Origin of the sequence: Paraburkholderia agricolaris (assembly GCF_009455635.1) — a bacterium.
GTDB lineage: Bacteria > Pseudomonadota > Gammaproteobacteria > Burkholderiales > Burkholderiaceae > Paraburkholderia > Paraburkholderia agricolaris.
Window position 1 is genome coordinate 3216065 of sequence record NZ_QPER01000001.1, and the last position, 57671, is coordinate 3273735.

The following is a 57671-nucleotide window of genomic DNA, read 5'->3' on the forward strand; positions in this document are numbered from 1 at the left end:
GGCGTGCCGGCGAATCCGGAGTCGGCAGAATCCACGGCGAACCGACCAGATCGGATAAATGCGTCACACCAGCCGGCTCAGGCCCATACCCCTTGCCCACCACCACGCACAACGACTCGTCGAACAACGCCTCGTGCGTCAACGGAAAAGCACTCGCAATCGGCAACTCACGCTCAGGCAAACGCCCAACCACAATGTCGAGGTCCCCCGTCGCCAGCGCCGGAAACAGATGGGCCGTCGTGCCCTCGCGCACCGTCACCAGAACATTCGGCGTGCGCGCCTTCAACATGCCAATCGCCGCAGGCAACAGCCGCGCCGATGCCGAGATCAGCGTACCGACGATCACGTGCCCACTCGTACCTAGCCGGAAATCGTTGAGCTCGTCGGTCATATAGCGCAACTCCGCCATCAGCGACTTGACCCGCCGGCCAAGCAGCAAACCCAGCTCAGTCGGCACGACGCCACGATTCGAGCGCGCGAACAGCGCGCCGTCGAAACAGGATTCGAGTTCGTGGATCACCTTGGTGACAGCCGGTTGCGTCAAGCGCATCTCGTTGGCCGCGCGCACGACGGAACGCGTCTCCAGCACGCGTTCGAAGATCATCAGCTGATTGAGCTTCAGCTTGCGGATCAGGGAGATCTCGCTGAGCGGATTGTGTTGCATGGCAAGGGTGGCCGGGAATCGATGATCCGCGATGGTAACAGCACGGAATCGACTGGCCGATTAGGGGCACCCCCTGCTCTCCTCTCCCTGGGCACGCCTATTGCTGTATATCGCTCGCCGGCGAAAACCCGTCAAAGCACGCTGTGCCCACAACGAGCGGCCGTTTTTAACTTCAATCCAGCAATCCATCGGTGGGAGGCCCCATGCTTCGATACGCTGTAATCTTCTTCATCATCGCGATCATCGCCGCGGTATTCGGCTTCGGCGGCATCGCCGCAGGCGCGACGGAAATCGCCAAGATCCTGTTCTTCATCTTCGTGGTGATCTTCCTCGTCACCCTGCTGATGGGCGTGATGCGACGCTGACCATCAGGTCAGCCAGGCAAGCGAAGAAACACCCGCCCCGGCGCGTGGATTCGCAGCGTGTTGCAATACTTGCCTCACGGCATTGCAATAGTTGCTGCCCGCTCCGGGGGTTTTTACCGCGACACCATCCCCTCACGCCGCGCGCGCAATCCGCGCCGGCACAGTCAACCGATGCGACCAGTTCGCAAGCGTGCGCGTCGCCACCGGCGGCTTGCTCAAAATCGCGCTGTCGTACTGCTTGCCGTCGAAGTGCACGAAATCGACGATGCGAAACCCCTGCCCCCGGTAAAACGCAATCAGATGCGCGGCCGGTTGCGGCGTATCGAGCGCGAGTTCCGCATAGCCACGCGTCGCGGCCCAGTGATCGGCGAATGCGATCAACAGGGTGCCGATGCCCCGCGCCTGCCACACAGGCTCCACGCCGAACTGGCGCAAGCTGGCAATATCATCGCGGCGGTATAGATCGCACGGCGACTCATGATCCGGCGCATACAGCGTCATCGTGCCGACCATGCGCCCCTCGCAAACCGCCACGTAACAATCGCCGCGCGTCGCGCGTGAACGTGTCGTCTCCACCGTTTGATCCACACATGTGCAATTCAAACCCATCGCGCCGAGCCGGGTGAAAGCCCGATGCAACAGCGCGGTCAACGCGACGTATGAATCGCGCGACGGATCGAAGCGGCGCAGTTCGACACGGCCCACGCCGTGATACACGTAGTCGATGCGGACAGATTGCTGCGTCGTTGCACGTTGCTTCACGTTGAACACCTCACGCTATCAAGATGCACGAAGTGTAGGTTTGGCGTGTAGGCGTCTCAAGACAAAATGTCGTAAAAACTCACATGGGACGCGCGGCGCGCATGCCTGCAAGCCGGCATCTCGTCCCAGGCACTACGCCGCCGATACCACGCACGGCTCGTTTTCCCGCAAGCCAAGATGCAATTCTTCGCAAAGGAAGGTCTGCAATGTCTGCACGGCGGCCGCCTGGGCGCCGGAGACGGGGCGCATGAAAAGCCCGAAATCGGCGGTGGGCGCATCGGGTAATCCGTCTGCCTGGCCGAGCACACGCATCGACTCCGAGCGGATATTGCCCTCGAGCAGCACCGACACACCGAGCCCTGCCTCTACTGCCGACTGCACCGCCGGCAAGCTGGTGCTGGTGCACACAATGCGCCACGCAATGCCCGCGCGCCGCAACGCCGCCAACACCAGTTGCTGCCAAAGACATGTGCCGCCGAACGCAACCACGGGCAATGGCGCGTCGCTGTCACGGCTAAAGCCGCGTGCGCCAACCCAGAAGAGCGGCTGTGTCCACGTCAATAGCGGCGGCACCGATTCGACCAGCGCAGGATCCCCAACAACCACGTCGAGGCCACCGTCAGCCAGCCGGTTCGACAACGCCGAACTGGTATCGACCACGATCTCCAGCGCCACCTGCGGATAGGCGATCGAGAAGCGCCGCAGGGCACGCGGCAGCCGGCCGACCGCGATGTCTTCCAGCATACCCAGCCGCACCGTCCCGGACACCTGCCCCGCGCTCAAAGCCCGCCGTGCATCGGCGCCCGCGCCAAGAATCGTATGCGCGAACGGCAGCAGCAGGTGCCCCGCTTCGGTGAGTTGCACGCCACGCGGCGAGCGGTCGAGCAGACGCTGCCCCAGTTCTTCTTCGAGCCGGCGCAATTGCATGCTCACCGCCGCCTGGGTACGCGCAAGGCGCGCCGCCGCCACGCCCACGGCGCCGGTCTCCGCCACGGTAACGAACGCCCGCAGGAGACTGCTGTCGAGATCTCGGGTCATCATTTTTTTTGAAGTGGTCATAAGAAATATCAACTTATCTTAATACCGCTTGGACCGATAAGATAGCGTCCAATAAATCCGCAGAGCGTCAACGAGGCCACGATGCAGGACACCACCATCAAACCGGCGCTGAATTCCACATCCATGCCGGCGAAGCCTGCCGGCGCCGCGGCGGGCGCCGCGCTCCTGTGCGTGTTGTCGATGTCGAGCGTACAGTTCGGTGCCGCGCTCTCCGCGCCGACAATGGCAACCTACGGCTCGCTCAGCACCACCTGGTTGCGTCTGTGCTGGGCCGCGGTCGTGCTTGCGTTGCTGGTTCGCCCGCGGCTCTTCACCTACTCGCGCGCGCACTGGTTCGCGGCGGGTGCGCTGGGGGCGGCGATGGCCGGCATGACGCTATGTTTTTTTGCGGCGCTTCAGCGGATTCCGCTGGGCCTCGCCGTCGCGATCGATTTTCTCGGACCCCTCACCGTCGCCACGCTCGCGGTGCGTCGCGTGCGCGCATTACTGTGGCCCATATTGGCGATTGCCGGCGTGCTGCTGCTCTCGCGCGATCGAGCCGGTTGGATCGGCGAACCGCTCGGCGTGCTGCTCGCGTTCGGCGCCGCAATCGGCTGGGGCAGCTATATCGTGCTGATGAAAAAGACCGGTGCCCTGTTCGCCGGCCTCGAAGGCTTGTCGGTTTCGCTGCTCGCAGCAGCGCTGGTCGCCACGCCATTCGGCTTCGCGCAAAGCGGCATACACATCGCCGCAGGGCAAATCGCCGCCACCGCGGGCCTCGCGTTGCTGGTTCCCCTATTACCCTACGCGCTGGAAATGGTGGCATTGCGGCATATGCCGGCCTCATCGTTTGGAATCCTGATGAGTGTCGAACCCGCAATCGGCGCACTGGCCGGATTCGTGGTGCTCCATCAACCAATGGAAAGTGTGCAGATAGCCGGTACGCTGCTGGTGGTCGCCGCGAGTGTGGGCGCCGTGGTGGCAACACGCTAACGGTGCTGGACCGCGGTTTGCGCAGCGCTCAGGCGAAATTTTCCGCTTCGTAGAGACGTCGGCCCGCTGCGTCCTTGGCGCCGAGGATCGGCTCGACTTCAATGGGCCACTCGATGCCGATATCAGGATCGTTCCACAAGATGCAGCGCTCGAGTTCGGGGAACCAGTATTCCGTAGTTTTCCACAGGCATTCGGCTACCTCGGACAGCACGACGAATCCGTGCGCAAAACCTGGCGGCACCCACACCTGCCGATAGTTCTCCGCGCTCAGGCGAGCACCGCTCCACTTGCCGAAATTCGGCGAATTGAGCCGCAAGTCCACAGCGACGTCGAACACCTCACCCACCACCACCCGCACAAGGCGGCCCTGCGGACGCTGCACCTGGTAGTGCAGGCCACGCAGCACACCACGCACCGCGCGCAAATGCCGGTCTTGCACGAAGTTGAAGCCTTGCGCGACGTCGTCGATAAACTCGTCCGCGCTGAAGCTCTCAAAGCAGAAGCCGAATTCGTCGCAGAATACCTCGGGCTCGATGAGTTTAACCTCCGGCAGCGCCGTCGCCATTACCTTGTTGCCCATCATGGCCACTGTGCTCGTTAGAAGCCTGCCCCGAGAAAACGCGGCCACCGATGCACACGCGGCTGCGCAGGTTGCTACACACACCGCGCGCTGCATGCACCCACCGGCCATGCGGCGCGCTGCTTACAAGGCGCCTGCCGAAACTCAAACCTCGCTCGCCACCCGGCTGCGCGCGCGATATTCGGTCGGCGACAGTGCCATGCGCTTGCGGAATATCTTTGCGAGGCGATCACCGTTGCCGGTGCCGCTGCGGCGCGCGATCTTGTCGACCGGCAGTTCGGTTTCGGTCAGGAAGTTGCAGGCAATCCGCAGGCGTACCTGCAGCAGATAGTCAGAAGGCGTGACCTGCATTTCATGCTTGAAACGCCGCAGGAAATTGCGCTCGCTCATCGCCGCCACTTGCGCGGCGTCCGCAACCGACACGGGACGATCGCAATTCGCCTCCATCCAGCGCGCGGCGGCACGGATTTTCTCGGCGACGCTGAGCGTGCCGCCTTCAGCCGGCAGCGGCATCCAACTGGCGCCCATGCCCGGCATGACCCGATCGGCAACGCTGCGCGCGAGTTCCGCGCCGAGGTCGCGCTTGATGAACATCAGCGCGCTGCGCGCGCAATCATTGCGATCGTTGGCGGCACTGCGCGCGGCGTCGACGGTGGCGCTGCCCAGATAGCGGTTCACCTGCAAGCCGTCGTGCTCCGCCGGACCCGCGGCTTCCAGCACGAGACGGCCCTCGCCGATCGTCTCGATCGCACGCGTACGCGTTTGCACCGACCGCAGCCAGCCCAGCAGCCGCTCGTCCAGTGCGGCCTCGTGTGCACCGTAGCCGCCTGCGATGAACAGCACGTCAAAACCGCTGCCGTAACGGGTGTCGATGCGGTCAGTCCAGATTCGCGCCGACGAGGAGCTCGCAACGCTGCCACCGTCCATCGACAGAAACTGCACTTCATAGGGCGGATCTTCGCCGGCCCGCGAGCCCGAAAGTTCGTTGGCGGTCTGAAACATCTCGACCACCGTGCCGGGTCCGAGCAGCCAGAAGCCGTCGAACAGCAACACGCCGATTCGCCGCGCTGCGCTACGTACGTTCAGCGTAGGCGTATGTAACCAGGTAATCCTCGCAGTATCCAGATGCATGTGCGGCATGATCTTTCCTCAAACTGTCGTACGTTGTGGACCCCGCTGCCCGTTGGCCGGCCGGTACAGACGAATTTAAATAACGGCGGGTGAAAACCGCCGGCAACGCCGCTTAACGGATTATGCGTGATGTTAGCGGAATGCCCTGACTTAGTAAATTTGAAAAACAAATCTACACCGAGAAAGACAACGTATGACGAAAACCATTATTTCGCGTTTCATATGAGTGCCGGCATACGATCCGCCATAGCAATGGATCATACCGGATCTGCACCAGCCATGATGCCGCAAAAGCTTACACAGACTTGCTCTGAAGCTTTCCAACCGGGTTGGAACATTTATTTCGGATGGTGGGATTTGCAATGACTATTCACCGTGATCGCGTCAAGAAATGTTTCAAACATGAACTCAACGCATCGCAAATAATGAACATTCAATCCGGCTTTTATTCGCAAATCCGGAATTTATCGGCGATAGCAATGTGACGAACCGCACATTTAATGAAACAATCCGGATTAAGCATTTCGAAACCTGGATTTCAGGCGTCTAAAAATGTTTCGATAATGAAACATCGGCTTCGTTTTCGTCTGATAAATACCCGCTTCCTTTGCTTGTTAACCGGCAAAAACATCAGATGATTAAGCATCGCGGCGGAAATCGTGCCAGCCGCCTCCTTAAACAAAGTTTCATGCCTGGATCGTGCTCTTTAAGAATTCCCCCTGCGGGGCGGCATCATAATTTACCTACCGTGAGAGCAGGAAGGAGTAGAGACATGTCGCGCCCCATGAGCATCGAGAGAGTCAACGAATATGGACAGAACGCGGTTCGCATTGCCATCGACGACCGTGCGGTACTGCTCGAAGTGGCCGATCTGGACGCCGTGATCGAGCACCTCAGCGCGCTGCGCGCCACGATGCGTCCGGAAGTGCCGAAAGAGCCGCTGCGCACTCATCAGTATGTGATCGAGATCGATCCGTGCTGGCACACTGAAAAACATCCGCTGCATGACGGCGCCGTGCTGTTCCTGCGGCATTCCGGCCTCGGCTGGGCCGGCTTCGCGCTTCCCACTGAAAGCCTCGCGAGGCTCCATCACGCCTTGACCCAGCAATTGGAAGCATCGCTCGAAGTACACGGCATGCTCAATTAAAAAACCCGGCCGGGTCAGTTGAATCAGCTGAGGCAGTTGACTCAGCCGACTCGGCCGGATCGCGATCGCGCGCGGCTTGTTGCGTTTCGCGCAGCACTGCATTTCAGATTGCGCGCCCAACACGCCGCGCCCCGCCCCTATACTTCCTCCGCCGCGTCATAGCGGTTACTGTCATTCAGGTCTCTTTCCGAAGCACGGCTCTCGCCGTGCTCTTTTTTTGTCCATTATTTAGGATTGCTGGTTGATAGAAAAATGGGTCGATGCAAAGGACATTCCTTGCAGTTCATGAACATTGCACAAAATTAAAAAAGACTTAATCCACCTAGCAGTTCCGTTTTACCTGCGATCGCCGATGATGCGCTCATCGTCCTTCTCTACTGTTCCAACATGAACCAGCTACAAGCGATGCGTGTCTTCACACGGGTGGTCGATCTCGCCAGCTTCAATCTTGCGGCGAGACAGCTAGGGATGTCCGCAGCAGCGGTCACGCGCAGCGTCGGCACATTGGAAGCGCATCTGAACATGCGCCTGCTGAACCGCACCACGCGCAGTCTTTCGCTGACCGATGTGGGTCGTGAATATCTCGACGGTTGCCGCACCATCATCGAGAAGCTCGACGAGATGGAATCGAATCTGCTGGAGACAACGCGCGATCCGCAGGGCACGTTGCGAATCGCCACGCCGATGACATTTGCGACCGCGGGGTTGGGCACGTTGCTGGCCGCGTATCGCACCCTGCATCCGCGCGTGGACTTCGACGTGACGACGTTCGACACGCATATCGATCTGGTGGAAGGTGGTTTCGATGTATGTTTCTCCGACGACCGGCGGCTCGCCAACTCCTCGCTGGTGAGCCGTATGCTGACCAGCATCGATGAAATGACGGTCGCCTCCCCGGCCTATCTGGCACGTCACGGCACGCCTCGCGATCCCGCCGCGTTGAACCGCCACGGCCTGCTGACCGTCTCCGACGGTTCGTCGCGCGCGTGGGAGTTCTCAGACGCCGACGGCATCTACCGCGTCAATACCGGTAGCGCGCTCACCGCCACGAGCAGTGCAATGGTACGGGTGGCCGCGCTCAGCCACATGGGTATCGCGTTGCTGCCACAGCCGATCATTGCCGACGATCTCGCGCAAGGGGCACTCGTCCCCGTACTCGAGCAGTTCGAAATCAACGGCGGGCCACGTCAGGTGTCGATTCTCTATTCCGGCCGCAATTACCTGTCGATGCGCGTGCGCAGTTTCATCGACTTCGCGGTCAGCCAGTATCGCGCGCCGGACCGTCCGGTTGCACTGCGGGCAGTAGCCTGAACCAGGCTCGCACATCATGCCCAAAATACTGACGATCGAAGACGACGAGCTGATCGCCCACGACATCGTGCGCACGCTCAGCGCGAGTGGTTTCGCGGTCGACGTGGCACGCACCGGCCGCGAAGGCATGGCAAAGGTCATGGCGGGCGACTACGACGTCGTCACACTCGACCGCATGCTGCCCGACCTCGACGGCCTGACCATCGTGGCGACAATGCGGGGCGTCGGCATGGAAACGCCGGTGCTCGTGATGAGCGCGATGTCCGATGTCGATCAGCGCATTCAAGGTCTGCGCGCCGGCGGCGACGACTATCTGACCAAGCCGTTCTCGCCCGAGGAAATGTTCGCGCGCGTCGAGGTGCTGTTACGTCGCCGGCCACGTCACGCCAAAGCTGAAACGCTGCTGCGCAGCGGCTCGCTCGAACTCGATCTGGTACGCCGCAAGGTCATGTACCGGCAACGCGAACTCGACCTGCAGCCCACCGAATTCCGCGTACTCGAGTTCATGATGCGTCACGCCGGCCAGGTGCTCACGCGCACGATGATTTTCGAAGCCGTATGGGGTTGCCGCTTCGATCCCGGCACCAATCTGATCGACGTACATGTAGGCCGTTTGCGCAAAAAGGTCGAGACGCCCGGCGAGCGTCCGTTGATTCGCACCATTCGCGGTTCGGGCTATCTGTTCGGCTGACGCCGCTCTACTCGCAGGTTTTCTGACCAGGCTTTAGCGCTGCATGCAGCGCTAAAGCCGTTGCAACGCGAGTATCGGCGCAATCACGCACATCGTCCCGGCTTCCTAAAACTAGTTTCATTTGTTTAGTCCACGACTGTTAGGACTCGCTCTCCAGAATGCCGTTACCGGGCCCGCGCAATTGGTGCGTGCCCTAACCGCCACACGCCCGCGCAGATTCAATCGCGCCTCTGAACGGAGCAGCCTTCGATGTTAAAAATAGTCCGGTTGGCTTTGACCCGGCCCTACACGTTCATCGTGCTTGCGATGCTGATCCTGTTGGTCGGCCCGCTTGCCGCATTGCGAACGCCGACGGATATCTTTCCCGACATCCGCATTCCCGTGATCAGCGTGGTCTGGAACTATGCCGGCCTGCAACCGGACGATATGTCCGGACGCATCGTCACCTACTACGAACGCACGCTCGGCACGACGGTGAACGACGTCGCGCATATCGAGTCGCAATCGTTTCGCGGCTACGGCATCGTCAAGATATTCTTCCAGCCGACCGTGGATATCCGCACCGCCACCGCACAGGTGACCTCGGTTTCGCAAACCGTGCTCAAGCAGATGCCGCCGGGCACCACGCCGCCGCAGATTCTGAACTACAACGCGTCGACCGTGCCGGTGCTGCAACTGGCGTTGACCAGCAACACGCTCGACGAACAGAAGCTCGCCGACTACGCGACCAACTTCATTCGTCCGCAATTGCTGAGCGTGCCCGGCGTAGCGATTCCGACACCGTACGGCGGCAAGACCCGTGAAGTACAGATCGATCTCGATCCACAGGCACTGCAGGCGAAAAAGCTCTCCGCCAACGACGTCGCGACCGCCCTCGCACAGCAGAACCAGATCATTCCGGCCGGTACCGAGAAGATTGGCCGCTTCGAATACAACATCAAGCTGAACAACAGCCCGCTCGCGCTCGACGAACTGAATGCGCTGCCGATCAAGACGGTGGACGGCGCAACAATCTATATCCGCGACGTGGCTCACGTGCGCGACGGCTATCCGCCACAAGGCAACGTAGTGCGGGTGGACGGTCATCGCGCGGTGCTGATGAGCATTCTGAAGAATGGCTCCGCGTCGACGCTCGACATCATCTCCGGGGTCAAGGCGCAGTTGCCGCGTATTGAAGCGACGCTGCCGCCCGGCCTGAAGCTCGTGACGATGGGCGATCAATCGACCTTTGTGAAAGGCGCCGTCAGCGGCGTGGCGCGTGAAGGCGTGATCGCCGCCGCGCTCACTTCGCTGATGATTCTGCTGTTCCTCGGCAGCTGGCGCTCGACGCTGATCATTGCGGCGTCGATTCCGCTCGCCGTGCTGGCCGCCATTGCCGGTCTCGCCGCCATGGGCGAAACGCTCAACGTGATGACGCTCGGCGGCCTTGCGCTCGCGGTCGGGATTCTGGTCGACGACGCCACCGTCACAATCGAAAACATCAACTGGCATCTCGAGCAAGGCAAGGACGTGCGCAGCGCGATTATGGACGGCGCCGCGCAGATCGTCGCCCCCGCGTTCGTGTCGCTGCTGTGCATCTGCATCGTGTTCGTGCCGATGCTGCTGCTTAACGGCATCGCCCGCTTCCTGTTCGTACCGATGGCCGAAGCAGTGATCTTCGCGATGATCGCGTCGTTCATTCTCTCGCGTACGTTCGTGCCGATGATGGCGCAGTACCTGTTGCGCCCCCATGCGTCGGGCGGCCACGCCTCCGGCGAACTGGCCGCGGTGATGGACCCGCACGGCGGCCACGCGCATGCGGCGCCCTCGCGCAATCCGCTGGTGCGCTTTCAACGTGGCTTCGAGCGGCGTTTCGAGCGCGTGCGCAGCGTGTACCGGATCGTGCTCGGTCTTGCGCTCACGCATCGCAAACGCTTCGTGGCGGGCTTCCTGGTCGTGGTCGGCGCGTCCTTCCTGCTCGCGCCGTGGCTCGGCCGCAATTTCTTCCCCGATATCGACTCCGGCGCAATCTCGATCCACGTGCGCGCCCCGATCGGCACACGGGTCGAAGATACCGCCGCGGAATTCGACCGGATCGAGAACGCTGTGCGCCGCGCGATTCCGCCCGACCAGTTGCGCAGTATCGTCGACAACATCGGCCTGCCCAATAGCGGTATCAACCTGACCTATAACAACAGCGGCACCACCGGACCGCAGGACGGCGACATTCTCATCTCGCTGGACGAGAACCACCAGCCGACCGCCCACTTTGTGCGCGAGCTCCGCGAAACACTGCCGCGCCAGTTTCCGGGGACAACTTTCGCGTTCCTGCCGGCCGATATCGTCAGCCAGATCCTGAATTTCGGCGCACCCGCGCCGATCGACCTGCAGGTGGCAGGACCGAATCAGGCAGCCAATCATCGCTACGCCAACGAGGTGATGCGGCGTATGCGTCTGATTCCCGGCATTGCCGATACGCGCATCCAGCAGGCCGCGACGTATCCGCAATTCACCGTGTCGGTGGACCGTTCGCGTGCCGATCAGCTCGGCATCACCGAACAGGACGTGACCAATTCCGTGGTGGCGAGCCTCTCGGGTACGAGCCAGGTGTCGCCGACGTACTGGTTGAATCCGAAGAACGGCGTGTCGTATCCGATCGTCGCGCAGACGCCGCAATACGACATGACTTCCCTGTCGAATCTGAGCAACCTGCCGGTGACGAGCAAGAGCGGCCAGGCGCAGATTCTCGGCGGCATCGCGACCATTACACGCGGCGTCGGCAATGCGGTGGTGTCGCACTACAACATCGAACCGCTCTACGACGTGTTCGCGACCACCCAGGGTCAGGATTTGGGCGCCGTCGCAGCGAGGATTCAGAACATCGTCCATGCGACCGCGAAAGACGTGCCGAACGGCTCGATTGTCACGCTGCGCGGCCAGGTGCAAACGATGAATAGCGCGTTCCTCGGCTTGTCGCTGGGTCTGGTCGGCGCGATTCTGCTGATCTATCTGCTGATCGTCGTGAACTTCCACTCGTGGAGCGACGCGTTCGTGATCGTCACCGCGTTGCCCGCGGCGCTGGCCGGCATCGTGTGGATGCTGTTCACCACGCATACGCCGCTCTCGGTGCCCGCACTGACCGGCGCAATTCTCTGCATGGGCGTCGCGACCGCCAACAGCATTCTGGTGGTGAGCTTTGCCCGCGAACGGCTGGCGGTGACCGGTAACGCGCTGGTCGCGGCAATGGAAGCCGGTTTCACCCGCTTTCGCCCGGTGCTGATGACGGCGCTCGCGATGATCATCGGCATGGCGCCGATGGCGCTCGGTCTCGGCGACGGCGGCGAGCAGAACGCGCCGCTCGGCCGCGCCGTAATCGGCGGCCTGATCTGCGCGACCTTCGCCACGCTGCTCTTCGTACCGGTTGTGTTCAGCCTCGTGCACCGGCGCGACGCCGGCGCTCACGATCCGTCGCACGGCCCATCGCATCGCTCATCCAACGATCCCTCGCACGATCACTCATCATCCGAACCCGGAGTCCAACATGTCCACTGAGATCGAGATCAATTCGCCGAAGCGGCTGCGTCATCTGAAGCTGGTCGGTATCGTCGCGCTGCTGGCGGCAGCGGGCATCGTGACGAGCGGCATTGCCAGCCGCGTGCACGCGAAACAGGAGCTCACCACCTGGTCGGCCGAGCAAGCCGTGCCGACGGTGGTTGCATACACGCCGAAGCACGACCTCGGCGCGCAGGCGCTGGTGTTGCCCGGACGCCTCTCCGCCTTCGTCAACGCACCGATCTATGCGCGCGTATCAGGTTATCTGCATGCGTGGTATGCCGATATCGGCACGCATGTCAAAGCCGGCCAGTTGCTCGGCGTGATCGACACGCCCGACCTCGATCAGCAATTGCTGCAGGCTCGCGCCGATCTGCAGAATTCGGTGGCGAACGAAAAACTCGCTGCCTCCACGGCAAGCCGCTGGACCAAGATGCTCCAGCAGGATTCGGTCTCCCAGCAGGATGCCGACGAAAAGACCAGCGATCTGGTTGCCAAGCAGGCGACGGTAGCCGCCGCGCAAGCCAACGTGCGGCGTCTCGAAGCGCTCGAATCGTTCAAGCGCATTACCGCGCCGTTCGACGGCATCGTCACCGCGCGCACCACCGACATCGGCGCGCTCATCAATGCGGGCGGCGGCAACGGGCCTGAACTGTTCACCGTCTCCGACGCCCGTCAGTTGCGTGTCTATGTGAGCGTGCCGCAGGACGAGGCGGCCGCCATCAAACCCGGCATGACCGCCACACTCACCGTACCGGAACGGCCCGGCGTGAAGTTCAACGCCAAACTCGTCGACACCGACGACGCGATCACGCCTTCCTCGGGCACACTGCTGGTGCAGCTCGCGGTCGACAACCAGGATGGTTTGCTGATTCCCGGCGAATACACCGAGGTGCATTTTGCGTTGCCGACCAACTCGCACGCGCTGTCGATCCCGGCCAGTTCGCTTATCTTCCGGCAGGCCGGCTTGCAGGTTGCCGTAGTCGGCAACGACAACCGCGCCGTGCTCAAATCGGTGTCGATCGCCACGGATCTCGGCACGCACGTCGAGATCGCGTCGGGTCTGAATCCCACCGACCGCGTGATCGACAACCCGCCCGACTCGCTCGCGTCCGGCGACGAAGTGCGGCTCGAAAGCAAACCGGCCGGTACGACGGACACGTCGCTAGCCGAACGCCGGCCGGCGGAGAGCGCTCATGGATAAACGCCGCATCTGCATCGCACTGGCGGCCGCGGCGCTGGTGAGCGGCTGCTCGTTTGCGCCGACCTACCAGGCGCCCGCCACCAGCATCCCCACGACCTTCAAGGAAGGCGGCGCCTGGCAGCTCGCCAGACCAGCCGACCGCGTGCCGCGCGACGCGTGGTGGAGCGTCTATCGCGATCCCGTACTCGACCGTCTCGAAGTTCAGGTGGCGGCGGCCAATCCGGACGTGGCCGCCGCGATGGCGCGGCATGACGAGGCCACCGCCTATCTGTCGCAAGCCCGTTCGGGCCTGTTCCCGACCATTGGCGCGGAAGCGTCCGTCGAACGCCAAAGGCAGTCCGATAACCGCCCGCTGCGGGGCGCGGGTCAGCCCGCGGTGTACGGCACGAACACGGTCGACGTCGGCATCGGTTACGACCTCGACCTGTGGGGCAAGATCCGCAACGAGGTTTCCGCAGGCCGCTCGGCAATGCAGGCCAGCGAGGCCGATCTCCAGTCGGTGCGCCTGAGCTTGCAGGCAAATCTGGCCAGTGCGTACTTCAATCTGCGCGGGCTGGACGAGCAGCAGCAACTGCTCAACGATACGATCGACACTTACCAGCACGCGCTCAAACTCACGTTGAGCCGCCACGCGGGCGGCATTGCATCCGATCTCGACGTCTCGCGCGCGCAAACGCAACTCGACACCGCACGCGCTTCCGCGGACGACATCGCTGCACGCCGCGCCCTGTACGAGCATGCGATCGCCAGCCTGACCGGCACACCGGCGTCCTCGTTCACACTCGCACCGGAGATCGAAACGGCGTACCTGCCGTCGATTCCAACCGGCGTGCCGGCCGCGCTGCTGCAACGGCGCCCCGATATCGCGGCAGCCGAGCGGCGCGTTGCCGAGGCCAATGCGAAGATCGGCGTGGCCAAGGCAGCGTTCTTCCCGGACATTTCGCTCGGTCTCGACGGCGGCTATCAGAGCGACACGCTTTCGCCGTGGCTGATGGCGCCGAACGAAATCTGGTCGGTCGGGCCAAGCCTGGTGTTCACGCTATTCGACGGCGGGCGCCGTGAAGCGATCACACAGCAGGCTCGCGCGAAGCTCGCCGAGAACGGCGCGAAATACAAGGCGACGGTGCTGCTCGCCTTCCAGCAGGTCGAAGACAACCTGGCCCAACTGCATCATCTCGGCGACGAGGCCACGCAGCAAAACGAGGCGCTGGTGGCCGCGCAACGCACCTTGACGCTTTCGATGTCGCGCTATCGCGACGGCGTGGTCAGCTATCTGGACGTGGTGACCGCGCAAACCACCGAACTCACCACGCAGATCGACGCGCTGAACCTCACTACGCGGCGTTTGCTGGCCTCGGTGGGATTGATCGAGGCGCTGGGGGGCGGCTGGTCGCCGGACGGCGCCACGGGCACGCCTGAGGTTCAGGCGGCCAGCGTGCAGGTGGCGCATCCCAATCCCGGAGTGCTCGCGTCCGCGGATTGAACCGGCTGGCTGAAGCTGCCAGTTGAATCTGACTGCCGGGTCCGCCAATGCCATAAAAAACGTCGCCGGTGATGAACCGGCGACGTTTTTGTTTCGGGCAAGCCCACTGCAGCTTGCAGCAGGCTTGCAGCACTCAGAACCGATGCCGCATTCCCAGCGCCACCACTGCCTGCCGATCGCTCGACGAAGCCGCCAGCGAGTAGATCGACGCATTGCCCAGCACCGCGATGCCGTCCGCACCGGACACATGCTGATACACGCCTTCCAGATACACATCGGTTCGGCGCGACAACGCATAGTCAGCCTGCAACATGAACTGATTCCACTTTGGCGCGACGCTCCTGCCGTCGTCGCTGAAATGCCCGTCGGTGAACGTGTACGAGCCGCCCAGCGTGAACGCCGGTGTAATCGCGTAGCGCGCATTCAGTTCGTAGTTATTGAAGGTGAGCATATCGCCGTTGAGTGTGGAATACGCACCACCCTGGGTGATCTGATGCGGATCGTCGAGCATCGTTCGTGTGAAGACGAGGCCGACAGTCGCCGCGCCGAACGTATAGCGGCCCGCCGCGCCGAGAATGCGCTGGCGCGCGCCGGTGAAGACCGCGTCGCCGTCGCTGCTGCTCACCGCGCCGCCGGTATTGCCGGGTTGATTGACGCCACCCGGCTGGTTCACCTGCAGATAGGCGAGCGCCAGATTGAACGGACCGCCCGCCCATTGCGCGCCGAGACTATAGGCGTTGTTGTTGCTGAAACCGCCGGCCGCATTGCTGAAGGCGTAAGCGCCGCCGACCGTGAAGCCGTCATACGTCGCGCTGCGGAATTTCAGCGCGTTGTTCATGCGCAGATCGTTGTTGAGGTTGTCGTTATCGAACGGATGGTCGGCAATATTGCCGCCGAAACCCGAACCCGTCGCCGAAAGCGGCGCGACGAAATCAACGAGGAAGTCATATTGCCGGCCCATCGTCACGGTGCCCCACTGTTTGCTTGCGATACCGACCCACGCCTGACGGCCGAATTCGTCGCCGCCATTGGAGAACTTGCCGCTGTCGATATTAAAACCGTTCTCCAGATCGAAGACCGCGCTCAGTCCGCCGCCCAGGTCTTCGTTGCCACGCAGGCCCCAGCGGTCGGTACTGACGTTGCCGCTCTCCATCATCCAGTTGCTTTTGCCGCCCGTGGCCGTTTTCTGATTGCTGATGTAGTCGATGCCCGTATCGAGGGTCCCGTAGAGCGTGACACTGCTTTGCGCGTGCGCCGCCGCACCGAAGGTGCCTGCCAGGGCGACGAGTGTGGTTGCCAATGCTTTATTCATGTTTGATTCCGGGTAAGAGAAGGCGCCGGTCCGCGCATTGACGGACCGATCCCGCACACCGTGCGGGTAGCCGCAATGTAGATTTGCGCGATGACACACCCGTGATCAAAACCGGCCCATTCATGAAACGTTTTTTATGTTCATGACATGTGGCCGGAGGCCCTTTAAAACATTGCCACGGCGACGCTTGAACAGATAAATATCTTTTCATGCACACATCGCCGAACCGCTAAAGCCAGGTGACTATCCTTCTCATCAACCGATCCACGAATGCATTGCGGTTCGCGCATCGGCCCCAACCAATTTGATTTGTGAGGATTACGAACATGAAATCTCTGACGCTCGCCATCGCTTTCATCGGTGCAACCGCAACGGCTTCCGCTTTCGCTCAATCGGCCACTGCGCCCGCACAGCAAAACACCGCGCCGGCAATGCAAGTGGCACAGAACAGCACGACCGGGAGCAACGGTGCAGGATCGTGGGTTGCGCCTTACGGTCAGGCGACCGCCGGGAAGACGCGTGCACAGGTTTATCAGGAACTGGTGCATGCGGAGAAGGACGGCCAGCTCGCCTACCTGAACTCGACCCTCTACGCACACTGATCCCGATGAACAACGAAGGCCGGATGAATGATTTCATCCGGCTTAATCGTCAATCGCACCGCTGCGCCTTCTTGCCCCGAAAACATCAATGACCCTCCGTACCGCGATCAAACGATCTGCTTGCTTCGCTGTTGCCGCTGTCACAGCCGGACTGCTGTTATCCGGTTGCGCGACGACAACGACACCCACCAGCGCCGACAACTGTGTCGGTCCACCGAGTTACTGCAACGTCTATTTTGGTTCATGAACAAACGAAAAAAGAGCGCGCTACCCCTTCGGGCAGCGCGCTCTTTTACTTGACGCGGGGGCTTTTAGAACGAGTGTCGAATCCCCACCCGTCCGACGACCTGCTTGCCGTCCGACGACGGATCGAAGCCCGCGATCTGCGCAACGGCGCCGCCGCTGGCCTTCTGCAGTGCCGCGAGCGCATAGATGGCCGTGCGCTTGGACAGTTCATATTCCGCGCTCAGGTTGAGCTGTTGATACTTCGGTTCCTGATTGGTTGCGTGATCGCGGCCATCCGTGTAGGTGTAACCGGCCGCGAGGTTCAGCTGACTGGTCGCCGCGAAGGTGCCGGCAATTTCATAGTTCTGGAACTTGACGTCTTGTCCTGCATCGCCTTGCTGGAAATTGACGTTGGTGAAGTTGCCCATCACCTTGAACTTGCCGATCTGATATGAAGCACCGGCGGCAAAGATGCCCTGGCTACGGGCATTGGCCAGATAGTTTCCGTACACCGCGTTGGTGTAGCCCACGCCGTTCTGATAACTCTGGATCGACTGTTCCGGATCGTTGACGCGCAGATAGCCCGCCCCCATCGAGAACGGCCCATTCGTGTACGAGGCTGCGGCGCTATAGGCGGAGTTATTCGAGAACTGGCCGGCCTGGCCGCCGAACGAATAGAGCGCTTCACCGGTGAAGCCGCCGATGGTGGGACTCGTGTACTTCACTGAGTTGCTGACAGCGAAGCCGTTATCGAGGTTGTCCATGTCATTGGGGTGGGAGAAATACCAGCCGCCGTAGCTATCGTTGAGCGAGTACGGCTCGATAAGATCGACGACCGGGTCCCACTGCCGCCCGATCGTGACGGTGCCTGCGGTTTGACTGGCGAGACCGACGTAGGCATTACGGGAGAAGGCGAGGCCGCTGCCCAGACTGCCGTTAGTCGAGCTGAAGCCGCTTTCCAGGTCGAACACTGCGGCGAGGCCTCCGCCCAGATCTTCCTTGCCCCGGAGGCCCCAACGGCTTCCTGCGCTGACACCGCTGGCCATTTGATAGAGATGGTTGCCGTTGACGTTGCTCGCGAAGTCGATACCTGTATCGAGGATACCGTAGAGCGTGACGCTGCTTTGCGCATGCGCGGTGGAAACGGCACCGACACAGAGGAGTGCCCCGACCAGATGTGTCAGTTTCATCTTTTGTTTCATGAATCACCTTTCATTTAAATAAGGATGCCTTGCGGAACTGTGTGACCACGGGGTGAATATATCGAGGCCAGAAATGGTCGCCGCTGCAAGACAGACTTTCAGTTTTTTTGTTGGGTTTTTTGCCTGTGGCACTTCCTGGATTTGGGTTTTTGGCTCTTTGGGATTTTCTTGCCGTTGGCGGTCTGTTCTGTTGTTGGTCTTTTTGGCCTTTGGCCTTTCCTTGCTTTGTTAGTGGTCTATTAGCGTTCCCCCTGTGCGGGGGGGCACCTACTTTTCTTTGCCTGCCGCAAAGAAGAGTAGGCAAAAGAAAGCGGCTCACACCGCTAATTCTTAAGCGGGTCCCCCGCACAGCCACGGTAGTGGTGCATCTGGAATCCGTGCCCCCGCACACTCCGCGCCGTTGACAAAGGACTCATCAGCTCCCACTCCGCACTGCGTGTGTCGCGGATGGGTCTGCCATGGAAACCTGATCAATGATTTGCATAACTGATTGTTTTTTGGAGCCAGGCGTCGGCGCGCGCAGCGCCGCCGGAGGTATGACTGCCTTGTCACTAGCGCCGAATGTGCGAGGCGACAGATTCCAGATGCACCACTACCGTGGCTGTGCGGGGGACCCGCTTATGAGCTGGCGGTGTGAAGCCGCTTTCTTTGCTTATCTTTCTTTGCGGCGGTGTATAGACCGGAGACATGGTTGACAAACGTGCGGAGACATCATTGACACTTTATGGTCAGTGATTGTCGCTCCTCAGGTCAAGGGTGAGGATGCGGTGATGGGCAAACCAGAATTCAAATACGCCGTCTTCGCCCGGCTTTGCGCGTGCCGCAACCGGCAGTCCATAAAGTGCATTCGAGACCTTGAGGTGCCGTCCTTCAAAGCGTAGCCGGCCATCCGATTTAACCAGCAGCACCACGTCATCCGGGCCGTACTCCGGCTCCGGCAGGATCGATGGATACGCCCGGGGGCTCGGCCGGTAACGGCTGATGGGCGTGTCCATGCCGATCGCCTCATGCGGGCGCTCGCAGTTATATACGGTGCGCCAGCGGTCCAGTTCCTGTTGCACGTGCTGCTGGGTAGCGAAGCTTCGTCCGTTCAGTACTTCAGCCTTCAGCGTACGGTGAAACCGCTCGTCCTTGCCGTTGGTCTGCGGGTGGTAAGGCCGGCTGTAACTGATGCGGATACCCAGCCGGATCAGCCAGACGGCCAGCTCGGTGAGCTGACCCGGACTGCCAGGCGAACCCCACGGCGAGCCGTTATCGGTATTGATGCGTAACGGCAGGCCATAGTGTCCAAACGCCTCCCGTAATCCCGTCTGCACGGTAGCGGTGTCGGTGGGTCCACAGGCGCGCAGCAGGATGCTGAAGCGCGAGTGGTCGTCGAGTACCGTCAGGGGGCTGCAGCGCCCCTTCCCGAGGGTCTCAAAGTGCCCCTTGAAGTCCATCTGCCAGAGTACGTTAGGCTGCTCGTGCTCAAAGCGCTTCCAGGGTTGGCTCATCGCTGAATCGGCCGGCAGGATCAGGTTGTGCCGGTGCAGGATGTCGGTCACGGTGCTGGGCTGCGGCACCGCCTCAAGGCCCAGATCACGCAGGCGCCGGCTGATCTTGCGTCCGCCCCAGCGCGGATGGGTCTGGCGCAGCCGTACCACTTCCTGCTCCATCGCAGTGGGGGTCTTCGACGGACTGCTGAGCGGGCGTCGGGATTGATCTGCCAGCGCATGCTCGCCGCGATGGAGCCATTTGTAGCCGGTCTGCCGGCTGATGTTAAAGCGCTGGCACAGCTCGGTCATCGTCAGCGTGTCCTGACTGGCCAGATGAACAAATTCCTGTCGGAGGCTCATGGTGTCTCTTGCGTTCCAGGGCATGGTCGGGACCGGGCGTTTTAGTACCCGGAAGTGTCAACCATGTCCCCGCACACCTGTCAGCTATGTCTCCGGTCTATACACGGCGGCAAAGAAAGTAAGTGCCGCCCCGCACAGGGGCAACGCTAATAGACCACTAACACAACAAGGAAAGGCCAAAAGCCAAAAGCCAAAAGCCAAAAGCCCAGTTCAACAACAAAACCCGCCGAACAGGCAAAAAAACCACCACTACAAAACCGACACCTGATACCCAAACCGGCTAACAGTCTCAATCCTCACCTCAGGCACATCATCCGAAAGCTTCCTCCGTAACCTCGAAACAACCAGATTGACACTGGAAGGATCGACATCCTCCTTCTCGGGCCACGCATACCGGATCAATTGATCCCTCGCCACCGGCGCATTAATTTGCCTCAGCAAACATTCAAGCAGCAAAAACTCCCGTCGGGTCACGGCAACCCGCCGCCCCCCGCATACCAGCTCGCGAGTAGCCGCATCCAAAGAAGGTCCCCCAAGCGCCGGCAAAACAGAAGTAGCAGACGCCGTAGCAGAAACAAACCCGGCCCCCCGCGAGCCCCCCACCCGCTGCAAAGCAGCCATCCTCTCGTGCATTTCAATAAACGAATAAGGCTGGCAAAAACACGCATCCGCGCCGGCCCGCAAAGTCCTGGTGCGATCCTGCGCCGTAGCAGCCCCCAGCACCGCAACGATCGCAGCACCACTCCCGGCAGCAGCAAACTCCCCAATAAACCCCTGCAAGGAAGAATAAAACCCCACCTCGAGCACCATCAGAACAATCGCATCGAACGGTTCCTGCGATGCAAGAAAAACCCCATCCCGCAGATCATCGGCTCGCTGCAAACTATGGGCGCTCTCCTGCAGCGCCTTGAAAAGCCATGCAGCTTCCGGATGAGAAGGCCCAACGAACAGAACGCGCATTAACCACCCTGTCAGGATAAAGAGAACGCATAAGCTCATGCCAGCGTCCTCGACCAGCATTCGATGGAGATCCTCGTGCCAGGCTGCGCATTGCCGATCTTCATCGTGAAGTCATGCACCCGCATCACCGCCGAAACAATGCTTAAACCGAGCCCCGATCCGGCCAGGTGCCGCGTACTCTCCCCACGATAAAACCGCTGCAGGACCGCATCGCGTTCATCCGCGGCAATCCCCGGCCCGTTATCGACAATATCCACCTGCGGCCCCGCCGAAGTCTGCCGAAGCTCCATACGTACCGCACCACCCTCCGGCGTGAACTTGATCGCGTTATCCATCAGATTGCTCAACGCTTCGAACAGCAACGCGCGGTCGCCATGAATCGCGTCGACCGGTTGCGCATGCACGGACAGCTGAATCAGGCGGCTCTCGGCAAGCGGCTCGTAGAGTTCACCCACTTCCTGCACCAGCGTCTCCAGTTGCACCTCGCCGAATCCACCGCGGCGCTGCAGCGTGCCAATCTCGGAGATACGCAACATCGCGCGAAACCGGTCGAGCAAGGCATCGGTCTCGATCCGCGCGCGTTCCACCAATTGCGATAGCGCAGGATCGTCAAGCGAGTCGGTGTGCTCCGCCGCATGCGCGAGCAAGGTCCGCACATGCGCGAGCGGCGTGCGCAAATCGTGCGCGATACCATCGCACGCGCCCTTCACTTCATTCATGAGACGCTCGACTTCCGCGAGCATGTGGTTCACCAGATGCGCGAGCATATCCACTTCGTCGCGTCCGCCGATCGGCAGGCGTTGCGCAAGATCGCCCTGGGCAATACGCTGCGTGACGCGCCGGATCGCTTTCAGGCGGCGCATCTGCCGCACGCTCAGTGCAAGTCCACCCGCCACGCCTGCAAGCAGGCACACGATACCGCCGCCCACCAGCGCGTTGATGATGGTCTCGCGAATCCGCAGAATGTGCGTCAGATCACGGCCGATCACGAGCGTCGAGCCGTCCTTGCGCCGCTCGGCCATCGCGCGAACCACCGGCACCTGCTCGTTGCGTCCCTTCGCGAGCGCAAGATCGAGCGTCTTGCCAGTGCGATTGGTGGGAAGTTGCGTTGGATACGCGAGGACATCGCCGGCCAGTTGCCGGCCATCGGCCGCGAACAGGCCGTAGTAATTCGTATGCATGCGCTCGTGTTCGATACGCCGATGAATCGCGTCTACGAGGCCGGCATCAGGCACCGAATCGAAGTAGACCAGTTGCCAGTCCATCACGACATCCGTCTCGCGCTCCATATCGCCAGTCACGGCCCAGCCGATGTAGCCCAGCAACACCATCACCGAAAGCGAAAAGATAACCGCGTAAACCGATAGCAGGCGAAAGGTGGTGGAATGCCAGCGCCGCCCGAGCGCAGATTGAGCCGGGAAGGTTGTGTCCATCAAAATGGTCTGCTCATGCGAGGATATAACCCGAGCCGCGCACGGTCTGGATCATCGGCGTCACGCCGGGTGGGTCGATTTTCTTGCGCAGCCGGCCCATGTGTACGTCGATCAGATTGGTGCCCGGGTCGAAGTGGTAGCCCCACACCGCTTCGAACAGCATGGTGCGCGTGATGGTTTGTCCGGCATGCCGCATCATGAATTCGAGCACGCGATACTCGGTGGGCAGCAGGACGATCTCTTCGCCGTCGCGCTGCACCTTGCGGGAAATCAGATCGAGTTCGAGCGGACCGACCCGCAGATGCGTTTCGAGCGGCGTAGCCGGCGTTTGACTGCGACGCAGCAAAACTTCGAGACGCGCGGTCATTTCCTCGGGGTCGAACGGCTTGGTCAGATAATCGTCGCCGCCGGCGCGCAGGCCGCGCACCCGTTCGTCCACATCGCCCAGCGCGCTTAGCATCAGCACCGGCGTTTGAATGCCGATACTGCGCATGGTGGTCAGGATCGTGAGACCATCCACGCCCGGCAGCATGCGGTCGAGCGTGATCACGTCATAGTCTTCGCTGATCGCGCGCGCCATGCCGTCGCGGCCGTTGGCCACCCAATCCACGGTGAAGCCGCGACTTTTCAGCTCCCCGACAATTTCATTCGCGGTAATTTCATCATCTTCGATCGTCAATACTCGCGACATGATCATTGCATGCGCCGCCGCCAGCTCTACCGATGCGAGCGGTGGGCGCGACCGGTTATCAGTAGAAAGACATGATGCCATATTTGGCTTGCGCGTTCAGAGTACGGGCGTGCGATTCGACGGGTGTCGCCGCTTTGCCCCAGTGCCTGCCTGCAGGCTACGCGCGTGCGCATGGCGGATGAACATCCGCTTCATGAAGAAAAATTTAAGTTAGCTGCAAGGCCGCTGGGAGCGGGCGGCAGAACGATAAAACATATTTCATTTTCCCGACGCCGCTTCGGTAGGCTGCCTCAACTAGCCTACTGCCATCCCGCTGTTTCTCTAGCGGTCCGATTCGAACCTTATCGTGGATGGCACAAACATGAAGCTCGCAACCAGAACACTCGTCACTACCCTTCTGCTGATCGGCAGCGCATCGGCAATGGCTTCACCGGGTCTCACACAGCAGCAATGCAACGACTACCCGTTCAAACAGCTCAAAACCGAAGTCACGCACAAGCAGTTGATGAACGAACTCGGTGAACTGGAAGCGGTCGGCTACAGCCCGAGCAACGACGACGACGAATACCCGAGCGATCTGGAGCAGGCCGAGCAAAAACTGCAAGCCGAATATCGCGCGGACTGCATGCCGGCCGCGCACGCGTCCACAACCGCTACGCAAATGCCGGGCGGCGCAGCACCCGCAGCAGCGAATCAACCGGCTGGCTGAACGCTGCGTTCGACGCTGACGACGGCGCGGCGCCCAGGCGCCACACGGCCGCCGTCGCGTCATCGGCCGTTGGTCAACTGACCGCTTTCGCTCGCCGCCCGCTGGGCACGCCGCTCGTTACGCTTGCGGCGCAGCTCTGCGAGCCTCCGCCTGCTATAGGTTAGCGAGGCAACCGCATGAAACGCGACCGGCGCGAACACGAGGCCGAACAGCGTGGCCGCCAGCACCCCGCCAAATACGCCGGTGCCGATCGAGCGGCGGCTTTCGGCACCCGCCCCGCTCGACACTACGAGCGGCACGACGCCCAGCAGGAACGCCGCCGAGGTCATCACGATCGGCCGGAAGCGCGCCGCGGCCGCTTCGGTGACAGCACGCGTCAACGGCAGCCCCCGGCGATACAGGTCGCGCGCGAACTGCACGATCAGAATCGCGTTTTTCGCTGCAAGACCGATCACGGTAATCATGCCGACCTTGAAGTACACGTCGTTGGGCATGCCGCGCAGCAGTACGGCGGCGACTGCGCCGATCACGCCGAGCGGCACGACCATCAGCACGGCAAGCGGGATCGTCCAGCTTTCGTACAACGCAGCCAGCGCCATGAACACGGCCAGCACCGACAAGCCGATCAGCAACGGGGTAAGCCGCGCCGCAGCGGTTTCTTCACGCGCCGCGTCGACCCAGTCGTACGAAACGCCGAGCGGCAACGCAGCGGCGAGCCGTTCCATTTCGGCCATCGCCGCGCCCGAACTGTAGCCAGGCGCCGCGTGACCGCTCACGTCGAGCGACGGGTAGCCGTTGTAGCGGCTCAGCATCACCGGTCCAATGGACCAATGGCGCGACGCAATCGCCGACAGCGGCACCATGCCGCCCGTCGAGTTCGGCACCGAGAGCGCCATCAGATCGTCTTCGGTCATGCGGGTCGCGGCGTCGGCGGAGATCATCACCCGGCGCATGCGGCCGCCGGCAGGAAAGTCGTCGATATACGTCGAGCCGAAGGTGCTGCCCAGCACGTCAGAGATACGATCGAACGACACGCCGAGCGCGTACGCTTTCGCGCGGTCGATAATCAGCTCGACACGCGGCGCATCCGGCAAGTCCTCGGAATGCACCGATGCCAGCACGGGGCTCGCCTTTGCCTGCGCGAACAGTTGCTCACGTGCGGCCTTCAACGCGTCCAGCCCGACTCCACCGCGATCTTCGAGCCGGAACACGAAGCCGTCCGAATGCCCCAGACCCGGCACGGAAGGCGGCAATTGCGCCTCAACGTCGCCGTCGAGAATCTTGTCGAACCTCTCGTTGAGGCGATCCCGCAACGCCATCGCATCGGTGTCGCGCTTGCCCCAGTCTTTCAGTTCGACGAAACCCATTGCCACGTTCTGACCGCTGCCGGTAAAACTCCAGCCGATCACACTGGTGACGTGCGCAATCGCGGGCTCCATATGCAGGATGTTTTCCATCCCCTTGACCACGGCAAGCGTACGCGCCTGCGTGGCGCCGGCCGGCAATTGCACCATCACCTGCAACTGGCCCTGGTCTTCGCTCGGCAAAAAGCCGCCGGGCATTTGCCAGTACAGCACGCCGCATACGCCGACCAGCACGGCATAAATGACCAGCATCGGTCCAATACGGCGCAGCGTTCTCGCGGTCAGCCCACGATAGCCGCTCGCTGTGCGATCGAAACCGGCGGTGAAATGACTTGCCGCGCGCGCCGCGAAACCGAGCGGGCCGCGGCGGGCATCGCGCTCACTCACCGGATGCTTGTGCGCTTTCAGCAGATTCGCGCACAACGCGGGCGTCAGCGACAAAGCCATGAACGACGACACCAGCATCGAGGCGATCATCGCCACCGCGAATTGCCGGTAAATACCGCCGACGCCGCCTGGAAAGAATGCCATCGGCACGAACACGGCAGTCAGGACGGCGGTCACGCCGACGATCGCACCGCCGATTTGCGACATCGCTTTACGGGTTGCCTCACGCGGCGGCAAGCCTTCTTCTTCCATCACGCGATGCACGCTTTCCACCACCACGATCGCATCGTCGACGAGGATACCGATGGCGAGCACGAGGCCGAACATCGTGAACACGTTGATCGACAGGCCGCAGACGTAAATCGCGAGAAACGCGCCCATCAGCGTGACCGGAATCACCACCGTCGGCACCAGCGTGTAGCGCAGATCGCGCAGGAACAGCCACATCACGAAGAACACCAGCACCACCGCTTCCGCCAGCGTGACCAGCACTTCACGAATCGCGATCTGCACGAAATGGGCGTTGTCGAACGGGATTTCGACCGCCACACCAGGCGGCAAGGTTTTCGAAAGTTCAGCCAGCCGCGCGCGGATCGCGTTGGACGTCTCGAGCGCATTGCCGCGCGGCCCGAGTTGAATACCCACGGTTGCGGCGGCCTTGCCGTTCAGGCGGGAATAGTACGAGTAGTTGTCGCGCCCGAGCTCGACCCGCGCGACGTCCCGCAAGCGCACGGCCGAGCCGTCGGGCAATGCCTTGAGCACGATCTGTCCGAACTCGGCGGGCGAGATCAGTTGCCCCTTCACGCTCACCGAGGCGGTCAATTGCTGCCCCGGAACGAACGGCGCGTCGCCCAGCGTGCCGGCCGTTACGGTGGCATTCTGCGCGGCGATCGCGGCGTTGACTTCGGCGGCACCGAGGCCGTATTCGCGCAGCTTCATCGGATCGAGCCAGATGCGCAGCGCCTCGTCGGCGTCCCACAACTCGGCCGCGCCCACACCCGGCGCGCGCTTCAGTTCACGCAAGACGTAGCGGCTCAGGTAATCGCTCAGTTGCACGGAATCGCGCGAGCCGTCCGTCGATGTCAGCGCAACCAGCATCAGGAACGTATTGGCCGCCTTGAATACGCTAATGCCCTGCTGCACGACCTGTTGCGGCAGGCGCGGCTCGACCTGCTTGAGACGGTTCTGGATGTCGACCAGCGCGAGATCCGGGTTAGTGCCCGGCGCAAAGGTCGCGTCGATCTCGAGATTGCCGAGATTGTCGCTAGTCGTTTCGTAGTACAGCATATTGTCGGCGCCATCGAGACTTTCCTCGATGATGCTGCCGACGTTCGCATCGACCACCTCCGTGGCGGCGCCCGGATAGGTGGCGCTGATCACGATACGCGGCGGTGCCAGACGCGGATACTGCGCCACCGGCAGTTGCGGAATGGCGAGCGCGCCCGCTACCACAATAGCGAGCGCAACAATCCATGCGAAGACCGGGCGGTCGATGAAAAAAAATGGCACGCAATAGTCCGTTCAGATTGGCTGGAGGCGCGGCGCGTCAACGAGGCGGGCCATATGCAGCACGTCGGCCAGTATGCCGTCGCGCATCGCGAAACCGCGCGAGCGGCCTTCTTCGACAAAGCCGAACTTGCGATACAGCGCAATCGCCGGCGCGTTGTCGAGAAACACCGTGAGGTCGATACGGCGCAAACCGAGCGACGCGTCCGCGCAATCCGTCAGCCCCTGCAGAAGCGCCGAGCCGACACCGCGCCCATGATACGCGTCATGCACGGCCAATCCTAAGTGCGCGCAATGCGCGCGACTGGGCCGCTGGACCTCCAAGCCTGCGTGGCCGACCATGTGCCCGTCAATCGTTGCACACACGTTCACACCGTCTTTGAGGCGCCGCTCGTACCATATCTTGAGTTGGTCGGCGCTGCGGTAGCCGACCGACAACGTGCCGCGCCGCACGCCAGGCAAGCTCATGATATCGGCGAACGCGTCCATATCGGACGATTCAAGTGCGCGAATCGTAATACGATTGTCGAGCGCGGCGCCGTGCTGCACCGTTTCTTCTTTCATAGTCCTATTCCGCTACGATGCTGGCGGCTGCCGGCTCATTGTGGATTGCCGGTGGCGCCGACATCCATAGCGGTGCCTCGCGCAGCCGCGCCATGAAATAGCAGTCGATCAGGACGCCACGGCGCAACACCGCACCTCGCTGATGCGCTTCGATCTCGAAGCCGAACTTGCGATAGAGTGCGAGCGCCGCATGGTTGTCGGCGAAGACATGCAACTCGAGACGGCGCAGACCGAGCCAGTTATCGGCCAGATCGAGTAGTTCGGCCATCAGCGCCGAGCCGATGCCGCGCCGGTGCCATGCGTCGTGAACACCAATGCCGATCGACGCGGCATGCGCGCGGCGCCCCTTGAAAGGCGTGAACTCCGCCTCGCCCACCAGGGTATCGCCAACCGTCGCGGCGATCGCGATCTCGGGGGGCGCGAGTTTTTCGAGGTATTCGCGCGAGCTGGCCAGCGTCTGAAACGGTACGTGCGGATTGCCGTTCACCACGGCCGGCAACTGCCACATGGCATGGAATTGTTCGACGTCGGAAACACGCAATGCGCGCAGCTTCAAACCCTCGGGTAAGCCCCCTGAACTGGATTTTGTTCTTATGTCTTGATTCATAGGCTCATAACGTCAATTCGAATGACCTCGCCAGGATGCCGGGCAATTGCATGCCGCCCGTGGCGCGCTCGCCCCATGTCGAATCGCTCAATAGCAATTGCGCCTGCGAGCCGAGTTCTTCGAGTTCGCTGCCGAGCAGGCGGTACAAACTGTCGTCGAAACGCATGGCATCCAGCGGCGCAACGATCTGCCCGTTTTCGACCCAGAAGGTCGCGAAACGCGTCATGCCGGTCAGGCGGCAATTCATCCGGTCGGAGAAATTGACGTACCAGAGATTGCCAATGTAGAGACCCGTATCGAGCTTTGCCAGCACGTCTTCTTCCCGCAGATCGCCTGCTTGCATCGAGAGCGCGGCCGGCGACTCGCCCGCCAGCGCACCGTTAGGCGTCAAGCCGTACTCGCGCGCGCTGCGGGCATTGGTCAGGCGTTCGGCGCTGCGGCCGGCCTGGATCAGCGAGACGCTTTCGCGCAGGTAGCCGTCGTCGTTGAAGCCGGGTGTAATGCCGAGATTCAGATCTTCGCTGATCGTGACGCGCGGGTCGACTACGATTTCTCCCACATGCAGCTTGTACAACTCGCTGCGCGAACTCGCCTGGGCGCGCGCGGAGAAACCGCTCCATGCGGTCACGCCGAGCAGTTCGGCCAGTGCTTCAGGCGCCAGATACGAGCGATAACGCCCCGGCGCCAGGGTGCGCGGCGTGCGCGCGAGCACCGACAGACGCGCTGCGGCCTGTTCGACCTTGCGGGCGAAAACCGTGTCGCTCCAGTCGTCGCCGGCGTAAGTCGTTTTGATCGCACGACCGCTCGGGTCGTACAGCGACCAGCTGAAATTGAAGTTGTCGACTTCGTACCAGCCGCGGCTGCCACCCGTGGACGCAAAGCCCCGCACAATCGTGCCGCCCGCGTAAAAACCCACGAAATCCAGCCCTTGCGCGCATTCGGCGACCACGCGCAGCAAGCCAGCCGGCTCCGGCAGCTTGCCCGAACGTTGGGTGGTGCGCGCCCATTGCGTCGTGTCGATCAGCAGATGCGGGTCATCCGCCGCACCACGCAGACCTTCGCGCAAGGTGGCGAGCGCCGCGCTCACATCGTCCAGATCCTGTTGCAGATCGCCGCAGATTGTCAGCGTCGAATAGGCCTGGCGTGCGCCGTCGATCAAGCGCAAGGTCAGCTTGCCTTGCGACACGCTGCCGATCTGCCGCACCCGGCCCAGGTTGAAACGGATAAAGTCGGATTGCTCGCCGGCAAATGAACTCAGCGTGGTTTCCGAGCCCTGCTGCAGGCGCTCGATAGCGTCGGCCAGCGCGGTGAAATGCTGCTGCCAGTCGACCGCTGCAGCGGCGCGCGAGGAGATGAACTGGCTCATCAGGCGCCTCCGAACACGTCGATGTTGCTGAACACACACGCCGGCGACGCGTGGCCGACGCGAATGATCTGCGCCGGTTCGCCCTTGCCGCACATGGACGTGCCGTACACCTCGCGCGTCTGCGCATTCCCCACCGCGCTCAGGCTACGCCAGAAATTCGCTGAAATACCGCGGTAATTCGGCTGTTTGACGACCTGGGTGAGCTTGCCGTTTTCGATCAGCTGACCGAACTCGCAGCCGAACTGGAATTTGTTGCGATGGTCGTCGATCGACCAGGACGTATTGGTGCGCATCAGAATACCGTGTTCGATGTTGCCGATCATCTGCGCGAGCGAATGCTCGCCGGGTTCGATGTTCAGATTCGCCATCCGGTCTATCGGCGGGCGGTTCCAGTTCGAGGCACGCGAATTCGCCACGCCCGCCATCTGCGCGCGCTGCTGCGAAAGCGCGCCGCCGAGCGGACGTTCGAGCACGCCGTCGCGGATCAGATACTGTTTTTTCGCCTCAGTGCCGTCGTCGTCGAAGGCGTACGCGGCGGCTTCCTCGCGCAAATCCGGATCGAAGGTCACGTTCAGCAGTTCCGAACCGTAGCGGTACGAGCCAAACATCTCCTTCTTGACGAAGCTCCAGCCGGCAAAATTGCGCTCGTCGCCGAGAATGCGATCGAGCTCGAGCGGATGGCCGATCGATTCGTGAATCTGCAACATCATCTGATCGGGCATCAGCAGCAAATCGCGCTTGCCCGACGGGCAATTCGGCGCGGCCAGCAATTGCAGCGCTTCATTGGCGACACGCGCACCTGAGCCGTCGAAGCCGAAACGCGCCAGCACTTCCATGCCACCCTGCCCCAGCGTGCCGTAGTTGCCGCCGAGCGTACGCACCTGTGTATCGCCGTCCGCGTGGGCGGCCACGCTCAATTGCGGCATCACGAACTGGAACCGCTGATTGATCCGCACGCCGTCGCTAGTCACGTAGAGCTGATCGGTATGCGTGATCTGCACGGCCGCGACACGCTCCACAATGCGCGCATCGAGATTCGCACCCGCGCATTCCACGCTGAGGCGCTCCAGCCACTCGGCGCGGCTCGGCAACGCATGCTGCGCATTCGGCGATACATAGTGGCCGCTCACGGCCGGGCGCGCCACCTCGCGATGGTCGATCAACGACAAGGCCGCGCTCGCCTCCGCGCGCGCCGTGGCGAGATCCAGCGCTTGCTGCAGACCGGCGGCGCTCAGATTCGCGGTAGCCGCATAGCCTGCGCCCGCGCCCGCCCATGCGATCAGCATTGCGCCACGATCGCGCACTGTACGCATGGGTTGCGCGATGTCGTTGCGGATCTCGTGGTCGTCGATCTGTTCGTCGACAATGCGCAGCGACCAGAATGCCGCGCGGCTACCAAGCGATCGGGCGGCTTGCGCCCAACGTTCGTCAATCATTGGCAGTTCCCGTAGGAGTCTCGGTTGCACCCGCCGGCGACACGATCAGCGACGACGCGAGCAACGACTGGGTGTAAGGATGCGACGGCGCGTGCAGCACATCAAGGGTGTCGCCCGCTTCAACGATGCGTCCTGACTTCATCACGATCACGCGATGCGCCATGGCTCGCATCACCGCCAGATCGTGCGTAATGAACAAATAGCTAAGCTTGTACTTTTTCTGCAGATTTGTCAGCAGATTCAGCACCTGTTTCTGGATGGATACATCGAGCGCACTGGTCGGTTCATCGAGCACCAGCAATTCCGGCTCGACCGCCAACGCGCGCGCAATCGCAATACGCTGGCGCTGGCCGCCGGAAAACTCGTGCGGATAGCGCAGCATGGCGTCCGCGGGCATGCCCACTTCCTCCAGCAAACCACCCACGCGGGCGCGCCGCGCCCTGGCGTCCATGTCGGGCTGATGCATGGTCAGGCCTTCGCTGACGATTTGCTCCACCGTCATGCGCGGCGACAGCGAGCCAAACGGGTCCTGAAACACGACCTGCATGCGCGAATACAGCGCCCGGCGCGAACGCGCGGTTTTCAGCGTGGCCAGCGGCAAACCGTCGATATGGATCTGACCGGCCGCCGGCCGCTGCAAGCCGAGTACAGTTGCGGCCAGCGTCGATTTACCGGATCCCGATTCGCCGACGATGCCGAGCGTCTCGCCGCGCCGCACGCTCAGGTCGACGTCGTGCACCGCGCGGAACGTGGAGCGCCCGAACAGGGAACGCCAGCCCTTCGCAGACGTGCTGTAGTCGACCGCGAGTCCCTGCACCTCGAGCAAACGCCGCGCACCTGGCTCGACCGGCGCCACCGCACGCTGCGGCTCGCTGTCCAGCAGGCGCTGGGTGTAGGGATGCTGTGGGTTGGAGAACAGGGCTTCAGTCGTATTGGTCTCGACCAGCACGCCCTTCTCCATCACCGCGACGCGTTGCGCGAAGCGCTTCACCAGATTCAGGTCGTGCGTGATCAGCAACACGGCCATGCCGCGCTCGGCAGCCTCCTGCTCCTGCAATGCGATCAATAGATCGACGATCTGCTGACGCACGGTGACGTCGAGCGCGGTGGTCGGTTCGTCGGCAAGCAGCAGGCGTGGCCGGCATGCCAGCGCCATCGCGATCATCGCGCGCTGCCGCTGGCCACCTGACAGTTGATGCGGAAAGCTGTCGATGCGCCGTTCCGGCTCAGGGATACCCGTGCGCCTGAGCAACTCGATACCGCGCTTGCGCGCCGCATTCGGCCGCAAGCCCTCATGCAGACGCAAACTTTCAGCGATCTGCTTGCCGATCGTGAAAAGCGGATTGAGCGCTGTCATCGGTTCCTGAAACACCATTGCCACATCGGCGCCGCGCAGGCCACGCATCTGCTGCTCGGTTTTCTGCAGCAGATCTTCGCCGTCCAGCAGCATGCGGCCGCTCAGCTCCGCATGCTCGACGAGTCGCAAGATAGACAACGCGGTGACGCTCTTGCCGGAACCCGATTCGCCGACAAGCGCAACGCGCTCGCCCCTCGCAATCGAGAGACTTAGTTCATGCACTGCAATCTTGTCGCCGAAGCGCACCGAGAAGCGATCAATCTCGAGCAAGGGCCGATTGGCTTTGGCTTCGTTCATCGCGGACCTCCACCAAAGGCCGAACCGCGCTTGCGCGTGTCGAGCGCATTGCGCAGCGCGTCACCCATGAAGGTCAACAGCAGCAACGTAATCACCAGCGCGGCGAAAGCCGAAATCGAAATCCACCAGGCGTCGAGATTATTCTTGCCTTCCTGAAGCAATTCGCCGAGGCTCGGTGTGGGCGGCGGCACACCCAGCCCGAGGAAGTCGAGACTGGTCAGCGACAGAATCGCCGCACTCATGCGAAACGGCAGAAACGTAATCACCGGTGTCAGACTGTTCGGCAGCACATGGCGCCACATGATCTGCCAGTTCGAGAGACCCATGGTGCGTGCCGCCTTCACATAATCGAGCGAACGGTTGCGCAGGAACTCGGCGCGCACGTAGTCGGACAACACGAGCCAGCCGAACATCGACAGAAGAATGAAGAGCAGCCATAGCGTCGGCTCGAAGATCGACGCGAAGATGATCAGCAGATACAGGTCAGGCATCGAGCTCCATATCTCGATCAGACGCTGGCCGATCAGGTCGGTGCGTCCGCCATAAAAACCCTGCACCGCGCCAGTCAATACGCCGATCAGGACGCCGGATACCGTGAGCGCGAGCGCCATCAATACCGAGAGCCGGAAACCGTATAACAGCCGCGCAAGCACGTCGCGGCCGAACTGATCCGTGCCGAGCCAGTTGCTCCGGGTGGGCGGCGCCGGATACGGATGGGCCGCGAAGTAGTCGATCGTGTCGTAGTGGAAATGATTCGGCGGATAGATCGCAAAGTTGCCGTTCGATTCGAGTCGCGAACGGATATACGGATCGAGGTAATTCGCACGGGCAGGAAAATCGCCGCCGAAGATCTTCTCCGAATAGTCCTTTACGATAGGGAAATAGTAGTGCCCGTCATAGCGGACAATCAGCGGACGATCGTTGGACAACACCTCGCCGAACAGACTGATGACGAACAGCGATACTAAGATCACGAGACTCCAGTAACCGAGCCGCTGCTGCCTGAAGCGCCACCATGTGCGCCGCCAGGGAGACGGCGACGCCACGTGCGCCGCGCCGGACAGATCAGCGGTCCAGGCGGTTGAATTGGATGCGGGGGTCGACGAGGACATAGCAGACGTCAGCAATGAGTTTGGTTACGAGAGCGATCAGCGTGAACAGAAACAGGGAACCGAGCACGACCGGATAGTCACGACGAATCACCGAGTCATACGAAAGTTGGCCCATGCCGTCGAGCGAAAACAAGGTTTCAATCAACAGATTGCCGTTCAGGAAAGCTCCCACGAAGGCGGCCGGCAAGCCGGTCAGCAACGGAATCGCGGCATTGCGCAGCACGTGTTTCCACAGCACGTCGCGCTCCGGCGCACCCTTGGCGCGCGCGGTCAAAACGTATTGACGTCCAATCTCCTCGAGGAAGGTGTTCTTGGTCAGGATCGTGACGATCGCGAAGTTGCCGACCACCGAAGCCGTGACCGGCAGCACGATGTGCCACAAGTAGTCAAGCAGCTTGCCGAAGGTGCTGAGATCGCTGAAGTTGTCCGAGGTCAGGCCGCGCATCGGAAACACCTGCCAGAAGGTGCCGCCGCCGAACAGCATCAGCAACAGCACGCCGAGCACGAAACCTGGAATCGCATAGCCGGCCAGCACCAGGACACTGGTCACCGTATCGAAGCGCGAGCCATTGCGCACTGCTTTCGCAATACCTAACGGCACCGATATCAGGTACGTGAGCATCACTGTCCATAAGCCGAGCGTGATCGACACCGGCAACTTCGATTTGATGACGTCCCACACGCTATCGTGCTGATAGTAGGACCGGCCGAGATCAAAACTCGCGTAGCGCTTGAGCATCAACACGTAACGTTCGAGCGGGGGTTTGTCGAAGCCGAACTGCTTCTTGATCTGCTCGAGCTGTTGCGGATCGACACCCTGGCTGCCGTGATAGCCGCCGCCCCCCGCCCCCGCCTCTCCGCCACGGCCAACGCCGTGGCGGAGTTGCGTCATCACCTGTTCGACCGGCCCACCCGGCACGAACTGCGTGACGACAAAAGTGAGCGTGACCACGCCGAGCAACGTCGGCACCATCAACAGCAATCGTCTGAGAATGTAGGCAAGCATGCTGTTCCTCAGTGCGCAAGCGCCGTGGTTGAGCCGGCGGACTGCGCCGTCTGAAGTTGTTGTGCCGTCTGTTCGTTCGACGCTTTCACGTACCAGTAGTCGATCACCCAGTCCTCATACAGATATGAATTCGGTACGATCTTCGGAAAACCGATTGTCCTCTTGTAGCCGATGCGCGCGTCCGGTGCGTAGTACTCGGGCACGAGATAAAACGAGTAGATCAGCACGCGATCCAGCGCACGGGTCGCGGCTTCCAGATCGTCGAGATTGGTAGCGGAGAGCGCGGAGTGAATCAGGGAGTCGACCGCCTTTGAACGAATACCCGAATAGTTCTCGGAGCCGATCTCAGATGCGGCCGCACTGCCGAAACGGCGTGTCAGTTCAGCGCCCGGAATCGTGACCGGCGGATAGATGAAGGTGGTCATGTCGTACTCGAAATTATCCAGGCGCTTTTCATACAACGCACTGTCGATCTCGCGCATATGAGCATGGATGCCGAGCATGTCGAGCGCCTGCATATACGGCAGGATCAGGCGATCCATGCCGGGCTGATCGTCCATGATCTCGATCGTCATCGACGTACCGTTGGCATCGCGCAATGCGCCGTCGCGATAGTGCCAACCGGCTTGCGCCAGCAGATCGCGCGCGACGCGCAAATTGCCGCGCAGGGAATTCGGCGGGATCGTGTCGGGCTGCTTGAACATTGGACCGAACACCTCGGGCGGCACGCTGCCGCGCAATGGTTCGAGCAGCGCCAGTTCCTTCTTGCCCGGCATGCCGGTCGCGCCGAACGGACTGGCCTCGAAAAAACTGCTGGTGCGCCGGTATTGGCCGTAGAACATCATCCGGTTCATCCAGTCGTAATCGAGTGCCAGCGTCAAGGCATGGCGCACGCGCGGGTCCTGGAACATCGGCTTGCGCATATTCATCAGCATGCCCTGCATCTGCGCGGGACCGTCGGCGAATTCGCCTTTTTTCAATAGCCCGTTGTCGAAGTTTTTGCCGACATACTTGCGGGCCCACTGCGTTGCGCTGTATTCGACGATAACGTCCGCGTCGCCCGCCTTGAAGGCTTCGAGTTGCGTGTAATGATCGCGATACAGATTGAACGTGATCCGCGCGAAGCGGAACATGCCGCGTCGCGACGGCAGATTCGCCGCCCAGTAGTCCGGATTGCGGCGATATGTAATCTGCTTGTCGTTTTTACGGCTCTCGATCAGATACGCGCCGCTGCTGATCGGCGGCGCGGATGAGATCTGATCGAATGGTGGACGTTTGCCGTCAGGCTGGATCCCCCACTTCGGCGAGAAGATCGGCAGGTCGCCGGCAATCAGCGGCGCATCGCGTTCCGGATGCTTGAAGTCGAAACGGACCGTGCTCCTGTCGATCACCGTCGCGCTTTTGATGATCGAGAACTGCGCGTTGAACAGCGGCGATGCCTGCGGACTCGCCAGAGTGTCGTACGAATATTTGACGTCGGCGGCGGTGATCGGATCGCCGTTGGAAAAGCGTGCGGCGGGGTTGATATGGAATGTCGCCGAGGTCAAATCCGCGGCCACCTCCACATCGTCGGCGATCAGCGGATATTCGGAGGCCAGTTCGTCCCAGCTACGCTGCATCAGCGTATCGAACATCAGATTCTGAATGTCGGGCGCAGGCGCACCGCGCACCAGAAACGGATTCAGCGAATCGTAGGTCTGCAGTTCGCTATAGTTTTCGAAACTCAACGAGCCGTTCGCCAGCGCGTCGGGATTCGCATAGTCGAAGTGCGTGAAATCGGCGGGATATTTCGGTTGATCGTATTGAGCAATCGAAGGGCGTGCGTGCACCGGTGCAGCGAATGCGCCGAGCAGCGCGATAAGCGTCGCGACGGTCAGTGCGACTCTTGAGTTGAGGCGGGCAAGCATGGTTGTCCTCATTGAACCAGGTTGGCCGCAAGCAATTGCGCAATGACGCCAGCAAGCGCCCGCGAATGCTGGAACATCATGTGTAGCTTCATCGCTCGGTACGGATGCTCCGGTTTATGACCAAAGGCACGATTCATCCAGTCGAGGTAGCGAGCCGGTTGAATACGTCCGAAAGACTTGCATTTCCAGGCAACCCGCTCCGGTTTTCAGCAATGAAAGACCGGAGCGGGACGGTTCGTCACGCTTGAGAGATCAGCTGATCAGAACTTGTAGGTTGCACCGATCTGCGCATAACGACCGATAAAGTTGTAGAGCGACGTGTCGTAGCCCGTCTGGTAATACGGGTACTGCACGAAGTTCGGGTCATACGGCGGCGCACGGTTGAAGATGTTGTTGATGCCACCATACAAGGTCCAGTTCTTGAAGCCCGTGTAGCTTGCCGTCAGGTTGAACACGCTGAACGAACCGATTTCCGTCGGGATGCCGGCCGTGCCGAACTCCGATTCCATCGTGGTATTGCCGTACGGTCCCGTGTAATTCCACGTCAGCGCGGTATTCCACTTGCGATTAGGCGACTGCCAGCTGACTGTCGTGTTGCCCTTCCAACGCGGGAACGAACCGCCGAACGACAGGGACAGGGAACTGTTGTTACCCGCCGCATCGGTTGAGCCGTTAGCAAGACCCGGGGTCTGGAAGTGCCAGATGTAGCCCCAGTCGGTCGAGAGCGCGAAGGTACCGAGTTTGGTCGGCAATGCCTGATGGAAGTTCGCCTCGAAACCGTCGGTATGCAGATACGAGAAATTGACCAGTTGCGAGTTGACGTAGTCGATCACACCGGAATTCGGATCACGGACCACGTTTGCCGGATTGTTCGCATTCACCGTCGGCTGAAGCGGTGCAATACCGATCACGTTTGACACGTCGATCTTGTACCAGTCGAAACCCAGGTCGGTATTACGCGCGGGCGACAGTTCAAAGCCGATGTTGTAGTTCTTGGTGCGCTCCGGTTGCAGATTCGGATTACCGTGCATCAGTTCGGCGACGTTGACGTTCTGGCCGTACTGCGCGCTAGCCGGATCGGTATCGATCGCCGCCTGATTCCCCAGAGACGCGCCAGGCGCGGATTCAACCAGCGTCGGTGCGCGGAACCCGCGGTTGTACGATGCATATGCGGTGAATGCCTGCATCGGTTGATAGCGCAGAGCAAAGCGCGGCGAGAACGCACCACCGAACTGGTTGTAATGGTCGTATCGGCCAGCCTGGCTAAAAGTCAGGTTCTTGATGATAGGAATATCGATCTGGTAGTAGACTGCCGCCACGTTACGGCTCGCGTCTGCCGACTGCAGAGGAATGCCGGCAATCAGCGTCTGGCCCGTGCCCACGCCAGTCGGATTCGAGATGGATTCGCTTTGATGCTGGAACTGCGCACCGAAACCGACCCCCACGTCGCCTGTCGGCAAGTGGAACAGATTCGGCGTCGAAATGGTCGCGTCGACTACGTCGAGCTTCGATATAGCCAGGTAATCCGCGTTGCTGAACAGACCATTGAGACCGTTAGGCGTTGCAGCGGGATTGGCAAAATCATAGCCGCCGGCCAGAACGCTCTGATACGCCTGGGCGTTCATCACATTCGTATCGGTCACTGCAACAACGCTCTGCGAATGGCCATAGCTGGTCGCCCAGTTCCAGCTACCCCACTTCGACGTGTCGAACTGCCCTTTCAGGCCGGTCGAAAATGCCCAGAAATTCGAGGTCGACTGCACACCCACGGGTGTGTTCGGAAAAGTATAGTTAAGCGGCGTTGCGACGCCGAACGGATTGTACGGATTGCTCGCGGCAACCGTGTTGTTGTTGGTCACCAGCCCCGTCGCGGGCGAATACGACAGCGGTGAACTCAGGCCGCTGAAGTATGCCGCGCCAGTCACGATCGAGCTCGTGGCGTAGCTGTCCCAGATGTCGGCGTAAGCCTGAACGTCGTCGTTGATCTTGAAATCGCCGTGAATCTTCACGTTGGCGTGCTCGCTCTCGGGCGCCAGCGAATCGAGACTACTGGTGTTGTACCCGCAAGCGGTGCCGGGCTGGAAAGCTGCCGTGGTCGAGGTCGCGGTCGAGATCGTTTTGCCGCCGGCGCAATTGCCCACGGCAACCGGCCCGTTGCCCGTTAGCCAGTAGGACGTGGGCTGGTTGTTCCCGTACGGGAACACCTGGCTGGAGGTCGTATCGCGCTGTGACAGGTCGATACCGCTCGTGTGGGCGTAGCTGGCGGCTGCCGTGATGTTGTAGCCGTCGGAGGCCAGGTTGCCGAAGCCGCCCAGAATGTTGAACTTGTCGGTGCCCGCGCCGCCGTGCTGCGCGCCGCCCAGGCTGCCGTCCAGTTGCAGACCCTGGTAATCATGCTTGGTGATGATGTTCACCACGCCCGCGATTGCGTCCGAACCATACTGCGAAACCGCGCCGGTCTTCACGATCTCGATGCGGTCGATCATGTTGAGCGGCAGCGAATTCAGGTCGACGAACGAATCGGTAAAGTTCGTATTGAGCGCATAAGGCGCCACGCGCTGACCGTCTATCAGCACCAGCGTGTACTTTTCGCTCAGACCGCGCAGTGCGATACCCGAGCCGCCTGGTGCAGTGCTGTACGTGTAGTTGTCGCCCCAACTGCTTGCCGAGTTGGCTGCTGTCGATCGCAGGAAATCCGACACCGTGGCCGCGCCACTCGCCTGGATATCCTTCTGCGAAACGACCTGCATCGACTGGAAGCCGGTCTTGTCGGATTGACGGATCAGCGAACCGGTCACTTCGAACTTCTTCATCTGCTGGACGCCTTTGCCAGCCGGCGTCGCGGGGGTGTTGCCCGCGGACGGTGTCGCAGCAACGCCCGATGCCGGAGCTGCCGCCGCTGCCGGCGGGCTTTCCGCAGTCGTCGCACCCGCCGCGGTTCCTGTCGTGGCCGGCTGGCTTTGTGCAAACGCCGGTACGGCGATTGCGGCCGACAATGCCAGTTCAGCCCAGATTATTCTTCTGATGGCCAGCGCCAATGCCCTCTGTTTCATTTTTCCCCTTCCCGCTCGTCAATAAGGCCACAGCTGTGTGTGAAGAGAGGTCTTATGAACCTCTCCACTCGATGTACGGCGATCTTGCGCCGCGCTCCGTTAAAGCTGCCCCGCCTTCCAATGCCCAGCAAGCCGGTCAACAGCGCACCGGATTGCAAATGCAAGCAGGAAGGTAGGGCACTTCATAAACATGAATATCGGACTATTTATTTATTACAAACGAATTGCGCAGCGCTTTCTGATTGTTATCACTTCTTTAATCTCAGGCTCTGGTTATATGGGCAACACACGCTCTACCAGATCTATTCCCGATCCAACATTAAGTAATGCTTACAAATATTGAGCGACTCACTCAAACGAAAATGCGGAGCAACGACATCTAAAACAATCGTGGCGTGCCCACCCACACAACTACCGCTTCCTCGCGGGTGGTATTGCACCAGGAGTGAGGCACGGTGGACTCGTAATGCGCGGTGTCACCGGCCTGCAATACGAACGTTGTACCTTCTAATGTGAGCGAGATCTGGCCGCTCATCACGTACAGGAATTCTTCCCCCGCATGCGTCGTGACCTCCGATGGGTTCTGCCCCACCGGCATCCTGACGAGAATCACTTCCAGCTTGCTGCCGACCGACAGGTTCGTCAGCCGTCCAAAAAGATTCGCGGTTCCGTCGAACCCGAAGTACTTCAGCTCGCTCCCCCTGCGCACCGACCTGTCTTCATTTGGCGTATCGACGAAGTACTGCACCGTCACACCTAAAGCCCGGGCGATGCCCACTAGCGACGTAATCGAAGGTGTTGCGTGACCTCGTTCTACCTGCGACAAAAAGGGCTTCGAAATTCCCGCCGTGTTTGCCACTTCATCCAGCGTGCGCTTGAGTCGTTGGCGAAGCGCGCGAATTTTGCTTCCTATCGAAACTGCGACCTGTGCCTTGTTATCGAGTGGCAAAACCATAGCAAGACAGAATCCCGTAGTCAAAATTAGTTTGATGAAACTAAACTATGTTTCATTGAATGCAGCACCCTCCTTAAGACACGCGCGATAGCAGCGCTTCGCAAGATGGGACATAGCGGAATCAATGCACCGTTATTTCGACGCCACCAGCACCCACAGGCGGGCAAGGTCGGCCGAACCGTCGGTACCCTTTACAGCGCGGAAGGTTTGCACCGCGCGAGCTTTGTCGCCCGCCATGTAGTACGCCTCGCCGAGATGCAGTTGCGCCTGGTCCGGGTGATCGATACCGCCCTTCGCGATCGCAGCGTCCATCGCCGTCAGACCCTGCTTGGGCTGCCCTGCGAAAACCTGATTGAAACCCACGTCGATCGGCGCGACGGGGTTCGCGGGATCGGCCGGTGCTTGCGCCCGTTTCGCGGCGAGCGCCTGCAACCGCTTCTCGCGATCCGCTTGTGCGTCGTGACCGAGAACGCCTGACGCAAAGCCCTGATCGATGACCTGTTTGCCTTCAGCCGTGGTGCCGGCCACGATCGCGAGTTGCGTCATCTCCATGTAATCGTCGGCGGTGCTGAGCGAACCGGTTGCACGGCGCAGGCGATAGGTGTCGATATCGAGCGCCGACGAATAGCCGGGCTTGCTGCGAATCGCGGTGAACAGATCGTCCCAGTACGACTGCTTCGGATGATAGGCAACCAGTTTCTCGAGCGTGCTGCGGTACGTCGCGTCATCTTTCACGCGCTGCGCGCAGGTGCCGAGCAATTGCAATTGCGATTCGTCGGGTGCATGGCCGGCGCGTACCTGGGCATCGACTGCCGGTTTAAGCGAACTCACCACATCGCTGCAATCGTTTGCCAGGTAGTAAGACTGAACAAGCAAAGTGCGCATGTCGGGATCGCCGCCGCCTGCTTTCAGATAGCGTTGCGCGACCTTCGCGGCTTGTGCGTAGTTTTTCTCCTGAAAGTAGATGCCCGCGAGCGCTGCGGTTGTGCGTTGCTCATCGGCACCGGTCAGGCGTCCTGAACTCAACAAGGTTTCATAGGCCTGCGCCGCCACACCCGATTCGCCGGCCGCCGCTGCCGCGGCGCCTCGCATCTCCTGGATCATGTAGCTTTCGTAGGGCGTCTTGCCCGGCACGGCGTCGGCCTGATCGATCTTCGTCAACGCATCCTTGTACTTGTGCGCGCGATACAGATCCTGCGCGGCGTTCAGCGGCTTGGCCACATCCGGCCGCAAGCTGTCCGCTGCATGAGACGTGACCGGCAGCACGACGAGCGCGGACAGCCCTCCGATAGCGGCCGCGATGACGGCGCGCTTGAACCGTTGATGGATCGTTAGCATTGCACTTCCTTATTGCATGTACTGCTCGTTGCCGATCAGGCCGATTTTCGTTGCGCCTAGCCGCTGCGCCGACGCCATCACCGCCGCGACATCCTTGTACGGCACCAGCTTGTTAGGCCGCAGATGGATTTCCGCCTGAACCGGTTCGGCCGCCACCTGCGCGAGCCTGGACTCGAGCGCCGCGCGGTCCGGCACCGGCTGGCCATTCCAGGTGGTGGTGCCGTCGAAATCGATATCGATCTGCACCACTTCCGGCTGCGTGATCGGCGGCGGCGGATTGCCAATCGGCAAGTTCATCTTGATGGCATGCGTCTGAATCGGAATCGTGATGATCAGCATGATCAGCAACACCAGCATCACGTCGATCAACGGCGTGGTGTTGATATCGACCATCACATCCGGTTCGCTGCCACCGCCCGACGATACGTTCATTCCCATGGCGACCCTCTAACCGCCGCGCGCTGGCGGCTCAGTAATAAACGAAACCTTCGCGATACCGGCGCGCTCGCACTCGGTAATGACCCGGCCGATGAATTCATAGCGCGTGCTCTGGTCACCGCGAACATGCACTTCCGGCTGCGGCGTCATGACCGACACGGTTTTCAGTCGTGCCAGCAGCGTCGGCGCATCGACCTGTTTCTCGTTCCAGAAGAAATCGCCGTCGCGATTGACCGCAATGACGATACTTTTGGGCGTGGTCTGCAGCGGCTGGATCGTCTCCTTCGGCAATTGCACCGGCACCGTATGCGTCACCACCGGAATTGTGATCAGGAAGATGATCAGCAGAACCAGCATCACATCGACGAGCGGCGTGGTGTTGATACTGGAGATGACCTCGTCGTTATCATCCTGCCCAACGCTCATAGCCATGACGGACTCCGCTTATTGGACCAGCGATGCCTGGCGAGCCGAAGCGCGCGCCGAGCGTCGGCTGCCGGCGAGCAGAACGGTATGCAGTTGTGCGCCGAAGGCTCGCACACGCTCCATCACCGACTTGTTGCGGCGAACCAGGAAGTTGTAGCCGAGCACCGCCGGCACAGCCACGGCGAGGCCGATGGCGGTCATGATCAGCGCTTCACCCACCGGACCCGCAACCTTGTCGATCGACGCCTGGCCGGCGATACCGATGGCCGTCAGCGCGTGATAAATCCCCCACACCGTGCCGAACAGACCGACGAACGGTGCTGTCGAGCCGACCGTCCCGAGGAAAGCCAGACCGTCCTGCAAGCGATTCGACACATTGGTGATCGCGCGCTCAACCGAGGTATCGATCCACGTGTTGCGGTCGACGGCTTCGAGCAGCGCTTCGTCGTGGTGTTCGCCGGCTTCGATCGCGGTTTCGGCGATGAAGCGGAACGGCGACGACTCGTCGAGCAGCTTGGCGCCTTCGACCAGCGACGGGGCAGTCCATAACTGTTCGTCTGCGCTCTTCGCGCGACGGTTCGCGCGGAACTGCTCGAAGAACTTGGTGATCATGATGTACCAGCTGCCCATCGACATCAGCACGAGCAGAATCAGCACGAAGCGGGCGACGAAGTCGCCGTTCTTCCAGAGCGCGCCGAGACCGTACGGGTTATTGACGGTTTCAGACGTGGCCGGCTGAGGCGGCGGCACGGCCTGGTCGGCGGCGGCCGGGGCAGCCGTTAGCGGTGCGGCGGTGGCGGGCGCCGCAGCCGACGCGGTGGCGTCGCTAGCCTGCGCATGCGCCATGTGCGGCGCCACAAAGGTATCCACCGTGGTTACGGCGAACAACAGGGTTGCCGCCAATGCGGCGAGAGTACGCTTCTTCATGCCTGCTCCAAGTTCATTAGTACAACTTCTAAACCAAGACTGATAAATCGCTACCGGTACCGAACAGCCCGTGTGTTTCAGTTCAGGTTAAACGAGAACGGAACCTGTACACGGACGGCCTGGCCTTGGGAAACGCACGTGAACTGCTTGACCGCGTTGAACGCAGCGCGATCGAGTGAGGAATCGTCCGACGACTTGGCAACCCGTTCGTTCGTAATATGGCCCTGCGCATCAACCACGAATTCGATCAGCACATCGCCCGTCACGTTGTTCTCCTGCGCTTCCTTCGGGTAGTGAATCGACGAACGGACCTGATCCGAATTCGGGCATGCCACGCCTACTTCGGCACTCACGGGCTTGGCCGGCGCTGGCGCGGGCGGTGCGGGAGGCGCCACGGCGGGTGCCGACACGACCGGTGCGGCCTGGTGCGTGATAGTCGGCTGGGGCGGCGTTTGCACCTGCACTTCCGGCGGCGGCACGAACGGCGGTGGCGGCGGTGCGAACTTCGGCGGCGGCAATTGCACGGTGGGCAAAGGCGGCGGAGGCGGCGGCTTCACCGGCTCGATGATCTTCGTTTCGATTGGATGCTGAATGACCTGCACGACCTTGGTGGCAAGGCCATTGATAAGCGCGTAGATCAACACGATATGCAGGAGCAGAACAACTGCGATACCGCCGAAGCGGCGCACTGGGTTTTGTTGCTTACGCCCAAACTCACGCGGGCGTCCTGGCCTCTCCATACGGGCCGCTACTGCCGGAAATTGCCCTTCGACTTTCGTACCCACCTTTGCTCCTCCGGCGTGAACTGTCCATTTCTATTGCTGCAGCGCACTTGCAAAAGCCAACCACTACCAGCTTCAGACAATCGCACTCGCTGTCATGCATCTTGATTTGCAGTCCAAAATTTATGCTGCACTGCCCAAGCCCGACGCAATGACATGGATGCGGCTGCAATACGCCACGGTGCCACTTCACACGAGCCGAACAGTCATCTAAGTAGAAGTACTAATAGATTAGATTCAGCCTGCGCATTTCTGCGTGGCATGAACAGCCGGAGACAATCTGGTTGAAGCTGGATCACAGCTCCCGAACTTTTTGCGCGATTGTCACCCGCGTTTCATGGGAGGCAACAATAGCAGGACAAAAAATGCCGGGTCAAACTTTTTTTGATGGGAGCATACTAAGTTTAGAGAGGACACTCTAACTAATGCCGTATTCGCGTCGTTTTAAAAGAATAAGCGTATGTCGAGCGGATGCGAGCGCGCTTTTCGTCGCTCACAAATTGATGCGCAGCCGCTATTGCGGCTTTCTGGAACACGCTGGAAATGGTCGACGGATCATTTGCGGAACATGTCGCAAAAGCCCGATGGACGGGCTTCCCGCGATGATTGCATGGCAACCGGAGCGGACCGCGAACAGATTGTCTAACGTGATAATCGAGCGTCAACCCAAGGTCAACGTCGACGGCGAAAAGATAGCAGAAGGAGCACGACGTTTGAAATTCTTTTTCGCTGTATTTACGACACCCGAAATACACATTTCAATTACGTCATTTATAAAATTACAAAATCACTCTAATTAATTACATATAGCCGACGGCGCCGATATTACTCCCTGTTTCAGCGATAGCAGGCATCTTGACAGCATGTTCATGGGATTCAAGCGACAGTTTTGGCGGGGTGGCTGCGAGTAACCGGACGCGTCCGATCCACCGTGTTGAACGAGCAGAAGGAGTGGCGCAAAGGCGTAGCGCCACTCCACGGTCTTAACCGTTGGTTCCTTCGCCCGCACTCACTGCCGTGTCGTTTTGCGCTCGCGCCAGCACGGGACGCAATGCCGCACCGGTGTGGCTGGCCGCGACTCGAGACAACCCTTCCGGATCCGTAGCGGCGACAATCTTGCCACCACCCACGCCGCCTTCCGGACCGAGATCAATGATCCAGTCCGCCTCGGCAATCACGTCGAGATCGTGCTCGATGACGACGACGCTATGGCCGCCGTCCGCGAGACGATGCAACACGCGAATCAGCTTGGCGACGTCCGCCATATGCAGGCCGACCGTCGGTTCGTCCAGCACATATAGCGTGTGAGGCGGCTTCTGACCACGGCGCGTGATGTCGTCACGCACCTTGCTCAGCTCGGTGACGAGCTTGATACGCTGCGCTTCGCCGCCCGACAGCGTAGGCGAGGGCTGCCCAAGTGTGAGATAACCGAGCCCGACGTCTTTCATCAATTGCAAGGGATGCGCGATGTTCGAGATTGGCCCAAAAAACTCGACGGCCTCGTCGATTTCCATGGTCAGCACGTCGCCGATATTCTTGCCGCGCCACGTGACTGCGAGCGTTTCCGGGTTGAAGCGCTGCCCATGGCAAACGTCGCACGGCACCTTCACATCGGGCAGGAAACTCATGCCGATGGTACGCACGCCCTGCCCTTCGCATGCGGGGCAACGTCCGTCGCCCGTGTTGAACGAGAAACGCGATGCGGTATAGCCACGCGCGCGCGCTTCGAGCGTGCCTGCGAACAGCTTGCGAATCGCGTCCCACACGCCGATGTAGGTCGCCGGACAGGACCGCGGCGTTTTGCCGATCGGTGTCTGGTCGACTTCGAGCACGCGATCGATGGTTTCCCAGCCGGTGATCGAATCGCACCCCTGCCATGCATGCGTGACGTTCAGTTGCGCACGCGGCGCTGTGCGCGCCAGCACGCTCGAACGCCGATTCGCTGCCGGTTGGGTCTCGGCGGCCGCGCGAGCGCGCCGCGTGGCCGGCGAAGACAGCACCGAGCGCCCCACGGCATCCAGCAGATTGGTCATCAGCACGTCGCGCGCGAGGGTCGACTTGCCCGATCCGCTTACGCCCGTTACCGCTACCAGCCGCGCAAGCGGAATACCGACGGTGACGTTCTGCAGGTTGTGCAGCTTGCCGCCATGCACCGTCAGCCAATTCTCCGGCACAGCGGCTGCGCGTTTGGTCGGTGCGACCACCTCGCGACGCGGCTGCAACGGATGCACGATCGGATGAGCGAGGAACTGTCCGGTCAGCGAATCGGGCTGCGCGGACAGATCGGCCACACTGCCCTGCGCGACCAGCGTGCCACCGCGCTTGCCCGCGCCCGGTCCGATGTCGATGATGTGATCAGCACGCCGAATCGTGTCCTCGTCGTGCTCGACCACCACCAGCGTATTGCCCTTTTCCCCCAGTTTTCGCAGGGCATTGAGCAGAATCTGGTTGTCGCGCGGATGCAGCCCGATGGTCGGTTCGTCGAGCACATAGCAGACGCCTTGCAGGTTGCTGCCCAGTTGCGCGGCGAGCCGGATACGCTGCGCTTCGCCACCCGAAAGGCTCGGCGCCGCGCGATCGAGACTCAGATAACCGAGCCCGACCTCTTCCAGAAATTGCAGACGGCTACCGATTTCGCTGACCACGTCGCGAGCGATTTCCGCGTCCCGGCCGGTCATTTCCAACGTGTCGATCCACGCACGCGTGTCTGACACCGTCCACTGCGCGACATCGACAATAGCCTGTTCGCCGAACGTGACCGCGCGCGCGGTGGGGTTCAGACGCGTGCCGCCGCAATCGGCACACGGTTCGTCGACGAGACCTTCCGGTTCCTGCTCCTCGGAAGGCAAGCTCTGCTCGCGACCCCGGTTGTCGTCGACGACCACGGTGTCGTCGTACGCCGCGCGTTGTTCACGTGTCAGTGCGAGGCCCGTTCCGACACACGTGGTACACCAGCCATGTTTGCTGTTGTACGAGAACATGCGCGGATCGAGTTCGGGATAGCTCGTGCCGCATACCGGACAGGCTCGCTTGGTGGACAGCACCTTCACTGTGCCGACTTTCGCCGTGGCGCGGCCGTTGCTGATCGCGTTGTGCAAACCGTCGAGCGGCGCCAGCAGATGCATGACACCCTTGCCGATTTCCAGCGTCTGGTCGAGCGCCTGGCGCAGTTCCGCTTCGTTATCCGACGACACCACGAGGTCGGTCACCGGCAATTCGATGGTGTGCTCGCGGAAGCGATCGAGCTTCGGCCACGGGTCCACCGGCACGAACTCGCCATCCACACGCAGATGCGTATTGCCGCGCGCTTTCGCCCACTTGGCGAGATCGGTATAGACGCCCTTGCGATTCACGACCAGCGGCGCGAGAAAACCGACGTGCTGCCCTTTGTGATCGCGCAGCAACTGCGCCGCGATCGATTCGACACTTTGCGACGTGACCGGCGTGCCGTCATGGATGCAATGCTGCAGACCGAGTTTCACGTACAGCAGGCGCAGAAAGTGCCACACTTCAGACGTAGTCGCCACGGTGCTCTTGCGGCCGCCGCGCGACAAACGCTGTTCGATCGCGACGGTTGGCGGAATGCCATACACCGCGTCGACCTCGGGCCGTCCTGCCGGTTGCACGATGGAACGTGCATACGCATTCAGCGATTCGAGGTAACGGCGCTGCCCTTCGTGGAACAGAATGTCGAAGGCCAGCGTGGATTTGCCCGAACCGGACACGCCAGTAATCACGTTGAATTTGCCGTGTGGGATATCGACGTCCAGCGCTTTCAGATTGTGTTCGCGCGCATTGACGATGCGCACCACGTCCTCGCCTTCGATCGCCCGCCGCGCCCGCGCCGCGCTCAACGCTTTTTGCAGCGGAATGCCCTGCGATGCCGGTTCGGCCGCCGTATTCATGGCCCGGTCGTATTGCAGCAGCGCCTCGCCCGTATGCGATTCCGCGCACCGCTTGACGTCTTCCGGCGTGCCCGCGCACAGCACCCTGCCGCCACCGTCGCCACCTTCTGGACCGAGGTCGATCAGCCAGTCGGCCGCGCGGATCACGTCGAGATTGTGTTCGATCACGATCAGCGAATGTCCACTCGCCAGCAGCTTGCCGAATGCCTGCATCAGCTTGGCGATGTCGTCGAAATGCAGGCCGGTGGTAGGCTCGTCGAACATGAAAAGGCGTTTGGCGACCGGCTGTTTCGTGCTGCGCGCGGTGCGCGCCTGCGCCGATTCCGCGAGGAAACCGGCGAGCTTGAGCCGCTGGGCTTCGCCGCCGGACAGCGTAGGCACGGGTTGGCCCAGCTTCACGTATTCAAGACCCACGTCGACGATTGGCTGCAGCACGCGCAGTACTTCGGCATCCTTCGCGAAGTAGGCAGTGGCCTCGCTCACCGTCAATTCCAGCACGTCGGCAATGCTCAACGCACGCGCCGGCTCGCCACGCTCGATTTTCACTTCGAGCAGTTCCGCGCGATAACGGCGCCCATCGCAATCCGGGCAGCGCAGATAGACGTCGCTCAGGAACTGCATTTCGATATGTTCGAAACCCGAGCCGCCGCAGGTCGGGCAGCGCCCATCGCCGGAATTAAAGCTGAACATGCCCGGACCGTAACCGCGTTGCTGCGCGAGCGGCGCCTTGGCGAAGAGCTTGCGGATTTCGTCGAATGCGCCGACGTAGCTGGCCGGATTCGAGCGCGCGGTCTTGCCGATCGGCGACTGGTCGACAAATACCACGTCGGTGACCTGGTCGGCGCCCGTCAGGCTTCTGAATGCGCCGGGCGATTCGGTGGCGAGGCCGAAGTGCCGCGCCATGGCCGGATACAGGACGTCCTGCAGCAAGGTGGACTTACCTGAACCTGACACGCCCGTCACGCAGACGAGCCGCTGCAGCGGAATTTCGACCGTGACGTCGCGCAGATTATGTTCAGTGGCGCCTTCGAGCACGATGCGCGGGGTGCTGTCATCCACCGGACGTTGCGACCAGTGTGCCGCGTCCGCCACGTGCCGGCGCCCACCCAGGTATTCACCGGTCAGCGTACCGGACGAGCGGATTGCCTCAGGCGCACCGTCGTAAATGATCGAACCGCCCCGCTCGCCCGGCCCCGGGCCCATGTCGATCAGACGATCCGCCGCGAGCATCACGGAGGGATCGTGTTCGACCACCACCAGCGTATTGCCCGCGTCGCGCAGCCGATGCATTGCCTCGACGATCCGGTTCAGATCGCGCGGATGCAGGCCGATACTCGGCTCGTCGAGCACGAACAGGGTTTTGGTCAGGGACGTGCCGAGCGCGGTGGTCAAGTTGATCCGCTGCACCTCGCCGCCGGACAGCGTGCGGCTCTGCCGGTCGAGCGTCAGGTAGCCGAGGCCGACATCGCAAAGATATTTGAGGCGCGTGCGCACCTCGGCGAGCAATAGCTTGAGGGCGTCGTCGAGCAACGCGCTGGGCAGGCTGATTTCGTCGAAGAAACGCCGGATACGCTCGATCGGCATCAGCATCAGATCGTGCACAGTCAGACCCGGCAGCGACTCTAACTGCGCCCGCTTCCATTCGACGCCACGCGGCATGAAGCGCTTGCCGGGCGCCAGCACTTCGTCCGCATTCTGCTTGCTGCCGAGACGCCACAACAGTGACTCCGTTTTCAGACGCGCGCCGCCGCAGGTTTCACACGGCGTATAACTGCGGTACTTCGACAGCAGCACGCGGATGTGCATCTTGTACGCTTTCGACTCGAGATATTCGAAGAAGCGTTTGACGCCGTACCAGTGGCTTTGCCACTTGCCGTTCCAGTCTGGCGACCCGTTGATGACCCAGTCGCGCTCGGCGTCCGTCAGTTCGCCCCACGGCGTGCCGCGGCGGATATCGGCTTTCGCCGCGTAGCGCATCAGGTCGTCCTGGCATTCTTTCCAGGCTGGTGTTTGCATTGGCTTGATCGCACCGTCGCGCAGTGTCTTGCGCGCGTCGGGAATCACGAGACCGAGGTCGACCCCGATCACGCGGCCGAACCCGCGGCAAGCTTCGCACGCGCCGTAAGCCGAGTTGAACGAGAACAGCGCCGGCTGCGGATCCGCATAGCGCAGGTCGCTCTCCGGGCTGTGCAGGCCGGTGGAGAAACGCCAGATTTGCGGCTCGGCAGGATTCGTAGTGCCCAAAGTCTCCGGTGCGTCTGGCGTGGCCGGCAACACGTAAATATTGACGCGGCCGCCACCGCGCTTGAGCGACGCCTCGATGGCTTCGACCACGCGCGGCTTCTCGACCGCGCTTAGACGGAAGCGGTCGGCCACCACGTCGAGCAGTTTGCGCTTGCCGGTGGGTGAATCGACTTCGCGCTGTGCCTGTACCCGCGTGTAGCCGCTCGCGGAAAGCCATTGCTCCACTTCCTGCTCGGAAGCCGTTTCCGGCAGTTCGACCGGAAACGTGACGACCAGCCGCGGATCATGCTCCGCGGTGCGTTCGAGCAACTCGGCGTAAATCGTTTCGGGCGTGTCGTGGCGCACCTGCTGCGCGGTCTTGCGGTCGAACAGTTCGGCCGCGCGCGCGTAGAGCAGTTTCAGGTGGTCATTGAGTTCCGTCATGGTGCCGACGGTGGAGCGCGAACTGCGCACCGGGTTGGTCTGGTCGATCGCGATGGCGGGCGGCACGCCGTCGACCCGGTCGACTTGCGGCCGGTCCATGCGGTCGAGAAACTGCCGGGCGTAGGCGCTGAAGGTTTCGACGTAGCGCCGCTGCCCTTCCGCGTACAAGGTGTCGAACACGAGACTCGACTTCCCTGAGCCGGACGGCCCGGTGACGACCGTCATTTCACCGGTTCGTACGTCGAGATCGACGTTCTTCAGGTTGTGCTGGCGCGCGCCGCGAATGCGGATAGTTCCGTTAGATGCCAATTTTTCCGACCGTCTGAATAAGTGGACCACCTCTCACGGACGCCTCGCGACCGCGCAAGTTCGGGACACCCGGTTGGCGGAAGGACACGCCTGGAGGCCGGGTTATAGGGGGATACTATACTGTATATTTATACAGTTTTCCATGACGCGACACAGTTGCGCGGTGACCGCACCATAGGCCATGACCGGCGGCGCGAGGCACGCCCCGACCAGCCGGTCGGCAGGCGTTGAGCCGTTTCAGATGAGGCGCGCCGCGCACAGGAAATGGCGGCGGAAGGTCGGAATTGCAAGCTTTTCTGCGCGGCGCCGCGCGCGCATTCGTTCCAGCCGGGTTTAGCCAAAGACGCTTTCCACGCTATGGCGCCCCGCCGCCGGTGCCGCAGCGGCTTGCGTCGCTGGTGTCTCGCCGAGCGCATAAGCCACGCAGCGTTTTGCCAGCACGTCGGTCGGATCGACAAGCCGCACCACCGGCCGGCCGGGCCGCGCCAGCGTCGAACCGCGCAGCAGCAGCGGCAACTCGGTGCAGCCCAGCACGATGACCTGCACGCCTTGCGCGACCAGGTCATCCACCGCAGCGGCGACATCGTCGTCGCATTCGCCCGACAGGTATCCCGCCTTCGCACCGCCCGGTCCGTAAATCGCATTCATCAGGCGGGCCTGGGCGGCCTCGGCCGGCACTATCTGCACGAAGCCGCGCGCTGCGAGCGCCGTTTCGTAGACCCGGCTGGCCAGTGTGCCCGAGGTAGCCAGCACGCCGACTTCACGCACGCCTGGAAAAGCCTCGCGCAGATAATCGGCGGTGCAGGTCAGCATATTGACGATCGGAATGGTCAGCGACGGCTGAATCCGTTCCACGAATGCATGCGCCGTATTACACGGAATCGCGATGAGATCGGCGCCGCCCTCTTCGAGGGTCTTGCAGGCGGCGTAGAGCGCGAGCGTCGGATCGTCGCCGCCGCCGAGCAGCGCCTCGGTGCGATCGGGAATCTGCGGGTTCTGCTCGACCATGACCTTGATGTGATCCTGATCGCGCGCGGCCGGCGTATTGCGCACCAGTTTCGCCATGAAATCGACTGTCGCCGCCGGACCGACACCGCCCAGCACGCCTACCTTGAAGTGCCGCTCCGGCTGCGCATATTGCGCCGCCGCGACGTACCGCGCATAAACCAGATTGGTATCCACGAACGGCACTTCCAGCGTGCCGAGCACACGCGCCACCAGGGGGATTTCGGCGAGCCCGGGCACGATGATCTCCGCGCCTTGCGCAATGAGGTCCGCGCAGGCCGCGCGCAACAGCTCGACGGGCCGGCCGCTCAGATAACCGCTTTTGATACCGTCGTCGCCATACACGGCACTTGTGACGCGATCGCCGTCGTCGTCGTGACGCGGATACAGCAGGTCGAACCGGGCACTGTCGAAATGGCGTTCGAAGAGACCGTTGGAGCGGATCGTGTCGGAAGTCAGCACGCCAATGCGGCGCACCGACGGAAACGCTTGCCGCACATGCGCGACGAGCGCCGCCATGATGCTGGCGATCGGCAAGGACACGTTCGCCGAGAGCTCGTCGATGAAGGTGTGACTAAGAAAGCACGGCAAGACGATCGCGTCGACGCCGCGTTTCTCGAAGGTGCGGATCGTGTCGAACACGTGAATCTTGAACGGCGCGCTCGCCGCGCCTGGCGAAGCCGGTCCCGGCCATGCCTGCTGTTCGAGGACAAAGTCGAAAGGCTTGACCGTGCCGGGACGGCGCCAGGCGGTCATCATCCTGCTCAATACGTCGACGCTGGCGAGCGGCGACGCCCCGGTCACGACACCCAGCGAACGATGACGATACATGATGGCTTCCCCCGTCGTTTTTCAATTCGCCTTGATATTAGGACGCTTTTGGGGATTCCGGATGACGTTAACCACGAAATAGCGGGTTTATGCCTGGCCTCGCGCTCAAACCTCGGCCACTTCGACAACCCCTCGCGCCGTGCCTCGGTTACGGCGCTCCAGGGTACTGATGCAAACTAGCGAAACGCCGGCGAGACAGCTATAGAACACGGCCAACGGCCACCATGCGCCCGGATATCGATGCGCGAGCAACGTTCCGATCAAGGGTGTCAACCCGCCGGCCAGTGCGGCGCATACCTGGTAAGACAATGAAATCGCCGAATACCGGACTCTCACTGCAAATGCAGTCGACATAAACCCGGCCATCACCGCGTAAGAACTCGACATGCACATCACCGCCAGCGCGATGCCGATCACAATCGCGACCGGCCGCCCGGTCGATACCAGCGCGAACATCGGGTAAGGCGACAACATCGCCAACGCTGCCGCGCCCTTCAAAAACCTTCCAGTCCCGACGCGTTGTGCGAACCACCCCGAGCCCAGTTGCGTGAACAACTGAATGAACGCCACCACGAACAGACAATCGAGGATCAGCGAACGGTCGAGCCCAAGCGTCTGCGTCGTGTAATTCAGCATGAACGTATTGACGAACCACGCGCCGGCCACGCCGATCACGTTCGCGCCGAGACACAGCAACAGCGTGCGCCACGCGTCGCGCACCACCTCGGCGACCGGCAGCGCCGCCACTCGCCGCTGTGCTTTGAGCGCCTTGAATTCCGGCGATTCGTCGACGCCCGCGCGGATCAGCAGGCCGACCACCAGCAGCACCGCGCTTGCGAGAAACGGCAGACGCCAGCCCCAACTGAGAAACGCGTCCTTATCCATCGACGCCACCGCGCGAAACGCGAGCAGCGACAGGATCAAGCCCGCAGGACTGCCCAGTTGCGCGAACGAGGCGAAGAAAGTACGCCGTCCCTGCGGCGCATGTTCGCTTGCCATCAGCACCGCGCCGCCCCACTCGCCACCGATCGCGATGCCCTGCGCAACCCGCAGCAGCACCAGCAAAACCGGCGCCCATACGCCGGCGCTCGCATAGGTCGGCAGGAAACCGATACCGACCGTGCCGATGCCCATAATCGCCAGCGTAGCCACGAGCGCCTTCTTGCGGCCGATGCGGTCGCCAAGGTGGCCGAATACGAGGCCGCCGAACGGCCGCGCAAAAAAACCCACTGCGAAGGTGCCGAACGAAGCCAGCGTCGCGAAGAAAGGATCGCTACCCGGAAAGAACAGCTTGCCGAAAATCAGCGCGGATGCAGTAGCGTAGATATAAAAGTCGTACCATTCGATCGTAGTACCGACAAATGCCGCCGCTGCGGCACGGGTGGGTTGCCGCCCTGCGGCGAGGTCGTCTGGCTCTCGATTCATGTCTTTCGTCTCCAAGGTCTTTCTTCTGGATGGCGCGGCTTCTTTGTGCCGTCACCGGAACACTGCTTTCTTACGCTCAGGCTTTCAGTACGCCTGCTTCGAGCAAACGTTGCTGGGTTGCCTCATCGATGCCTAATGCGTCGAGTACCTTGCGTGTGTCGCCGCCCAGCGCCGGCGGCGCAGTGCGATACGTGGCCGGCGTGCGTGACAGTTTGATCGGCGACGCCGTGCCGCGATACTCGCCCATCTCGATCACCATGCCGCGATGCAATGTATGCGGATGATGCGCGACGACGTCGACGGTTTGCACCGGCCCGCACGGCACGCCTGCGTTGATCAACGCCTGCGCGAGCGGCTCGCAGTCGTGCGCGGCAAGCAGACTTTCCAGCGCGGCCTTGAGCGGCTCGCGATGCGCGCAGCGACTGCGGTTGTCCACGTAGCGCGGATCGTCCGCGAGTTGCGGTGCGCCGAGATGCGCGCATAGCCGTGCGAATTGCCGGTCGTTGCCGACGGCAAGAAAGATCGGTGCAGTCGCGGTGCGATAGCTGTCGTACGGCGTGATGTTCGGATGCGCGTTACCGCTGCGCTGCGGCGTACGGCCCGAGCCGAAATAGTTCGGCAAATGCGGATGCAGAAGCGACACGCCGCAGTCGTATAGCGCGATATCGATCGACTGACCGTGCCCGCTTTTCGCACGCTCGGCGAGCGCCAGCAGAATGCCGGCCAACGCATTCAAGCCCGTCACCATGTCGACGACCGGCAAGCCGACACGCGTGGCCGGTCCGTCGCGTTCACCGTTGACGCTCATCAAGCCGGTCATTGCCTGAATCGCGGCGTCGTAGCCGGGCAAGCCGCCGAGCGGGCCGTCTGGACCGAAACCCGATACCGCGCAGTGAATCAGCTTCGGGAAACGTTTACGCAGATCGCGCTCGTAGTCCATGCCCCAGCGCGCCAGCGTGCCGGGCTTGAAGTTTTCAACCAGCACGTCGGCGTCTTCGAGCAATTTCCACAGAATGTCGCGACCCTCTTCACACGACAGATCGACCGCGATGCCCTGTTTGTTACGGTTCACGCCGGCGAAGTACCACGCCGTATCACCGTAAAACGGCGGCCCCCAGCCGCGCGTTTCGTCGCCCCCGGGCGGTTCCAGTTTGATGACCTGGGCGCCGTGGTCGGCCAGCGCCTGCGTGCAATACGGACCGCCGAGTACGCGGCTGAGGTCGATGACCTTGATGCCTTGCAACGCACCTTGCGTGGTTTGCGTGCGCTGCGCGGTGTCGTTCACGGATGCGGTCATTGCGCACTCCCTGCCGGCAGCAGTTGCAGCGCCTGATCGAGCGTCACGGTGCGGGCGTTGACCAGCGCCTCGATGACGTCACCGCTATCCGACGCCGTTTGCACGTCGAGCGGATCGAACGGCAGCAACTTGTGGCGCAACACCAGATGACTCAGCGCGAGGCGCCGGAAATCCGGTGCGAGGCGCGTGCCTTCGCAAGCCATGAGTACCGCTGTGCTTGCGTGATACAAAGCCGTGGCCGCCTGCCTGACCGATTCATCGCGTCCGCACTCGGCAACGCTCAAGAGGGCATCGCAGGCGCGCGTCAAGGTGGCGCGAAGCACGCTGAGACTCGCGGCGGGTAATCCCGCGGCGCCGAGCAGATCCAGCAGGTACGCGCGCAGCGGTTCGAGCGCGCCGTCCCGTTTGGCCGCGCGCGCGACGTCGAGCGCGACGATGTTGCTGGTGCCTTCCCAGATCGAACCGAGATGCGCGTCGCGCACGAGACGCGCGTCGCTCCACTCCTCGATGTAACCGGTGCCGCCGCGTACTTCCATCGCGTCACCGGTCACGCGGCGTGCGTCGCGGCACGCGCGAAATTTGATCAATGGGGTGAGGATGCGCACACATTTCGCCGCCTGCCGATCGCCGGCGTCGGCTTTTTCAAGCAGCAGCGCGATCTGCATGAACATCGAGCGAGCCTGCTCCGCTGGCAGCATCATCTTGAGCAATTGCCGCTGCATCAGCGGCATATCGATCAGCTTGCGGCCGAACGCTTCGCGATTGCGCGCGATGTGCAGCGCCTCGGTCAGCGCGCGGCGCATCAGGCCTGCCGCCCGCACACCGTTAGACAGACGCGACATGTTGATCATGTCGGCCATCTGGTGAAAGCCGCGCCCCACTTCGCCGATCAGATGTGCGACGGCCCCTTCCAGCACGATCTCGCCGCTTGCCATCGAGCGGCTGCCGAGCTTGTCTTTCAGGCGTACGATCCGATAGCTGTTGCGCGAGCCGTCCGGCAAGGTCTTCGGCAACAGGAACAGCCCAAGGCCATGGATACCGGCGGGCGCATTGTCCACATGCGCGAGCACCATCGCGAGATCGGCGTCGGCATTCGAGCAGAACCATTTGTCGCCGTACAGACGCCACGCCTCTTCACCGTTCACGCCGGTTTCGCACGCGGCACGCGTCGCGATACGGGCCACGTCCGAGCCCGCCGCCTGTTCCGTCATGAACATCGCACCCTGAAACAGCGTGTCGAAATCACGCGATGCCAGCATCGGCAGAAATCGCGCGACCAGTTCGGGCGTGCCGAATTTGCGCAGCGTGCGCGTGAGTGAATCGGTCATGCTGACGGGACAACACAGACCGAATTCCGCCTGCACGAACAGGAACGTCAGCGCGTACTTGACCAGTGGCGGCGGCGTTTTCTTGCCTTCGCGCGTGTCATGGCTCATCGACGCCAGACCCAACTCCGAGTACGCGACACGTTCGAGCGCGACGTAATCGGGATGCTTGTCGATGCTTTGCAGCGCTTCGCCGCGCCGTGTGCGATG

General features: G+C 61.7%; 42 protein-coding genes (2 of these 42 running past the window's edge). 10 read left to right on the plus strand and 32 right to left on the minus strand.

The window, feature by feature from the left end; translation table 11 throughout:
* Nucleotides 1-664, minus strand: the 5' portion of a protein-coding gene (locus GH665_RS14155) for a LysR substrate-binding domain-containing protein (RefSeq protein WP_153136387.1). It extends 299 nt beyond the left edge of the window; only the first 664 of its 963 coding nucleotides appear in the window; it begins with the start codon at nt 662-664; its stop codon lies beyond the left edge, outside the window.
* A gap of 203 nt (nt 665-867) precedes the next feature.
* Between GH665_RS14155 and GH665_RS14160 the strand changes: the two genes are divergently transcribed.
* Nucleotides 868-1029, plus strand: a complete 162-nt coding sequence (locus GH665_RS14160) for a DUF1328 domain-containing protein (RefSeq protein ID WP_042324250.1) — start codon at nt 868-870, stop codon at nt 1027-1029.
* Nucleotides 1030-1161: 132 nt separating this feature from the next.
* Here GH665_RS14160 and GH665_RS14165 read toward each other — a convergent pair whose 3' ends face one another.
* Both GH665_RS14165 and GH665_RS14170 read right to left on the minus strand, forming a co-directional pair.
* Nucleotides 1162-1791 carry a GNAT family N-acetyltransferase gene (locus GH665_RS14165; RefSeq protein ID WP_153136388.1) on the minus strand — a complete coding sequence of 210 codons (630 nt, stop codon included), beginning with the start codon at nt 1789-1791 and terminating at the stop codon, nt 1162-1164.
* A 132-nt stretch (nt 1792-1923) separates the two neighbouring features.
* Nucleotides 1924-2829, minus strand: coding sequence for a LysR substrate-binding domain-containing protein (locus GH665_RS14170; protein WP_153138464.1), 906 nt, complete (start codon nt 2827-2829; stop codon nt 1924-1926).
* Between the two features lie 102 nt (nt 2830-2931).
* On the opposite strand from GH665_RS14170, the gene GH665_RS14175 reads away from it, so the two are divergent.
* Nucleotides 2932-3822, plus strand: a complete 891-nt coding sequence (locus GH665_RS14175; RefSeq protein WP_153136389.1) for an EamA family transporter — start codon at nt 2932-2934, stop codon at nt 3820-3822.
* 28 nt (nt 3823-3850) lie between these two features.
* Here GH665_RS14175 and rfbC read toward each other — a convergent pair whose 3' ends face one another.
* Nucleotides 3851-4402: a dTDP-4-dehydrorhamnose 3,5-epimerase gene (gene rfbC, locus GH665_RS14180; RefSeq protein WP_025496572.1), complete on the minus strand. Its 552-nt coding sequence runs from the start codon at nt 4400-4402 to the stop codon at nt 3851-3853.
* 144 nt (nt 4403-4546) lie between these two features.
* The gene (locus GH665_RS14185; RefSeq protein WP_153136390.1) at nt 4547-5542 is read right to left on the minus strand and encodes a GlxA family transcriptional regulator; all 996 of its coding nucleotides are present in this window, start codon (nt 5540-5542) and stop codon (nt 4547-4549) included.
* A gap of 763 nt (nt 5543-6305) precedes the next feature.
* Here GH665_RS14185 and GH665_RS14190 point away from each other — a divergent pair.
* From GH665_RS14190 to GH665_RS14215, 6 genes are all read left to right on the plus strand, one after another.
* Entirely contained in the window at nt 6306-6680 is a 375-nt protein-coding gene (locus GH665_RS14190; RefSeq protein ID WP_102857337.1) for a hypothetical protein, read from the plus strand.
* A 387-nt stretch (nt 6681-7067) separates the two neighbouring features.
* Entirely contained in the window at nt 7068-7991 is a 924-nt protein-coding gene (locus tag GH665_RS14195) for a LysR family transcriptional regulator (protein ID WP_025496417.1), read from the plus strand.
* Between the two features lie 16 nt (nt 7992-8007).
* Nucleotides 8008-8682, plus strand: coding sequence for a response regulator transcription factor (locus GH665_RS14200; RefSeq protein WP_153136391.1), 675 nt, complete (start codon nt 8008-8010; stop codon nt 8680-8682).
* Nucleotides 8683-8931: 249 nt separating this feature from the next.
* The gene (locus tag GH665_RS14205) at nt 8932-12213 is read left to right on the plus strand and encodes an efflux RND transporter permease subunit (RefSeq protein ID WP_153136392.1); all 3282 of its coding nucleotides are present in this window, start codon (nt 8932-8934) and stop codon (nt 12211-12213) included.
* Nucleotides 12203-13417: an efflux RND transporter periplasmic adaptor subunit gene (locus GH665_RS14210; RefSeq protein WP_153136393.1), complete on the plus strand. Its 1215-nt coding sequence runs from the start codon at nt 12203-12205 to the stop codon at nt 13415-13417. The genes GH665_RS14205 and GH665_RS14210 overlap by 11 nt, the downstream gene beginning before the upstream one ends.
* A complete protein-coding gene (locus GH665_RS14215) occupies nt 13410-14900 on the plus strand; it encodes an efflux transporter outer membrane subunit (RefSeq protein WP_153136394.1) in 1491 nt (496 codons plus the stop codon). The genes GH665_RS14210 and GH665_RS14215 overlap by 8 nt, the downstream gene beginning before the upstream one ends.
* 133 nt (nt 14901-15033) lie before the next feature.
* Here GH665_RS14215 and GH665_RS14220 read toward each other — a convergent pair whose 3' ends face one another.
* The gene (locus GH665_RS14220) at nt 15034-16212 is read right to left on the minus strand and encodes a porin (protein WP_153136395.1); all 1179 of its coding nucleotides are present in this window, start codon (nt 16210-16212) and stop codon (nt 15034-15036) included.
* Nucleotides 16213-16538: 326 nt separating this feature from the next.
* Between GH665_RS14220 and GH665_RS14225 the strand changes: the two genes are divergently transcribed.
* Nucleotides 16539-16814 (plus strand): DUF4148 domain-containing protein, encoded by a 276-nt coding sequence (locus GH665_RS14225; protein WP_153136396.1) that lies wholly within the window; start codon nt 16539-16541, stop codon nt 16812-16814.
* A gap of 311 nt (nt 16815-17125) precedes the next feature.
* Here GH665_RS14225 and GH665_RS14230 read toward each other — a convergent pair whose 3' ends face one another.
* The 5 genes from GH665_RS14230 to GH665_RS14250 all read right to left on the minus strand — a co-directional run bounded on the left by GH665_RS14230 (nt 17126) and on the right by GH665_RS14250 (nt 23160).
* Complete coding sequence (locus tag GH665_RS14230; protein ID WP_408277201.1) at nt 17126-18229, minus strand: porin; 1104 nt, start codon at nt 18227-18229, stop codon at nt 17126-17128.
* A gap of 740 nt (nt 18230-18969) precedes the next feature.
* Nucleotides 18970-20100, minus strand: a complete 1131-nt coding sequence (locus tag GH665_RS14235; protein WP_153134963.1) for an IS481 family transposase — start codon at nt 20098-20100, stop codon at nt 18970-18972.
* 225 nt (nt 20101-20325) lie between these two features.
* Complete coding sequence (locus tag GH665_RS14240; RefSeq protein WP_153138466.1) at nt 20326-21036, minus strand: response regulator transcription factor; 711 nt, start codon at nt 21034-21036, stop codon at nt 20326-20328.
* Between the two features lie 35 nt (nt 21037-21071).
* Entirely contained in the window at nt 21072-22469 is a 1398-nt protein-coding gene (locus tag GH665_RS14245) for a sensor histidine kinase (protein WP_153136398.1), read from the minus strand.
* A 13-nt stretch (nt 22470-22482) separates the two neighbouring features.
* Nucleotides 22483-23160 (minus strand): response regulator transcription factor, encoded by a 678-nt coding sequence (locus GH665_RS14250; protein WP_074286056.1) that lies wholly within the window; start codon nt 23158-23160, stop codon nt 22483-22485.
* Nucleotides 23161-23521: 361 nt separating this feature from the next.
* On the opposite strand from GH665_RS14250, the gene GH665_RS14255 reads away from it, so the two are divergent.
* The gene (locus tag GH665_RS14255; RefSeq protein ID WP_153136399.1) at nt 23522-23869 is read left to right on the plus strand and encodes a DUF4148 domain-containing protein; all 348 of its coding nucleotides are present in this window, start codon (nt 23522-23524) and stop codon (nt 23867-23869) included.
* Nucleotides 23870-23928: 59 nt separating this feature from the next.
* Here GH665_RS14255 and GH665_RS14260 read toward each other — a convergent pair whose 3' ends face one another.
* The 21 genes from GH665_RS14260 to GH665_RS14360 all read right to left on the minus strand — a co-directional run.
* Nucleotides 23929-27129: a multidrug efflux RND transporter permease subunit gene (locus GH665_RS14260; protein WP_153136400.1), complete on the minus strand. Its 3201-nt coding sequence runs from the start codon at nt 27127-27129 to the stop codon at nt 23929-23931.
* Between the two features lie 12 nt (nt 27130-27141).
* Nucleotides 27142-27690, minus strand: coding sequence for a GNAT family N-acetyltransferase (locus GH665_RS14265; RefSeq protein WP_153136401.1), 549 nt, complete (start codon nt 27688-27690; stop codon nt 27142-27144).
* 4 nt (nt 27691-27694) lie between these two features.
* The gene (locus GH665_RS14270; RefSeq protein WP_153136402.1) at nt 27695-28297 is read right to left on the minus strand and encodes a GNAT family N-acetyltransferase; all 603 of its coding nucleotides are present in this window, start codon (nt 28295-28297) and stop codon (nt 27695-27697) included.
* 4 nt (nt 28298-28301) lie between these two features.
* Nucleotides 28302-29663, minus strand: coding sequence for a TldD/PmbA family protein (locus GH665_RS14275; protein WP_153136403.1), 1362 nt, complete (start codon nt 29661-29663; stop codon nt 28302-28304).
* Entirely contained in the window at nt 29663-31099 is a 1437-nt protein-coding gene (locus GH665_RS14280; RefSeq protein ID WP_153136404.1) for a TldD/PmbA family protein, read from the minus strand. The genes GH665_RS14275 and GH665_RS14280 overlap by 1 nt, the downstream gene beginning before the upstream one ends.
* On the minus strand, nt 31092-32753 hold the full coding sequence (locus GH665_RS14285) for an ABC transporter ATP-binding protein (protein ID WP_153136405.1): 1662 nt from the start codon (nt 32751-32753) through the stop codon (nt 31092-31094). The genes GH665_RS14280 and GH665_RS14285 overlap by 8 nt, the downstream gene beginning before the upstream one ends.
* Nucleotides 32750-33865 (minus strand): ABC transporter permease, encoded by a 1116-nt coding sequence (locus tag GH665_RS14290; protein WP_153136406.1) that lies wholly within the window; start codon nt 33863-33865, stop codon nt 32750-32752. The genes GH665_RS14285 and GH665_RS14290 overlap by 4 nt, the downstream gene beginning before the upstream one ends.
* Nucleotides 33819-34871, minus strand: coding sequence for a microcin C ABC transporter permease YejB (locus GH665_RS14295; RefSeq protein ID WP_153136407.1), 1053 nt, complete (start codon nt 34869-34871; stop codon nt 33819-33821). The genes GH665_RS14290 and GH665_RS14295 overlap by 47 nt, the downstream gene beginning before the upstream one ends.
* Before the next feature lie 8 nt (nt 34872-34879).
* Nucleotides 34880-36778 carry an extracellular solute-binding protein gene (locus GH665_RS14300; RefSeq protein ID WP_246216213.1) on the minus strand — a complete coding sequence of 633 codons (1899 nt, stop codon included), beginning with the start codon at nt 36776-36778 and terminating at the stop codon, nt 34880-34882.
* A gap of 260 nt (nt 36779-37038) precedes the next feature.
* Nucleotides 37039-39831: a TonB-dependent receptor gene (locus tag GH665_RS14305; protein ID WP_153136409.1), complete on the minus strand. Its 2793-nt coding sequence runs from the start codon at nt 39829-39831 to the stop codon at nt 37039-37041.
* Nucleotides 39832-40210: 379 nt separating this feature from the next.
* Complete coding sequence (locus GH665_RS14310; RefSeq protein WP_046566003.1) at nt 40211-40786, minus strand: helix-turn-helix domain-containing protein; 576 nt, start codon at nt 40784-40786, stop codon at nt 40211-40213.
* A 132-nt stretch (nt 40787-40918) separates the two neighbouring features.
* Nucleotides 40919-42124, minus strand: a complete 1206-nt coding sequence (locus tag GH665_RS14315) for a tetratricopeptide repeat protein (RefSeq protein ID WP_153136410.1) — start codon at nt 42122-42124, stop codon at nt 40919-40921.
* Between the two features lie 9 nt (nt 42125-42133).
* On the minus strand, nt 42134-42562 hold the full coding sequence (locus tag GH665_RS14320) for an ExbD/TolR family protein (protein ID WP_046566006.1): 429 nt from the start codon (nt 42560-42562) through the stop codon (nt 42134-42136).
* A 9-nt stretch (nt 42563-42571) separates the two neighbouring features.
* Nucleotides 42572-42994 carry an ExbD/TolR family protein gene (locus GH665_RS14325; RefSeq protein ID WP_046566007.1) on the minus strand — a complete coding sequence of 141 codons (423 nt, stop codon included), beginning with the start codon at nt 42992-42994 and terminating at the stop codon, nt 42572-42574.
* A gap of 12 nt (nt 42995-43006) precedes the next feature.
* Nucleotides 43007-43915 carry a MotA/TolQ/ExbB proton channel family protein gene (locus GH665_RS14330; protein WP_153136411.1) on the minus strand — a complete coding sequence of 303 codons (909 nt, stop codon included), beginning with the start codon at nt 43913-43915 and terminating at the stop codon, nt 43007-43009.
* A gap of 77 nt (nt 43916-43992) precedes the next feature.
* Nucleotides 43993-44655, minus strand: a complete 663-nt coding sequence (locus GH665_RS14335) for an energy transducer TonB (protein ID WP_153138468.1) — start codon at nt 44653-44655, stop codon at nt 43993-43995.
* A 1025-nt stretch (nt 44656-45680) separates the two neighbouring features.
* Nucleotides 45681-51578, minus strand: a complete 5898-nt coding sequence (uvrA, locus tag GH665_RS14340) for an excinuclease ABC subunit UvrA (RefSeq protein WP_153136412.1) — start codon at nt 51576-51578, stop codon at nt 45681-45683.
* Between the two features lie 333 nt (nt 51579-51911).
* Nucleotides 51912-53414: a cysteate racemase gene (cuyB, locus tag GH665_RS14345; protein ID WP_153136413.1), complete on the minus strand. Its 1503-nt coding sequence runs from the start codon at nt 53412-53414 to the stop codon at nt 51912-51914.
* Nucleotides 53415-53519: 105 nt separating this feature from the next.
* Nucleotides 53520-54839, minus strand: a complete 1320-nt coding sequence (locus tag GH665_RS14350; RefSeq protein WP_153136414.1) for an MFS transporter — start codon at nt 54837-54839, stop codon at nt 53520-53522.
* A gap of 76 nt (nt 54840-54915) precedes the next feature.
* The gene (locus GH665_RS14355) at nt 54916-56136 is read right to left on the minus strand and encodes a CaiB/BaiF CoA transferase family protein (protein ID WP_153136415.1); all 1221 of its coding nucleotides are present in this window, start codon (nt 56134-56136) and stop codon (nt 54916-54918) included.
* Nucleotides 56133-57671, minus strand: partial view of an acyl-CoA dehydrogenase family protein gene (locus tag GH665_RS14360; RefSeq protein WP_153136416.1) — the 3' portion only. 228 nt of this gene lie beyond the right edge of the window; 1539 of the gene's 1767 nt are visible here — the last part of the coding sequence; the start codon falls outside the window, past its right edge; its stop codon occupies nt 56133-56135. The genes GH665_RS14355 and GH665_RS14360 overlap by 4 nt, the downstream gene beginning before the upstream one ends.

Bases quoted from the DNA above. Each gene is read 5' to 3' on its own strand.
- GH665_RS14160 (WP_042324250.1), top strand. From the start codon at position 868: ATGCTTCGATACGCTGTAATCTTCTTCATCATCGCGATCATCGCCGCG.
- GH665_RS14170 (WP_153138464.1), bottom strand. From the start codon at position 2,829: ATGACCCGAGATCTCGACAGCAGTCTCCTGCGGGCGTTCGTTACCGTG.
- GH665_RS14175 (WP_153136389.1), top strand. From the start codon at position 2,932: ATGCAGGACACCACCATCAAACCGGCGCTGAATTCCACATCCATGCCG.
- rfbC (WP_025496572.1), bottom strand. From the start codon at position 4,402: ATGGGCAACAAGGTAATGGCGACGGCGCTGCCGGAGGTTAAACTCATC.
- GH665_RS14185 (WP_153136390.1), bottom strand. From the start codon at position 5,542: ATGCCGCACATGCATCTGGATACTGCGAGGATTACCTGGTTACATACG.
- GH665_RS14190 (WP_102857337.1), top strand. From the start codon at position 6,306: ATGTCGCGCCCCATGAGCATCGAGAGAGTCAACGAATATGGACAGAAC.
- GH665_RS14195 (WP_025496417.1), top strand. From the start codon at position 7,068: ATGAACCAGCTACAAGCGATGCGTGTCTTCACACGGGTGGTCGATCTC.
- GH665_RS14200 (WP_153136391.1), top strand. From the start codon at position 8,008: ATGCCCAAAATACTGACGATCGAAGACGACGAGCTGATCGCCCACGAC.
- GH665_RS14205 (WP_153136392.1), top strand. From the start codon at position 8,932: ATGTTAAAAATAGTCCGGTTGGCTTTGACCCGGCCCTACACGTTCATC.
- GH665_RS14210 (WP_153136393.1), top strand. From the start codon at position 12,203: ATGTCCACTGAGATCGAGATCAATTCGCCGAAGCGGCTGCGTCATCTG.
- GH665_RS14215 (WP_153136394.1), top strand. From the start codon at position 13,410: ATGGATAAACGCCGCATCTGCATCGCACTGGCGGCCGCGGCGCTGGTG.
- GH665_RS14220 (WP_153136395.1), bottom strand. From the start codon at position 16,212: ATGAATAAAGCATTGGCAACCACACTCGTCGCCCTGGCAGGCACCTTC.
- GH665_RS14225 (WP_153136396.1), top strand. From the start codon at position 16,539: ATGAAATCTCTGACGCTCGCCATCGCTTTCATCGGTGCAACCGCAACG.
- GH665_RS14230 (WP_408277201.1), bottom strand. From the start codon at position 18,229: ATGAAACTGACACATCTGGTCGGGGCACTCCTCTGTGTCGGTGCCGTT.
- GH665_RS14235 (WP_153134963.1), bottom strand. From the start codon at position 20,100: ATGCCCTGGAACGCAAGAGACACCATGAGCCTCCGACAGGAATTTGTT.
- GH665_RS14240 (WP_153138466.1), bottom strand. From the start codon at position 21,036: ATGCGCGTTCTGTTCGTTGGGCCTTCTCATCCGGAAGCTGCATGGCTT.
- GH665_RS14245 (WP_153136398.1), bottom strand. From the start codon at position 22,469: ATGGACACAACCTTCCCGGCTCAATCTGCGCTCGGGCGGCGCTGGCAT.
- GH665_RS14250 (WP_074286056.1), bottom strand. From the start codon at position 23,160: ATGTCGCGAGTATTGACGATCGAAGATGATGAAATTACCGCGAATGAA.
- GH665_RS14255 (WP_153136399.1), top strand. From the start codon at position 23,522: ATGAAGCTCGCAACCAGAACACTCGTCACTACCCTTCTGCTGATCGGC.
- GH665_RS14265 (WP_153136401.1), bottom strand. From the start codon at position 27,690: ATGAAAGAAGAAACGGTGCAGCACGGCGCCGCGCTCGACAATCGTATT.
- GH665_RS14270 (WP_153136402.1), bottom strand. From the start codon at position 28,297: ATGAATCAAGACATAAGAACAAAATCCAGTTCAGGGGGCTTACCCGAG.
- GH665_RS14275 (WP_153136403.1), bottom strand. From the start codon at position 29,663: ATGAGCCAGTTCATCTCCTCGCGCGCCGCTGCAGCGGTCGACTGGCAG.
- GH665_RS14280 (WP_153136404.1), bottom strand. From the start codon at position 31,099: ATGATTGACGAACGTTGGGCGCAAGCCGCCCGATCGCTTGGTAGCCGC.
- GH665_RS14285 (WP_153136405.1), bottom strand. From the start codon at position 32,753: ATGAACGAAGCCAAAGCCAATCGGCCCTTGCTCGAGATTGATCGCTTC.
- GH665_RS14290 (WP_153136406.1), bottom strand. From the start codon at position 33,865: ATGTCCTCGTCGACCCCCGCATCCAATTCAACCGCCTGGACCGCTGAT.
- GH665_RS14295 (WP_153136407.1), bottom strand. From the start codon at position 34,871: ATGCTTGCCTACATTCTCAGACGATTGCTGTTGATGGTGCCGACGTTG.
- GH665_RS14300 (WP_246216213.1), bottom strand. From the start codon at position 36,778: ATGCTTGCCCGCCTCAACTCAAGAGTCGCACTGACCGTCGCGACGCTT.
- GH665_RS14305 (WP_153136409.1), bottom strand. From the start codon at position 39,831: ATGAAACAGAGGGCATTGGCGCTGGCCATCAGAAGAATAATCTGGGCT.
- GH665_RS14310 (WP_046566003.1), bottom strand. From the start codon at position 40,786: ATGGTTTTGCCACTCGATAACAAGGCACAGGTCGCAGTTTCGATAGGA.
- GH665_RS14315 (WP_153136410.1), bottom strand. From the start codon at position 42,124: ATGCTAACGATCCATCAACGGTTCAAGCGCGCCGTCATCGCGGCCGCT.
- GH665_RS14320 (WP_046566006.1), bottom strand. From the start codon at position 42,562: ATGGGAATGAACGTATCGTCGGGCGGTGGCAGCGAACCGGATGTGATG.
- GH665_RS14325 (WP_046566007.1), bottom strand. From the start codon at position 42,994: ATGGCTATGAGCGTTGGGCAGGATGATAACGACGAGGTCATCTCCAGT.
- GH665_RS14330 (WP_153136411.1), bottom strand. From the start codon at position 43,915: ATGAAGAAGCGTACTCTCGCCGCATTGGCGGCAACCCTGTTGTTCGCC.
- GH665_RS14335 (WP_153138468.1), bottom strand. From the start codon at position 44,655: ATGGAGAGGCCAGGACGCCCGCGTGAGTTTGGGCGTAAGCAACAAAAC.
- cuyB (WP_153136413.1), bottom strand. From the start codon at position 53,414: ATGTATCGTCATCGTTCGCTGGGTGTCGTGACCGGGGCGTCGCCGCTC.
- GH665_RS14350 (WP_153136414.1), bottom strand. From the start codon at position 54,839: ATGAATCGAGAGCCAGACGACCTCGCCGCAGGGCGGCAACCCACCCGT.
- GH665_RS14355 (WP_153136415.1), bottom strand. From the start codon at position 56,136: ATGACCGCATCCGTGAACGACACCGCGCAGCGCACGCAAACCACGCAA.